This window comes from Gymnodinialimonas mytili, from assembly GCF_037544085.1.
Classification (GTDB): domain Bacteria; phylum Pseudomonadota; class Alphaproteobacteria; order Rhodobacterales; family Rhodobacteraceae; genus Gymnodinialimonas; species Gymnodinialimonas mytili.
The window spans coordinates 56756-111820 of the sequence record NZ_JBBIFW010000006.1; the positions used below are offsets into that span (position 1 = coordinate 56756).

Genomic DNA, 55065 nt, shown 5'->3' on the forward strand with positions numbered 1-55065 from the left:
CCTTGCCAAGGTGGCGCGACACAAAGGCCTCCATCTCGGGCGGGTCAATCGGCACGTTGAACACATTCCGCATCGACAGGAACCGGCGCCGCCACTCCTCCTCATCCGGCTTCGCACCGGGCCCAAAAACCACCATCGTCTGTGACAGTTCCTGCCGATTGGTCGTGATTGTCCCTTGATCCGTTTCAAACCGGATCACGTAGCGCCGTGGATCATCCCCAACGTCGACAAAAGACAGGCCCTTGTAAGTCAAGTCAGACGGCAAGCGCACATTCATGAACATCGCCCCGGATTTCCAACGGAAGATCATGCGATGCTGCGCCCCTGCCTTGGGCGGCTTAAACGCGTTCATGTCAGAGCGTCGGATTTCTCCAACGGGTTGATCCTGCAGAAACGCCCGCAAAGGATGCGCCGCCAGCCAAGCTTCACGCTCAGCTGGCGGCGCGAACTGCAAATCCCCCAGATGTTGCAGCCATTCCGCTGTCACAGGGTCAGTGACCCAGTATCTGGCTCAGGAACAGCTTGGTCCGCTCGCTTTGGGGATTGGTAAAGAACGGCTCAGGCTCGTTCTGCTCGACGATCTGGCCCGCATCCATGAAGATCACCCGGTTCGCGACCTGACGGGCAAAGCCCATCTCGTGGGTCACACACAGCATCGTCATACCTTCCTCGGCCAGCGCGATCATGGTGTCGAGCACCTCTTTGATCATCTCCGGGTCAAGGGCCGAGGTCGGCTCGTCAAACAGCATGATCCGCGGACGCATGCACAGGCTCCGCGCGATCGCCACGCGCTGCTGCTGACCACCCGAAAGCTGGCCGGGATATTTATCGGCCTGTTCGGGGATCTTCACCTTCTCCAGGAAATACATCGCCGTCTCTTCGGCTTCCTTCTTGGGTGTCTTCCGAACCCAGATCGGCGCCAGCGTGCAGTTTTCCAGGATCGTCAGATGCGGGAACAGGTTGAAGTGCTGAAAGCACATCCCAACCTCGGACCGGATCTTGTCTATGTTCTTCAGATCGTTCGACAGAAGCGTCCCATCGACGGTGATCGAGCCCTGCTGATGTTCCTCCAGCGCATTGATGCACCGGATCAGCGTGGATTTCCCGGACCCCGACGGCCCGCAGATCACGATCCGCTCGCCGCGTTGCACCGTCAGGTTGATGTCGCGCAGCACGTGAAACGTGCCGTACCACTTGTTCATCCCGGTGATTTCGATGGCCACCTCATCGGAAACCTTCATTTGCGAGCGGTCAATCGCCCGTTCTTCAACCATAGCCATGGGAGACCTCCTTACCGACGATCAGTCGCGAGCTTCCGCTCGAGATATTGTGAATATTGGCTCATGCCAAAACAGAAGATGAAGAAAATGGCGCCGGAGAAGATGAACAACTCCCAATAGATGCCATTCCATTCCGTGGTGGCGCGGATCGCATCACTTAGGCCCTTCAACGGATCCAGAAGACCGATGAAGACGACCAGCGTGGTGTCCTTGAACAGGCCGATGAAGGTCGACACGATCCCAGGGATCGAGATCTTCAACGCCTGGGGCAGGATGATCAGACGCATGCTCTGCCAGTAGTCCAACCCAAGACTATCAGCGCCTTCGTATTGGCCGCGCGGCAACGCGGCGAGACCACCCCGGATCACCTCGGCGATATAGGCCGCCGAGAACAGCGTGATCAGGATGATCACCCGCACCAGATCGTCAGGATCCATCCCCTCGGGCAAGAAATAGCCCAACAGCAACGAGGCCGAGAAGAGCCAGACAATCATCGGCACGCCGCGGAAGACCTCGATGAAAACGACCGCCGATTTGTTAATGATGAACAGATCGGATTGCCGTGCGAGGGCCAGCATGATGCCGATGGGCAAGGACAGGACGATGCAGGAGATGCCGATCACAAGCGCCAGAAGGAACCCGCCAAAGCGGCTAGACCCGACCGGCTCAAGCCCCGGCAGGATCGCTGACAGTCCGTCGCCGATATAGCCCGACAGTAGAATCCAGTAGAGGATGGGGACCACAATCGTCGCGATCGTCCCGGCCAATTGCCCGATAGCTGGCGTCGCAAACTTGTAGATCGCCCAGCCCAAGGCAAAGCCCAGCGCGACGGCGATGGGCCCGCCCACATTACCCCAAAGCAGGGCCACGGCCACAAACGGGAAGGCGACCGTCACGACCAGCAGTTGACGCGGGGCGCCCTCGAACAGGACCGGCGTGATAGCCACCCAGAACAGGGCAAAGGCCAGGATCGGGCGCCAGTACAGATCCGATGGATAAAACCCGAAGATGATCTGCGGCCAGCGTTCCGCGATGACGGCCCAGCACGCGACGCCGCCGCCATGGCCATCCGACACACCGTAAAGCTCATCGCGGATGGCCCGACACTCGGTCAGACTGCCCGCATCCCAGATGCCAAAGACGGCCCAAGGCACGATGATCTGCGCCACCCAGTAGATCAGGGCAAACGACACCAGGGTCAGAATCGTGTTGATCCACGAGGAAAACAGATTCTCCCGCAGCCATTTCACCACTCCGGTCTCCAAGGCTGGCGGAGCTTGCTCGGGCAGCATGTCGCTGCGGACAAAAGCGCGGTTTGCGTTCATATCGCTCATGGCTCAGCGCTCCTTCAGCTTGACGGAGGAGTTGTAGATATTCATCGCACCCGAGATCGTCAGAGAGGTGATCAGGTAGAACAGCCCCAACAGCATGATGCCTTCCAACTCGCGCCCGGTCTGGTTCACGGTGATCCCACCCAAGGTCGCGCGGACGTCCATGTAGCCCACCGCAATGGCGAGCGACGAGTTCTTCGTCAGGTTCAGGAACTGCGAGATCAGCGGCGGAATGATGACGCGCAGGGCTTGCGGCAGAATGACCAGGTTCATCGTCCAGGATGGACGCAAACCCAACGCATAAGATGCCTCAGTCTGCCCTTTGCTCACTGACATGATGCCCGCGCGCACGATCTCGGCAATGAAGGCACCGGTGTAGAGCGCCAGGGCAAACCACAATGCAATCAGCGCATTGCGCAGGTGAATACCGCCCGAGAAGTTGAACCCGCGTAACTCCGGAAAATCCAAGGTTGCGCCCAAAACCAACATCACAATCGCGGTCGGAACGACGATCACGCCAAGCCGTTGCCAGAACGTGCCAGGCGGTCGAACCCCGGTGCGATCCTGAATGTCCTGTGCGCGGCGCCCGATGATCACGGACCCGACGATACCGGCCACCAGCACCACCAGAATAACGGCCCAATCGGCGAAGCTAGCAGTGGCAATCGCTGCATCGGTCTCGGTATCGACCTCATTTCCGCTGAGCGATCGCGTGAAAAGCACGTTGGGGATGTAGATCCCGCGATTGGTAAATGCGACACTCTCGCCCAAGATCATACTGGCCTCGGCATCATCGCCGCGGAAGTCACGCGGCTGAGGCATCGCTTCGGTCATGATGGCGCCGATCACCAGGATCCACAGCAGAAGCGGAACGTTGCGGAACCCTTCCACATAGGCAGAGGCCAGCTTCGCCACGATCCAGTTGTTGGACAGGCGCAAGATACCCATCAGCACGCCGATGATCGTTGCCGTGATACAGCCCAGAACCGCCACCAAAAGCGTATTCAGAATACCAACAATCGCCGCGCGGCCATGGGTGGAATCGTTTGTATATTCGATAAGACGCTGGTTGATGTCGTATCCGGCGCGGTTCCCCAGAAACCCAAAATCAAAGCCGCGTTCGTAGTTCTGGGCGACATTGCTGCCCAGGTAGAACAATCCAGACATAATCAGAATAAACGCAACAACTTGGATCGTCATCGACCGGTATCGCGTATCATAGATAAGCTGACTTAGTCGAAACACCTCGCTGGGCGGTTCGGTCATCGTTGCCATCGTCGTGGCCCCCTGTCACTGGTGCGCCATACCGCGGATTATATCCCGATACGTGTCGGGTTGGCTTCTTGGCCGGGGCGGTATGCTATTGTGCGCGAATTGGTCGTCCATGTGAAAAGGGCGCGAGCCTTAGCCCGCGCCCTTTCCTTTGAGATGTTTACCGGAATGGTGGGCTGTAGAGCAGGCCACCATCGGTCCACTGGGCATTTAGCCCGCGGGCCAAGCCAATCGGGGTCGACTCGCCGATATTGCGCTCGAAGATTTCACCGTAATTGCCGACGGCGCCGATGGCCGTTGCGGCCCAGTCAGCGTCCAGACCCAGCATCGCGCCCAGGTCACCTTCGGTGCCCAGCAGACGGCGGATTTCCGGGTTGTCGGTGGACCCACCGATTTCGCCGACATTGGTCGAGGTCACACCCAGCTCTTCCGCCGAGATCAGCGCGTTCAGGGTCCAGCGAACGATATCGCCCCAATCGTTGTCGCCATGGCGCACAAGCGGGCCCAGCGGCTCTTTCGAGACGATCTCGGGCAGAACGACATGCGCTGTGGGATCTTCAAACGTGGCGCGTGTCGCGGCTAGGCCCGACGCATCGGTGGTGTAGACGTCACAGGCGCCAGCCAGGTACTGCTGCTGCGCTTCTGCATTTGTCTCGATCGGCACGGGCTCGTAGCTCATGTTGTTCGTGGCGAAGAAGTCCGCCAGGTTCAACTCGGTCGTGGTGCCGGTCTGGATGCAGACGGTCGCGCCGTCGAGCTCCAGCGCGGACGAAACGCCCAACTCGCGCGGGACCATAAAGCCCTGGCCGTCATAGTAGTTCACGCCGACGAATTCGAACGACAGGTCCACATCACGGCTGAAGGTCCAGGTCGTGTTGCGGGCGAGCATATCGATTTCGCCCGATGCCAGCGCGGTGAACCGCGTTTGACCGGTCGTAGGCACAAACTCAACAGCGCTTGGATCGCCCAGAACAGCCGCCGCAACAGCGCGACAGACCGAAACGTCAAAGCCCTGCCATTCGCCATTTGCGTCGGGGGATGCAAAACCGGTCAGACCAGTTGCAACGCCGCAATTCAGCGTGCCACGTTCTTGCACCTGCGCCAGCGTGCCACCTGCGTGGCCGTCGGCTGCCGCAGCACCAGCCGCAACGCCAGCGATGGCAAGCGTGCCGAGAAATACGGATTTATTCATGATTACCTCTTCCTGTGGGATCGCCGTTCGGGATCATTTTATTTGCCCGTCGGGCCTTGGCATATGCCGGGAGAGCCTTGTCCACCCTCGCCGCCTACAAATTGGCCAAAACCTGTGGACAAGGTCAAGGGTTCGCAGCCTTGATTTCTTAGGGGTTCTTTGGGGAAACCGGTGCTTATTGCAGCGGTCGCCTTGAATTTGGGCAATGGAAACGCGGGGCTGCCGGAACAGACGTCATTCGGAAAAAGACAATTCCCAGAACCGTGCGGCATGGTGCAATTGCGATTCTTTTGCCGCTGCGGCCGCGCTGGCCTCCTCATCGGCGCCCCATTGTTCGATCTGCCACGTTTCATCGATTCGGCTTAAGTCCCAGGCGCGACTTACAGAAATTTCGCCCTCAGAGACCGCCAGGCCGAGGATAAGCGACCCGGTCAGCGTCACAAGATCGTGCAGAGCGGTCATCGGAAACGGCTCTACGGCGGCAACGGTCTCAGCGAGAGCCGCGATTGAGGCTGGCGGTTGCGTCACCGGAACCACACCGGCGCCCAGGATCAAGCGTGCACCATAGCGCTGCTCGGCCCAGCCCAGAAGCGGATCCCAACCAGCTGCCTGACGTTGCGTTAACTCCGCCGGATCTTCGGCGCGATAACACAAAAGATCGGTCTCACCGTAGGATGCAAGCATCGCGGCCACGTCTGCCCGTTGCGGGGTGACTCGTTCGACCGCGGAATTGGCCGAACGCGTGACGGGCATTGTCAGCGGCTGGATCGCCCCCTCCTGCGCGTTCCATTCGGTGGCGACGGCCTCCGCCATGGCGCGGCTGGGCATCACGAGGGGCAATTTGCCGGGGGTATTCAAAGGCCGCGCATCAAGATGCACGCTGAACCCGTTATCGGTGGCCACAACATGGGCCGCATCCCAAAATCGCTTCGCCTTCCACTCTGTCATGCCATGCCCCATCGTGTGCCGACCAGCTCGCGCAAGCCATGCCAATCATCAATCATGTGATCCGCACTCGGCGCCACGTGGTCGGCGGCGTGATTTCCCCAGCCAACGCCAACCCCAAAAACGCCTGCCGCCCGCGCCATATCCATGTCGAATGTCGTGTCACCCACCAAGATCGCATCTTCCGCGGCAACCCCCGCTTCGACCAACGCAGTCAAGGCCATTGAGGGGTGCGGTTTTGAGGGATGGTCATCCGCCACCTGCGTGCTGACGAAATGCCCGTCCATCTCATGCTGCGCGAGCAATCGCGTCAGCCCGCGCCGCGACTTACCCGTCGCGATGGCAAGGAGCAGATCGTCATGCCGCGCCAGATCCTCCAGCATGTCGCGCGTACCCGGAAACAAGGGCGCCGAAACATCAACCGACGCCTCGGAGGAGGCGGCCGCATAGAGATCCATATAGCTGCGCTGCAATCGGTTCAGATCCGTATCGCTCAATCCGGGGTGCAGTTGCGCCAGCAGGCCCGGCAGCGAAACACCGACCAGGGCGCGCACCGCACCGGGCGCTGGCAAAGGCAGACCACATGCGTGATGTGCGTCCGCCATCACCCGCTCAACGAACGCAATGGAATCGACCAACGTGCCGTCGACGTCAAAGATAACCAGGCGGAGCGTCATTGCAGATCCTCGAAGGGGTCGTCGGATACATCGGCAGGCGCCCAGCCCAAAGTCTCCCAGGTGCGCGCCATGTGGTCGGGCAGAGGTGCCATCAAATGCAGCTGCGCGCCCGTCATCGGATGTGTCAGGCTGAGCGAGCGGGCATGCAGATGGAGTTTGCGGCTGATCTCTCCGCCCAATTGGGCGCCCCAACCATCGCCAAGGTTCTCTTGCCCGCTGCCGCCATATTTTCCGTCGCCGATAATCGGATGGCCCAACTCCGCCATATGGGCGCGCAGCTGGTGGGTCCGACCGGTGACCGGCACAAGCGCACACCAGCTGACGCGACCACCCAGATTCGACAGCACCGCATAATCGGTCTCAGCACGTTTGGCGCCGTCGATATCGCGTACCTCGTCGGGATGAACCGCGCGCATCTTTTCATTCTCGCCGCCACGCCCATGGCCGGGTGCTTTCACCAGCCCGTATTTGATCGTGCCCATCCGCGGCTGCGGTGTCCCCGCGACAGCGGCCCAGTAAATCTTTCGGGTCTCACGCGCGCGGAACGCATCGGTCAGCGCCTTGGCCCCCAACCGATTCCGCGCCAACAGCAGCACACCCGACGTGTCCTTATCCAAGCGATGCACCAGGCGCGGCTTCTCTTCCAGGTCGAAGGTCAGCGCCTCGGCCAAGCCGTCGACATGGCGGCTCTGGCCCGTACCGCCCTGGGTCGGCAGGCCCGCCGGCTTGTTCAGCGCAAGGATATGATCGTCGCGGTAGATCACCGCACGGCGGATCATTTGGGCGTCGGCCTCGCTGATCAGCGGCGCGCGATGCGTCACGGGCGCGGCATTGTCCGGCAGGGGCGGAACCCGCACCTGTTGACCAACCTCCACCCGGGTCGAACTCTTCACCCGCCCGCCATCGACGCGGATCTCACCTTTGCGGCACATCTTCTCGATCCGGCCATGCGGGATATGCGGGAAGTGGCGCCGGAACCAGCGGTCCAAACGCTGATCCCCCTCATCCGAGCCGACCGTCAGGGTTTGCACGCCACTCATGTGAAGATCCCCCGCGCGATCCAAAGGCCCGCCATGAGCCCCGCAATCGACAACACAACCGATGCGCCGACATAAAGCGCCGCCTGACCCAGATCGCCCCGCTCATAGAGCGTGACCGCCTCCAGCGAGAAGGCCGAGAAGGTGGTGAAGCCGCCCAAAAGACCTGTCATCACCAAGGGCGACAGATGTGTCAGCCCCCGATGGGCCGCGGCGACCACGAAGAGGCCCATCAGGAAAGAACCCACCACATTCACCGTCAGGATCGGCAAGGGAAAGGCGGTGTGCCCGAAAACGCGGATCATACCGATCCCCGTCAGGTATCGAAGCACGGCGCCAACGGCACCGCCAAGGGCAACTTGCAGGATCGCGATCATAGGCGGGGGATGCGGTGCCCGCAGCCGGATGTCAACGCTGCCGCTTCTTGCGGAGCCCTTCGAACCAATCCAGGCGCTTTTTCAGATCACGCTCGAACCCGCGTTCCTTGGGCTGGTAGAACGAAGCACGCGACATCGTGTCGGGAAAGTAATTTGCGCCGGAAAAACTGTCTTCGGCATCGTGATCGTATTCGTAACCCTTCCCGTAACCCTGATCTTTCATCATCTCGGTCGGGGCATTCAGGATATGCTTTGGCGGCGGTGCGGAGCCGGTGGACTTGGCCGAGGCGCGGGCGGCCTTATAGGCCACATAGCCCGCATTGGATTTTGGGGCGAGCGCTAGGTAGGTCACGGCCTGGCCCAGGGCCAACTCCCCCTCGGGCGAGCCCAACCGTTCATAGGTTTCCCAAGCATCCAGGCAGACCCGTTGCGCCTGTGGATCGGCCAGCCCGATATCCTCAACGCTCATCCGTGTGATGCGCCGCGCCAGATAGCGCGGGTCTTCGCCACCTTCCAGCATCCGGGCGAACCAATAGAGCGACGCGTCTGGGTCCGAGCCGCGGACGGATTTGTGCAAGGCCGAGATCAGGTTGTAATGGGCATCGCCGGATTTGTCGTATTGCGCCGCGCGCCGTTGCAACCGGGCGGACAGGGCGGCCGTGCCCAGCGACGCCACCTTCCAGGCGGCGATCTGCTCCACCAGGTTCAGTAAGGCCCGCCCATCGCCATCGGCCATCTCGCGCAGGCTGGTGCGGGCCTGCGGCTCTAGCGGCAATGCCTTGCCCAATTCGGCCTCTGCCCGAGCCAAAAGCGCCTCCAGATCCTCATCGGACAGACGCTCCAGCACCATGACCTGCGCCCGGCTGAGCACCGCGGCGTTCAGTTCAAAAGACGGGTTCTCGGTTGTGGCCCCGACCAGAAGGATCGTGCCGTCTTCCATATGCGGCAGAAAGCCATCCTGTTGCGCTTTGTTGAACCGGTGGATCTCGTCCACGAACAGAAGCGTGCCCTGGCCGTTACCGCGACGTATCTTGGCGGCCTCGAATACTTTGCGCAATTCGGGCACGCCGGAGAAGATCGCGCTGATTTGCACGAAATGCAGGTCGGTTTCGGCGGCCAATAGCCGCGCGATGGTGGTTTTGCCAACGCCGGGCGGACCCCAGAAGACAAGGGAGGACAATGCCCCACTGTCGAGCATCACCCGCAGGCTGCCCTCTGGCCCCAGAAGATGGGCCTGCCCGATGACATCCTGCAACGAGGCAGGCCGCAAACGGTCCGCCAGGGGGCGGGGGCCTTTTGCGGGTTCCGCGGCCGGTTCAGCGGTGTCGAACAAATCTGCCATGGCGCGCCAGAGTAACCCGGCGCGCCCATAGGCCTCAATGCATCTTCGACGCCATCGAGACGAAGTAGCAGCGATGCGCCACGCCGCAGATCTTCATCACCGGCCCGCCGGGCTCCATATCGATGCCCAGACGACGGCCAAGACGCGGGATACCGATGGGCAGCAAGCCCAGAAGGGTGGTCGCCCCCAGCGAGCGCGCAGAGCGCACCATATGACCCATCAGCGACATCTGCACATCGCGCCGGATCTCGGTATCGATGCCTTCGGCCACGAACAGGCGGTTGGCGTCCCAGATGTGGTCCGCAATCGGCGCGTCCTCATCCAGCAGATTGGCGGGGATGGTGTCCAGCAGCCCGCGCTGCGCATCGCGCACCATGTAGCTGTAGATGCCGCAGGACGCGGTTGTGGGCGTCAGTCGCACACCGGCCAGCACACGGCCTTTGTCATGGACACATACCCAGCGGCTTTGTGCGGTGTCATACTGGTCGAATTCCATCCCCTCTTCCGACGGGATATCCCAGCCCTTCTCGTCGATGAAGGTCCGGTGCCGGGCCCGCAGCATGTTGGTGAACAACGCGCCGTGTTGATGGAAATTGTCGAAAGACAGAGTTGTCGTTTGCATAAGCGCCTCCATTGGCGTGACTTGGGGTTCAGGTCACACCGCGGTGAAGGCTCTCATGCTATGGCCACAACCGGGCCACTTAGATCAATCCGTATTCCCTTGCCCGTTGAACCGCCTCGGCGGTGGTCCGGGCCATAAGTTTCTGACGTGCAGACGTCAGGCGCGCCTTGAACGCGCTTTCGGATATGCCAAGTTTGGCGGCAGCAGCTGCATGGCGGTCCCCCTCCGCGATGCATTTCAGTGCGTCGGCTTGCGCCTTGGACAGGCGGGCCGGCGGTTCGGATAAATCGTGCATCCGGTGCACGATTCCATAAACTAGGTCCATCTCGGCATCGGTGAATTCCCGATCCTCGCGACTGGCCCCAGCAATCGTGCGAGACGACATGGGCCCGATTGAGGCAATCATGCCGAACTTCATGCCGTATTCTGCGGATTCAGCCAGAATGCCGAATGGATCCGGCAAGCCAATCTGGCTCCAGCGACGCGTCCCGGTATGGCTCAGCCCCCAGGCGAGCGTCGGATCGCGCAATCCGTAGAGCTTGGCGGTATACACTTCCTGCCAACCATCAGGGTAGGTGTTCACCATGATCAGCGGCGACACATAACGAATATGCAGCCCGACGGCGAAGCCCGCCGGGGCCGCCATCGAAAGCTCGTGTAGCAGCAAATCAAGAACCGGAGCTTTCGTCATGGGGCCCACCAAAAGTACATGTCCATTTAGACAGGTTGTCTGAAACAGGGTCAAGATGGATGATATGCGTTGTAAACGACATGGTGAGACTAATGACCAAACAGATCGATCCCGATCTATTTGCGCGTCTCATGAGATTGTCGTCTGGGGCGCGTAGTGACCTTCTAGAGTATATCGGCCAAACGCCGGTCCCAGCTGATGATTTAGCACGTCTTGCTTCTGGGGAGGTGCAAGTTGTGTATGACGGCGCAAACTACAAGTCGGCTTTCAAACGCTTGAGCTGACGCAAATACATTAGAATTATGTAGGTATTTTGAGTAAAGAGCCCCCCGTGAGACATCACGGGGGGCTTTGTTTTGCCGTGTATTGATCCGATGTCGCGTGGGGCGGGGCGGTTCTACTACGCCTCTTCCGCTTCGACGCGCGCGCGGTCGCCTGCACCTTTGGCATCGACATCGCGGTCGACAAATTCGATGATCGCCATCGGCGCCATGTCGCCATAGCGGAAACCGGCTTTCAGTACGCGGACATAGCCGCCCTGACGCTCGGCATAGCGCGGGCCCAGCACGTCAAACAGCTTCGCCACATAGGCATCCTGCTTCAACTGTGCCGCGGCCTGACGGCGCGCGTGCAGATCCCCGCGTTTGGCCAGCGTGATCATCTTCTCGATGATCGGACGCAGTTCCTTGGCCTTGGGCAAGGTCGTCTTGATCTGTTCATGTTCAATCAGCGACCCAGCCATATTGGCAAACATCGCCTTGCGATGTTCATGGGTCCGGTTCAGGCGGCGGTATCCGCGAGCATGACGCATTTTGTTTCTCCAATCAGATGCCCTCTACGGGCGATTTTACTTTGTCTGAGGCCCCATGCGTGCGGGGCCCTCTCCTTGGGGTTGGCGGGGAAGCCGCCGACCCGGTCTTGATGGTGTAAACCCGACAAATGCCGAGTTTACCGCTGTAAACTCCTTAACCGGAGGTTAACCCGGCGCTGGCCTTAGAAGTTATCTTCGTACTTCTTCGCCAGCTCTTCGATGTTATCGGGCGGCCAATCCACGATATCCATCCCGAGATGCAGACCCATGCCAGACAGCACTTCCTTGATCTCGTTCAGCGATTTGCGACCGAAATTCGGGGTGCGCAGCATCTCGGCTTCGGTCTTCTGGATCAGATCGCCGATATAGACGATGTTGTCGTTTTTCAGGCAGTTTGCAGACCGCACCGACAATTCCAACTCGTCCACCTTCTTCAGAAGCAGCGGGTTGAATTCCAGGTCGTCCTCGTCTTCCTGACGCGACGCGCTTTCGGGCTCGTCGAAGTTCACGAAGATCGATAGCTGATCCTGCAGGATCCGCGCGGCATAGGCCACGGCATCATCCGGCGACAAAGAGCCATCTGTTTCCAGCTTCAGCGTCAGTTTGTCGTAATCGAGCACCTGACCTTCGCGGGTCGGCTGCACGTCATAGGACACTTTCTTGATCGGCGAGTAGATCGCATCGATCGGCATCAGACCAATCGGCGCATCTTCGGGCCGGTTCTTATCGGCGGCCACATAGCCTTTGCCGGTGTTGACGGTCAGCTCGACATAGAGATCGGCGCCATCGTCCAGGTGGCAGATCACGTGGTCCTTGTTCAGAACCTCAATGCCGGCCGATTCCGAGATATCGCCAGCCGTGACAACCCGCGGACCTTTGGCCGAGATCGAGACGCGCTTGGGGCCATCGGCCTCCATCCGCAGGGCGACGCCCTTCAGGTTCAGAACGATGTCGGTCACGTCTTCGCGCACGCCAGCCACGCTGGAGAACTCGTGCAACACACCGTCGATCTGCACCGAGGTGATTGCCGCGCCTTGCAGCGAGGACATCAGGACACGCCGCAGCGCATTGCCGAGCGTCAGACCAAAGCCACGTTCCAGCGGTTCGGCCACAACCGTCGCCTTACGGGCGGGGTCGGTGCCGGGCTGGACAACCAATTGCGTGGGCTTGATCAGCTCTTGCCAATTCTTATGGATCATACGTCGCCTCCATGCTCGTGTCGGGGGGATCCAGCCCCAACACACTCGAGGAAAAAATGACGGCACCGGGCCGCACCAAATGGCGCAGCCCGGCGAATGTAGACCTGCTTAGACGCGGCGGCGTTTCGGCGGGCGGCACCCATTGTGGGCAATCGGGGTCACGTCGCGGATCGACGTGATCTGGAACCCAAGCGCGGCCAGAGCGCGCAGGGCGCTTTCACGGCCCGAACCGGGGCCTTGCACTTCGACCTCTAGCGTTTTCACGCCATGGTCCTGCGCCTTCTTCCCTGCATCTTCGGCGGCCATCTGAGCAGCAAACGGAGTAGATTTCCGGCTGCCCTTGAAGCCCATCGTACCGGCGGACGACCATGAAATGGCATTGCCCTGCACGTCGGAGATCAGGATTTTGGTGTTGTTGAACGAAGAATTCACATGCGCAACGCCAGCGGCGATGTTCTTGGAAACCTTCTTCTTTGCGGGACGGCGATCACGAGCCATTGTTCAAACCCTCCCTTACTTCTTCTTACCGGCAATGGCCTTTGCGGGGCCTTTGCGGGTGCGGGCATTGGTGTGGGTGCGCTGACCGCGAACCGGCAGGTTGCGGCGATGGCGCAGGCCACGGTAGCAGCCCAGATCCATCAGACGCTTCACGTTCATCTGGGTCTCACGGCGCAGGTCACCTTCGACGGTATAGTTGGCGTCGATATGTTCGCGGATCTGCAGAACCTCGGCATCGCTCAACTCATTGACGCGGCGCGCCGGATCAATGCCCACGGCCTCGCAGATTGCGGTGGCCGATGCGTGGCCAATCCCGGTGATGTAGGTGAGCGCGATCGGGACGCGCTTTGCTGTGGGGATGTTAACCCCGGAAATACGTGCCATTTCGGCTATGTCCTTTCGTTGCGAGCCCGTAGCACCAGGCCCTTTTTTCACAACGTAAGCCCGGGCATTTCGCGCCGGGCTTGCGAGGTAATCAAACAGGATCGAATGCGCATCCGATTCCCGTGGAGATGGCGGTCATTATGCCTATCGCTGGTTGGCGTCAAGGGCTGACCCGCACGATGTCGGGAAATTCGCAAATCAGGTCGAAGCAGCGCATCTGACCGTGTCAAAAGCGGGGATTGCGGTGCAAGCCAGAAGCTGCGACTTGAGACTCTGTCTCGCCGATCACAATCCCCGCCGAGACACAGTGCCAGCGGCCAGGATGGTCAGTCGAGGATCTTTGCGATCCCGCCTGCGACCTCATCGATCTCACCCAAGCCAGGCACCCAGCGAAGCTGCCCTTTGGCGTGGTAATATCCGATGAGCGGCGAGGTCTTTTTGTAGTATTCCGTCAGGCGGACCTTCAGGCTTTCCTCATTGTCGTCCGCGCGCACCGGTTGACCGGCAGCAGCGGCTTCCTTGGCGCGATTGACGATGCGACCCACCAGGATCTCGTCATTGACTTCCATCGCGATCACGTGGTCGAGCGTTTGGCCAACCTCTGCCAGCAATTCAGCCAAGGCATCGGCCTGGGTCAGAGTGCGGGGAAAGCCATCGAAGATGAAGCCACCGTCGCTCCCGGCTTCCAACTTCTCGCGGATCAAACCGATGACGATCTCATCGGTGACCAATTCGCCCTTGTCCATCACCTCGGCGACGCGTTTGCCCATTTCCGTGCCGCTGGTTTTGGCCTCTCGCAGCATGTCTCCGGTCGACAATTGAGTCATGCCGCGCTGTTGAACCAGGATGCCAGCCTGGGTTCCTTTACCCGCACCAGGCGGGCCCAATAGTATGATATTCATCGCCGCGCTGGTCCTTTCCGCGGTTTCTTTCCCCCACCCTTGCGCCCGCGAAGCTGCGATTTTTCAAGCAGCCCCTCGTATTGATGCGCCAGCAGATGAGACTGGATTTGCTGCACAGTGTCCATACCCACGGACACAATGATCAGGATCGACGTGCCACCGAAATAGGCCGTGATGGCCAAATTCGTGCGCACGATCTCTGGCATCATGCAGACAAGCGCAAGATAGGCGGAGCCGAGAACCAGAATGCGCCGGACGACGTAATCCAGATACTCGGCCGTGCGTGCGCCGGGGCGAATACCGGGCACGAACCCGTTTTGGTTCTTCAGATTGTCGGCGACATCCTCGACCTTAAACGACACGTTGAGCGTGTAGAAATAGGTGAAGAAGATGATCATCGACGAGAAGAACAGCAGGTAAAGCGGCTGACCCGGCCCGAAATTCACCGTGATCCACGACATGATCGGGCCCTGCGCTTCGCCCCCGCCGCCGAACGTGGTCAGCGTGGTGGGCAAGAGCAGCAGCGAAGAGGCGAAAATCGCTGGGATCACGCCAGCCGGGTTCACCTTGATCGGCAGGTGGCTGGACCCGCCATCGTAGACTTTCATGCCCACCTGACGGCGGGGATATTGAATGTGGATCTTGCGCAGGCTGCGCTCCATGAAGACCACGAAGAACAGCGTCCCGATCAGCATGACGATCACACCAAGCGTGGTGGCCGTGCTGAGGCTTTCGCGACCGGTCTCGAAGAACTGCGCCAGGGCAAAAGGGATCTCGGCAATGATCCCGACAAAGATGATCAGTGAAATCCCGTTGCCGATGCCGCGTTGGGTGATCTGTTCACCCAGCCACATCAGGAACATGGTACCGCCCACTAGCGTAATGACGGCCCCCGCGATGAAGAACCACGGATCGATATCCGGCTGTACCAGCCCGTTGGCCTGCATCCCCGCCGACAAACCGTAGGCTTGCGCCGTGGCAAGGGCGACCGTGCCGTAGCGGGTATATTGGTTGAGCTTCTTGCGCCCCTGCTCACCCTCTTTTTTCAGCTGCTCCATCGCAGGCACCATGGCCGCGAGAAGCTGCACGATGATCGAGGCCGAGATATAGGGCATGATCCCGAGGGCAAAGACACCCATACGGCTGAGCGCGCCGCCGGTGAACATGTTCAACACGCCGCCAAGACCCGCAGCGGCCTGATCGAAGAAGGCGCGCAATTCGTTGGGCTCGATGCCGGGCACCGGGATATAGGTGCCGATCCGGTAGATGATCAGAAGACCGAGCGTGAAGAAAATGCGCTGTCGCAATTCGGTCGCTTTGCCGAACGCGCTCCAGCTCATGTTCGCGGCCATTTGCTCCGCTGCTGATGCCATGCCGTCTCTCTCTACGCATCTTGGCCCAGGACCCCGTGCTGTGAGATCCTCCGGCACATTACAACCAATGGGAGATGATGTAGGCGGAGAGGTCTCCGCCCACAAGCATCACAGGGCCCAAAAGCCCCCCTCTGGGTTACTCAGCCGCAGGCTGAGCCGCGATCGTCAGGGATCCACCGGCCTTTTCGACGGCCTCGACGGCGGCTTTGGAGGCGCCGGTGACCGAAATTGTCAGCTTGGCCGAAACGTCGCCCTTCGCCAAAACCCGCACGCCATCCAGCTTGCGGCGCACCAGACCGGAGGCCACCAGGGCATCCTCGGTGATCTCTGCCTTGGCATCAATCTTGCCCGCATCGACGAATTTCTGGATCAGGCCCAGATTGACCACAGCGAACTCCTTGCGGTTCGGCTTGTTGAAGCCGCGCTTCGGCAGACGCTGATACAGAGGCATTTGTCCGCCTTCATAGGCGTTGATGGCCACACCCGAACGGGATTTCTGACCTTTGATCCCGCGGCCGGCGGTTTTACCCGTGCCAGAGCCCGGGCCACGGCCCACGCGTTTACGCTTTTTGGTCGCGCCGGGATTGTCCCGCAATTCATGCAGTTTCATGTCGCTTCTCCTTGGCCGGACATGCCCCCGAAGCGAAGTGGGACAGACGCGGCATAAATGGTGATTCATATAACCCAATTGGGCCACCGGCTGCGTATAGGCCCAAGCCCTTTCTGACGCAAGGGGACCTTACGAATACCAGGGCCCGAGGCGCACCTCGGACGCGTCACCAACCATCTCGGCAAATTCTGCCGGATCCTGGGTGCCATTGTCACGACCGCGGTAATGGTAGGGATAGACAACGCGCGGCGCAAATTCGCGCACGGCATCCGCGGCGGCCTCGGCATCCATGGTAAATGGCAAATTCATGCACACAAATGCCAGATCGATCCCCTGCAAGGCGCGCATCTCGGGCACATCCTCGGTATCGCCCGAGATGTAGATCCGATACCCGCCCAGATCTATCACGTAGCCATTGTCGCGGCCCGGCGGGTGAAACTGCAACCGGCCTTCGGTCAGATTATGGGCTGGAATGGCCAGAATGCCCGCGCCTTCCCAAAGCACGCTCTCACCATTGGCCAGCACTGTGGCAGGGTGGTCAAGCTGCGCCTGGACAGCAGGATTCGCGATGATCTGCGTCTCGCTGCCCACGAGCGCGGCGAGCGTCGGAGGATCATAATGATCGGCGTGCTCATGAGTGATCAGGATCAAATCCGGCTCCGGCAAGCCATCATACAAAGCGGCGCCGCCAACCGGATCCACATATATCGTACCGGCGGGCACCTGTAGCACCATGGAGGCATGGGAAATCGGGTGGACAGTGACCTGTCCGACCGTAGTGTCGAACACATCACCGCTATGCCCGTCAGCACGCAGACGATAAGGCATAAGAACAGTCCCGGATGCGGCGGTTGCAGCGGTCAATTGCATGAGAACCTGACGACGGTTTGGCATGGTGGCGTCTCCGATAGAACCATTTCGACTATGTTAGCCCAATGGGCCGCGCTGTCGTTTCAATTGTCCTTGAGGCGGGCGGGTAAGAACACCTCCGCCGAGCGCAATGCAGCGATCGAACTGTGCTCCAGCCCAAGCGCATCCAACGCCTCACGCTCGGTTCGGAACACCTCCACCCGGATCCCCTGCGCCATCTCGGACAGGGTTTGGTACATGCGCCCCATGCCGTAGATCGTTTCATCCGGCGAATAAATGACGGTATGGGTCGTCACTTGGTTGGTCGGATCCTGGGCATTCACTTGCCTGAGGATCGACCGCACCAGATTAAAATCGATATCAAACTCGTCGATACCAGAATGATCGATCAATTCGCGCCGACCTGGCCGGTAATATTCATCCGCCACATAATTCATGAAGTTCTGGGCGAATTGATCGAAATCCACACGGCCATACCATCGCGCATACAGCAAATCACGCTCCAGGCAGGTTGAAAATTCAATTGGCACGGCGTCAGGCTTTCAAATCGTCTGCGGCTCTTAATTAGGGCGCTTTTCAAATCTTAGTGTAAATCTAGAGCGGTGCGGGTGGAGAAAAAGAAAATACCCCGGCCCAAAAAGACCGGGGTATCCATTCCGACGAAGTGCTGTGCGTTTAAATCAGTCGCGCTCTTCGATGATCTCAACCAGATGCGGGATCTTGTTGACCATGCCGCGGACCGAGGGCGTATCCTCAAGCTCGCGGGTCTTGTGCATCTTGTTCAGGCCCAGGCCGATCAGCGTCGCGCGCTGTTCCTGGGGGCGGCGGATGGGCGAACCCACCTGCTTGACGACGATGGTTTTTGCCATGGGACTCAAGCCTCCTCAGCTTCAGGCGCCGGAGCCTGCTCGCGGGCGGGCAGAATGTCGGCGACTTTCTTGCCACGGCGCGATGCGACCTGGCGCGGGCTGGCTTCTTTGCGCAGACCGTCCAGCGTGGCGCGGATCATGTTGTAGGGGTTCTGCGAGCCGGTCGATTTGGCGACGATGTCCTTGATGCCCAGCATCTCGAACACGGCGCGCATCGGACCACCGGCGATGATCCCGGTCCCTTCCGGCGCGGTGCGCATAACAACCTTACCGGCGCCGTGGCGGCCCAGCATGTCGTGGTGCAGCGTGCGGCCTTCTTTCAGCGGCACGCGGATCAACTGACGCTTGGCTTGTTCAGTCGCCTTGCGGATCGCCTCGGGCACCTCTTTGGCCTTGCCCTTGCCGAAGCCCACGCGACCGCGCTGATCACCCACGACGACCAGCGCGGCAAAGCCGAAGTTCTTACCGCCTTTGGTGGTTTTCGACACGCGGTTGATCGCGACCAGACGGTCGGCAAATTCCGGATTTTCTTCTTCGCGGTTGCGGCCCCGGCCGCGCCCTCGGTTTTCACGTTCTGCCATATGGCATTTCCTTCAGATCAAAGGCGCGTCGATGCGGCGCCGGTTATATCCGATCCCAGTGAGCCGTACCGACCCCCGGATCATCGAGGGCGCCCCAGCGGAGCGCCCTTCAGGTCTTAGAACTTCAAGCCACCTTCGCGCGCTGCGTCGGCCAAAGCCTTCACACGCCCGTGGAACAGAAACCCGCCGCGGTCGAAATAGCATTCTTCCACGCCAGCTTTCTTGGCCCGCTCGGCAATCGCCGCGCCCACCTTGCCGGCGGCCTCGACGTTGTTTTTGCCAACGATGCCCAGCCCAGGCTCCAGCGACGAGGCCGAAGCCAACGTCACACCCTGCACGTCGTCGATCAGTTGGACCGAGATATTTTTGTTCGACCGATGCACAGACAAGCGCGCGCGCCCATCTGCCATCTTCTTCATTTTGTTCCGGTTGCGCAGGCGGCGCTTCTGGAACAGATCGCGTTTGCTCATAGCCATAGTGCCAGCCCTTACTTCTTCTTGCCTTCCTTACGGAAGATGTACTCACCCTTGTAGCGGATGCCTTTGCCCTTGTAGGGCTCTGGCGCGCGCCACTCACGAATGTTCGCCGCAACCTGACCAACCAGCTGTTGGTCATTGCCTTCGATCACCACTTCGGTGTTCTTCGGGCAGGTGACGGTCACACCGGCGGGAACTTCGAAATCCACATCGTGAGAATATCCCAGCGACAGCTTCAGGGTGTTGCCCTGCATCTGCGCGCGATACCCCACGCCGGTGATCTCAAGCTCTTTCTTGAAGCCGTCGGTCACGCCGGTCACCAGGTTCTGCACCATGGTGCGGCTCATGCCCCATTGCTGACGGGCACGCTTGGACTTGCCACGCGGCTCGACGGTCACGGCGTTGTCAGCAACAGCCAACGACACATCGTCGGTTGCGGTGAACGCGCGTGAGCCTTTGGGGCCCTTTACTTCGATGGTCTGACCCGACACGGAGGCTTCGACGCCCCCGGGCAGCTCGACCGGTTTTTTACCAATACGAGACATTGTCAGGCCCCCTTAGAAGATGGTGCAAAGCACTTCGCCGCCAACATTCTGGCTGCGAGCACTTGCATCGGACATCACGCCCTTGGAGGTGGAGACGATCGACACGCCCAGGCCCTGACGGACCTGAGGGATGTCGCCCACGCTCATATAGACGCGGCGGCCGGGTTTCGACACGCGCTTAAGCTCACGGATCACCGGGGTGCCTTCGTAATACTTCAGGCTGATCTCGAAGGCCGGGTGGCCATCTTTGCCGGTCGTGGGCTCGTAGCCGCGGATATAGCCTTCATCCGCCAGCACGTCCAAAACGCGCGCACGCTGCTTGGAGGCCGGGGTTTCGACTGTGGACTTCCCGCGCATCTGGCTGTTGCGGATGCGGGTCAGCATATCACCGAGAGGATCATTCATACTCTATCGCTCCCTTACCAGCTCGACTTGACCATGCCGGGGATCTGACCGTTGGAGGCCAGGTCCCGCAGCTTGATCCGCGACATTTTCAGCTTGCGGTAGTAGCCACGGGGGCGACCGGTCAGCTGGCAGCGGTTGTTCAGACGGGTTGCCGAGCTGTTGCGCGGCAGTTTCGCCAATTTCAGCTGGGCCTTGAACCGCTCTTCCATCGGACGGCTCTCATCCCGTGCGATTTCTTTCAGTTCGGCCCGCTTGGCGGCATATTTCTCGACCAGACGCTCGCGCTTTTTCTGGCGTTCGATCATCGCTTCTTTAGCCATGTCTTAATTCCTCTCGCGTCAGGCGTTAAAGGGCATGTTGAAGTGCTTCAACAGCGACTTCGCCTCGGCGTCGGTTTCCGCCGTTGTGACAATGATCACGTCGATGCCCCAAACTTCGTCGACTTTGTCGAAGTTAATCTCGGGGAACACGATGTGCTCCTTGATGCCCATGGCAAAGTTGCCGCGACCGTCGAAGGACGGCTTCACACCACGGAAGTCGCGGATGCGGGGCATCGCGATCGTGGTCAGGCGATCGAGGAAATCATACATGCGGTCGCCCCGTAGGGTCACCTTGGCACCCAGCGGCATGTCTTCCCGAACCCGGAAGCCTGCGATGGACTTCTTGGCTTTGGTAACAATGGCGTGCTGACCGGCAATTGCCGTCAGGTCTTCCTGGGCCGATTTGGCCTTTTTGGAGTCACGCACCGCTTCCGCACCGCACCCGATGTTGAGAACGATCTTCTCAAGACGCGGGATCTGCATGTCGTTTTTGTAGCCGAATTCCTCTTTCATCGCGGCCTTGATGGTCTCGCGGAAAGCGGTCTTCAGACGCGGGGTATAGTTTGCTTGGTCCAGCATCAGATCACGTCCCCCGTGGTCTTGGCGAAACGCACCTTCTTGCCGTCATCGTCCATGCGGAACCCGACGCGGGTGGCTTTGCCGTTGGCATCCAAAAGCGCCAGGTTCGACAGCTGGATCGGCATCGCTTGCGGAATGCGGCCTCCTTGGCTGTTCTGGCTTTGCTTGGTGTGGCGGATCGCGATGTTCACGCCGTCCACGATGGCTTTACCGGCTTTGGGGTCGACGGACGAAATCTCGCCCTCTTTGCCCTTGTCCTTGCCGGCGAGCACGACGACCTTGTCGCCCTTTTTCAACTTGGCAGCCATCTTACAGCACCTCCGGCGCGAGCGAGATGATCTTCATGAAGTTCTTCGCGCGCAACTCACGCACCACCGGCCCGAAGATACGGGTGCCGATCGGCTCGTTATTGTTGTTGAGGATGACGGCTGCGTTGCGATCAAAGCGGATGGCGGTGCCATCATCGCGACGAACCTCTTTGGCGGTGCGCACGACAACGGCCTTGCGGACGTCGCCTTTCTTCACGCGACCACGCGGGATGGCTTCCTTCACCGAGACGACAATGATGTCGCCGACGGAGGCGTATTTACGCTTGGAACCACCCAGAACCTTGATGCACTGAACACGGCGGGCGCCGCTATTGTCAGCAACATCCAGATTAGTCTGCATCTGGATCATTTGGTTTCTCCCGACGTCCCGGACCGGCCTTTTGGCACATTGGCCCGGGGGTTTCGTTCAAACCGAGATGTGAATGCGCCTTAGGCGACAATCACCTCCCAGCGTTTCGATTTGGAGACCGGGGCGCATTCTTGAATGCGGACCTGATCGCCCACCTTAAAGGTGTTTTCCGGGTCGTGGGCCCGGTATTTCTTCGACTTCCGGATCGTCTTTTGCAGAACCGGGTGCTTGAAGCGACGTTCGACCGAAACGGTCACGGTCTGCTCGTTGGCATCCGAGGTCACGGTGCCGGTGAGGATACGCTTGGGCATGTCTTATGCCTCCCCTGCTGCGGCCGCGGCCTTTTCGTTCAGGATCGTCTTTACACGCGCCGCATCCCGGCGCACCGAGCGCATGCGGGCAGTGTTCTCAAGCTGGCCTGTGGCCTGCTGAAAGCGCAGGTTAAACGCTTCCTTCTTCAGGGCCGTCAGCTCATCACGGAGCTCATCCGGCGTCTTGTCACGCAGTTCTTGGGCGTTCATGTCGCCTCTTCCTTTCAACAATCACGGGCGCGCCCCAAAAGGGTGACGCTGATTCCCGTGGAGTTCGGTGAATGAAGGGGCCGTATAGGGGGGTTGGGGACGGTTGGCAAGCGATCGTTGCTATTCAATTGGACCAAGTGGGTCCCGTTCGATAGTGCCCACAAAGTTTGACATCACTTCATTGCAGGCATCAGTTGCTTCCCATGCGGTATCAAGCGCAAGTGCCGAGACAGCTAATTGGTGATCTGAAGCCTCAACCATTGAGATTTTCTGCTCATTTGCACGCAAGAAGCTCACTGGATGCGAGTGAACCCAATTCGAGAAGAACGCTTGTTTGAAGTCATAAGCGTTAAGATCCCAGCCCACCAAGCGGGCTGCGCCGCGCGCGCCATCTACGAAAACTCTTTGGCCAGTGCACAACTCAGATATCTCTTTATCATTCTTACCCAATTTCCTTCCGTATAGGCTGATTTTCAACGTTAGATCATCGCGCACTCTCTGATAGGTCGAATTATCGATCGGCTGAACTGCAGGTTCAATCTTTGTTAGCGGCTTCAGAAAACGCTTTCGATTGCAGAGGTCATGAAGGTAAAGGACATGCCGCCTTAGATTCCATTGGTCTTCAGTTGAACTTAAATGGGCGACGTATAGTGTCATAAGAGCAGCATCGTAGACCGTTCTTGCAAGGGCGATCAGAGAGAAATGGTTCAAGAAACCGCCCCGATGCCCGTCGGACGGAAATGGCCCCAGGACCGCTTCAATCGACATCCCATGAGCAATCATCTTTGAGAACACCATCAGTGACCTGTTTTGCCTCCCAGTATGCTCAATCCCTATCGCACCTCCTGAAATACCTGCTGCGTGCTCAAGAGCCTCGCCAAGCTTCGCCCTAGATGCTTCAAAATGCTCAAGCGGATCGTATGAATTTTCGTCTGCCAAAACCCTGAACTCAAACTAGACACCGTCGTCTAAACCTATAGGGCTATAGTAAAATGCCCAACCTCGCGTCCCTCACCCTCGACGAGGCCGCCCGTCCCTCGCGTCCTCGAGGCGACCGGCCAGCACCGCCGCGAAGGCAAGCAACTGGCCCTCATCCATCGTCACCACCTGATGGAGATGACCCGCATCGGCAAGGTCCTCGCCCGGATCGAGTCAGGCCGCACCCCGCTTCGCCGAACAGCGCGCTTCACCCCCACCCATAGTTGAAGCTGACGCTCACCCGGTCGTCTTCGTCCATGTTCATCGGCACTTCGTGGCGGAGCCAGCTTTCCCACAGCAGCACGTCGCCTGCCTTGGGGCCGGGATAGATGAAGGCGCGTAGCTCCTCTCGGGCGTCTTTCTTCCGGTTGGGCGCGGCCATCATCATCGTGTGGCGGGGGTCCTCCAGTTTGATCGACCGGGCGCCGGGTGGGACGGTCACGTAGGTGGTGCCGGAGATCACGGAATGGGGGTGGATATGGGACGTGTGGATGCCGCCTTCGGGCAGGATGTTGATCCACAGATCCTCCAGCTTCAATTCGCGCCCCTCCAAATCGAACTCCAGATCCTCGGCAAAGGCCGCCACATGGGCATCGAGTGCTTCGACCACCTGCGCAAAGATCGGGAAGCGCCACGGCAAATCGGTGAGCGACGCATAGGACGTATAGCCGGGATAACCGTTCTCCTCGCACCAATCCTGCCCTGCCTCGTCATCCTCGGCGATGGAAAAACACGAGGTTTCCAGCTCGGCATGGTCAATGGTCGGGCCAAGCTCTGCCAGCTTGGCGTGATAAAGGCGGGTCACGAAGAGAGAGCGGATATCGGCCATGGGCGCGGCATAGCAGAGGCGGGTGGATCGATACAATTCGATTGAGTTTGCGGGACCCGATGTGGCCGCCGGAAAGGAACCGGAAAGACTTCGTGTGTAAGCCGATGGTACCGAATGGATGTCTCGGGGGCACCGCCAGGATGGCATTGCGCAGTCTATTGATCCTCGCCTGTATGGCGATTTGGCCCGGCAGTATTGCGCTGGCCAATGGGGCGTCCCTGCTGGGCTCGGGAGCATCCCCGCTGTTTTCGGTCCGCAGTGCCGCGGCCCCTGCCTCGGCCGGGTCCCTGTTCGCAGGCACCGGAACGGGCAGCCTGTTTGCCCCCTTTACACAAGATACGCCTTCGGGACCGCGGCTGACGCCGACCCCGGGCGCAATTGCGGAACTGTTGACGCTGATTGCACAAGCCGAGGCAGGGCGCGACGGATATGATGCGGTGCAACATGGTGCGCGGATCCGCACGCCGCGGCCGCCGACGCAGATGACATTGGGCGAGATCTATGCCTGGATCGAGGCCACGCCGGGTCAGCCCCACGCTATCGGGCGATATCAGTTCATCCCGCCCACGCTGCGCCGCGTCGCCCAAATCCGCGGATTTGGGCCGGACACCCGCTTTTCGCCGGAGGTCCAGGACGCGCTGGCCATGGTGCTTCTCGAAGACGCTGGTCTGCACGACTTTGAAACCGGCGGGCTGCGGCGCGTCGTCTTCATGCGCAATCTGGCACGGATCTGGGCCGGGCTGCCGCTGCCTAACGGTCGATCCTATTACGAAGGCTATGCGGGCAATCGCGCCAGTATGACCTGGGCAAGGTTCAGCGCGGGCATGGATCAGATCTGGCCGCGCGGTTAGGGCAACCGGCCAAACCAATCTGTTTTCGGCTCTCGTCCGGTCTGCGCCCGATAATAGTCCAGCGCTTCCTGCAAGCCGACCGACCGGGTGGGTTCGGAGGCGCGAATGCTTGATGATGTCACAAGCAGCTCCCTCGCGCCGGGCGCCTCAAATTGCCGCAACATCAGCCCCAAAGCTTCGTAACACAACGAGCCGCCCTGGATCTGCTCCGTACCGCCATTCATCTGATCCAAGCGCGATAGCACTTCGTCCAAGGGCACCCGAAGGAGCTCTACCTCCCCCAGCATCACAGCATCTACGATTGCATGGTTGATCGTAAGCGCGGTTAATCGCCCCTGCTCGAAATCGCAGGACGAAATCGCGGACGTCTCCCGCACTTCGCACAAAGACCCAGCACTGTCGATCGCAAAGGTTCGATCTGGCGCGCCCAGCACTGCACCTACTTCGCCAGACATCGCACCGAAGCGCAGCGGGCCGACGGCACGCAAGGGATCAATCGTAAGAGTCTCCATCGCCACGGTGTCTAAATACGCCAAGCCGAGACGCAAGCAAAAGCCCCCACCGATCCATCGGAGGGGGCCTTCAATCTCACCACGCTAGAAAGCGCGCGCGTCTCAGACGCTACCAGTCTTCGCGTTGGACCGTGCGGGTTTTGACCGGCAGCTTCATCGCGGCCAGGCGCAGGGCCTCGCGGGCGATGGGCTCGGCCACACCGTCGATCTCGAACATGATCCGGCCAGGCTTGACCTTGCAGGCCCAGTAATCGACCGAACCCTTACCTTTACCCATCCGAACTTCGACGGGCTTCGAGGTCACCGGGGTATCCGGGAAGATCCGGATCCAGACCCGACCCTGACGCTTCATGTGACGCGTCATGGCCCGGCGGGCGGCTTCGATCTGGCGCGCGGTCACGCGCTCAGGCTGCAAAGCTTTCAGACCAAAGGTGCCGAAGTTCAGGTCAGACCCGCCCTTCGCTTCGCCTTTGATCCGGCCTTTTTGCATTTTGCGGAACTTCGTCCGTTTCGGTTGCAACATTGCTCAGACCTCCTCAGCGGTCACGGCGCGGGCGCGAGGCCCCACCGCTTTCCTGGATCTCTTGCTGGCGACGGTCACGGGCCGACGGGTCGTGCTCCATGATCTCCCCTTTGAAGATCCAGGTTTTGATGCCGATGATACCGTAAGGCGTTTCGGCCTCGGCATGGGCGTAATCGATATCCGCACGCAGGGTGTGAAGCGGCACACGGCCCTCACGATACCATTCGGTCCGGGCAATCTCGGCCCCGCCAAGACGGCCTGCGACATTGACCCGGATGCCCAGGGCACCCATCCGCATGGCGTTCTGAACCGCACGCTTCATGGCGCGACGGAACGACACACGACGCTCAAGCTGTTGTGCAATCGATTCAGCCACCAGCTGCGCGTCAAGCTCGGGCTTGCGGATCTCAACGATGTTGAGGTGCAATTCGCTGTCGGTAATCTTGGACAGCTCCTTGCGCAGACCCTCGATATCCGAGCCCTTTTTGCCGATGATCACACCCGGACGCGCCGAGTGAATGGTCACGCGGCATTTCTTGTGCGGACGTTCGATGATGATCTTCGCGATCCCGGCATCGCCCGGATTGCGCTTCTCACGCTTGGCCAACAGATCCCACCAGCCCTTCTTGATGAACTCGCGGATCTTGATGTCTTCCAGCAGCAGATCACCGTAATCCTTGGTGTCTGCATACCAGCGGCTGTCCCAGGTCCGGTTGACCTGAAGACGCATGCCGATGGGGTTTACCTTATGTCCCATTAGGCTGTCTCCTCAACCTGGCGGACCTTGATGGTCAGCTCTGCAAATGGCTTGTGAATGCGGCCGAACCGACCACGGGCGCGCGGACGGCCCCGCTTCATCACAAGGTTCTTGCCCACGAACGCTTCGGCAACGACTAGTTCGTCGACGTCAAGACCGTGGTTGTTTTCGGCATTCGCAATCGCGGATTGAAGGCATTTCTTCACATCCACAGCGATACGCTTTTTCGAGAAGGTCAGGTCGGTCAGGGCCTTTTCAACCTTCTTTCCGCGGATCAGACCGGCGATGAGGTTCAGCTTCTGCGGGCTGGTCTTCAGCATGCGCAGCTTGGCCATCGCCTCATTGTCCGCCACGCGGCGGGGATTTTTATCCTTGCCCATGGCTTACTTCCTTTTGGCTTTCTTATCCGCCGCATGCCCGTAATAGGTGCGCGTGGGCGAATATTCCCCGAATTTCTGACCGATCATGTCTTCGGACACGTTTACGGGCACATGCTTGTGGCCATTGTAAACGCCGAAGGTCAGACCAACGAACTGGGGCAGAATGGTGGAACGGCGCGACCAGATCTTGATGACCTCGTTGCGGCCCGACTCGCGGGCTTTCTCGGCCTTTTTGAGGACATAGCTGTCGACAAAAGGACCCTTCCAGACGGAACGGCTCATGCTTTAGCGCCTTTTCTTGCGGGCATGCCGGCTGCGGATAATCAGCTTCTGGCTTGCCTTGTTCTTGTTACGGGTCCGCTTACCCTTCGTGTCGACACCCCAAGGCGTGACCGGCGTCCGGCCACCCGAGGTGCGACCTTCACCACCACCATGGGGGTGATCGATCGGGTTCATCGCGACACCACGCACAGACGGTCGCTTGCCCATGTGGCGGACACGACCGGCTTTGCCGAGGTTCTGGTTCGAATTGTCGGGGTTCGAGACCGCGCCAACCGTCGCCATGCATTCCTGGCGAACCAGGCGCAATTCACCCGAGCTGAGGCGGATCTGGGCATAGCCACCGTCGCGACCGACAAACTGGGCATAGGTGCCCGCGGCGCGTGCGATCTGGCCACCCTTGCCGGGCTTCAGCTCGATATTGTGGATGATTGTCCCGATCGGCATGCCCGAGAACGGCATCGCGTTGCCCGGCTTGATGTCAGCCTTGGCCGACGAGATGACCTTATCGCCAACAGCCAGACGCTGCGGCGCCAGGATATAGGCCTGCTCACCATCGGTGTACTGGATCAACGCGATGAACGCGGTGCGGTTGGGATCGTATTCGATCCGTGCCACAACGGCTTCGACATCTTGCTTGGTCCGCTTGAAATCTACGATGCGGTAAAGGCGCTTTGCCCCACCACCACGACGACGCGCCGTGATCCGTCCGGTGTTGTTCCGGCCGCCCTTCTTGGTCAAACCCTCGGTCAGGGCTTTGACAGGACGTCCTTTCCACAGCTCCGAACGGTCGATCAGTACCAGCCCACGCTGGCCCGGCGTCGTCGGCTTATACGACTTGAGTGCCATGTTAACTGTCTTCCGTTTGCTTGGCGGATCCGCGCAGAGCAGACCCTGATGTTGAAGGCCCCCGTAGGTGCCCGATTTATTGATCATACGACCAAAAGCAGAGCCCCGGACGAATCCGGGGCTTTGCCGATGGGGTCTGTTACGGCAGCCCCCTTCTTTGGTCAACCCGTCAGGTCGGCGATTTGCGCGCTCATGCGTCGCGACGAAACATGGCCGCGAACAACGACAATGTCAGCCGCGTCCGCGATAGGGGGGCACACCTTGATCGGGTATCCATATTCCCGTTGGCATGTCTCCGGTCTGCCAAAAAACATCAATCGGAATGCCTCCGCGGGGATACCAATATCCACCGATCCGCAGCCATTGCGGCTCCAACAGCGCCACCAGACGCCGCGCGATAGAGATCGTGCAATCCTCGTGGAAGGCCCCGTGGTTGCGAAAAGATGTCAGGTACAATTTCAGCGATTTGCTTTCGACCAACCACGGGCCCGGAACGTAGTCGATCACCAGATGGGCAAAATCCGGCTGGCCGGTCATCGGACAAAGGGAGGTAAATTCCGGGGCCGTGAAGCGCACATTATACGCGACATCGGCCTGGGGATTCTGAACCCTTTCAAGTTCCGCTTCTTCCGGCGAGTTGGGCACCACGGTGGCGCCGCCCAATTGTTTGAGATTGTCGTAAATCGTTTCGCTCATTGGCACTCCCTTTCCTGCAACATAGCCCGAGCTTGCGGACGTACAGAAAAGCCCCGGCAACATCCGTGGCCGGGGCGTTCATTCGCTTGCGGATGCACCCACAGGCGCATCATCGGATCAAAGACCGGTGCTCACATCGATTGTGTTGCCTTCTTCGAGCGTCACATAGGCCTTCTTGACGTCTTTCCGCGTGCCGATCTGGCCTCGGAAGCGCTTGACCTTGCCTTTGGTGATGGTCGTGTTCACGGCCTTCACCTTCACACCGAAGACGGCCTCGACAGCCTCTTTGATCTGCGGCTTGTTGGCGTCGATGGCGACTTCGAAGACCACGGCGCCATGTTCGGACGCCATTGTGGTTTTCTCGGTGATCAGCGGCTTGCGGATCACGTCGTAATGTTTGGCTTCTGCACTCATTTCAGGCGAGCCTCCAGAGCTTCGACACCCGCTTTCGTGATCACCAGGGTGTCACGCTTGAGGATGTCATAGACATTGGCGCCCATCGTTGGCAGCACATCCAGACCTTCGATGTTGCGCGCCGCTTGGGCAAAGTTGGCGTCCACGTCTGCGCCGTCGATGATCAGCGCGCGCTTCCAACCCAGTTCCTTGACCTGCTTGGCCAGCGCACCCGTTTTGGGCGCATCCAGTGCGGCATTCTCGATCACAACCAGGCTGCCTTCGGCCGCTTTGGCGGACAGAGCGTGCTTCAGACCCAGCTTACGGAACTTCTTCGGCAGATCGTGGCCGTGGGACCGTGGGGTTGGACCCTTGTAGATCCCACCTTTGCGGAAAATCGGCGCATTCCGGTCACCGTGGCGTGCGCCACCGGTGCCCTTCTGGCGGTAGATCTTCTTGGTGGAATAGCTCGTTTCCGAACGGGTCTTCACCTTATGGGTGCCTGCCTGCGCATTGTTGCGCTGCCAGCGAACGACGCGGTGCAGGATGTCGGCGCGGGGTTCGAGACCAAAGATGTCCTCGCCCAGGTCGACCGAGCCAGCGGAACCGCCGTCAAGTTTGATAACGTCGACTTTCATTATTCACCGTCCTTCTTATCTGCGTCACCTTCGGGGGCAGGGTCGCTCCCCTCGGCAGCGATCTCAGCCTCGGCTTGCGCCAGGGCTTCGGCTTCGGCAGCGGCTTGCTCTTCGGCCAAACGCTTGGCTTCGGCTTCGGCCTCCGCGGCAGCGGCAGCGGCGGCTTCTTCGGCAGCTTTTGCAGCTTCCTCAGCGGCGGATTTCAAAGCAGCGGGCAGGATGGCGTTCTCGGGGAACGGCTTTTTCACCGCATCCTTGACCGTCACCCAACCACCTTTGGAGCCTGGAACGGCGCCTTTGATCATGATCAGACCACGGTCGCTGTCGGTTTTCACGACTTGCAGGTTCTGCGTCGTGACACGGGCAGCCCCCATGTGACCGGCCATCTTCTTGCCTTTGAAGACGCGGCCCGGATCCTGACACTGACCGGTGGAGCCGTGCGAGCGGTGGCTGATCGACACACCGTGAGACGCGCGCAGGCCGCCGAAGTTATGCCGCTTCATGGCACCGGCAAAACCCTTACCGATCGAGGTGCCCGTCACGTCGACGAACTGACCTTCGAAATAATGGTCGGCGATGATTTCCTCGCCCACATCCAGCAGGTTTTCCGCATCCACGCGGAATTCCACCAGCTTGCGCTTGGGCTCCACATTCGCCTTGGCGAAATGGCCCCGCATCGGCGCCGATGTCCGCTTGGCCTTGGCCGTACCGGCACCAAGCTGAACGGCCGAATAGCCGTCGCTGTCAGAGGTCTTCTTGGCGACCACCTGCAATTTATCCAGTTGAAGAACGGTCACAGGGATCTGCTTGCCGTCTTCCATGAAAAGGCGGGTCATCCCAACCTTTTTCGCGATCACTCCAGAGCGCAACATATCAGAAGCCCTCCCTTAGACCGAAATCTGCACGTCGACGCCGGCGGCCAGGTCGAGCTTCATCAGCGCGTCCACGGTCTGCGGCGTCGGATCAACGATGTCGAGCAGGCGCTTGTGGGTACGAATTTCCCACTGATCGCGCGATTTCTTGTCGACATGCGGGCCACGGAGAACCGTGAACTTTTCGATCTTGTTCGGCAGCGGGATCGGTCCGCGCACCTGCGCGCCGGTCCGCTTTGCGGTATTCACGATTTCCTGTGTGCTGGCATCGAGCACCCGGTAATCAAACGCCTTCAGGCGGATACGGATGTTTTGGCTTGGTACGGCCATAAGCATCACCCTTTATCATAGGGTCGAGATCGGAGAGGAGGATGGGCGCTCATCGCACACCCTCATCGCGTCTTTGTCGCACCAGAGGTGCGGGTAGCATAGATGCACCGGAGGTGCGTAGGTAACTGTCCAACGGAAAAGGGCACGCCGAAGCGCACCCGTTGGATAGCGGGCGTATAGGCGGAGTCGCAGGGGCTGGCAAGACGAAAGTCTGCGATTGGCGATCGATTGTACGAAGCCCCATGCGCGAAACCGGCAAGCTTGTCCGATTATGGGAACCGTGCGGCGTTTGATGGGTTGCCTACCTACCTTACAGCACCCGCAAAATCGGAGGAGAAAGAGTCATGGCCATCGCCAATCTCACGGACGTCTATCACGATCAACTGCAGGACCTTTACAGCGCCTGCAAGCAATCCATGGAAGTCACGACCGAGCTCGGCCGTGCCGCGAACAACGGCGATCTCAAGCGCGCGTTCAACGACGCGGTTCAGGGTATTGTAGACGGGATGGAAAAGGTCGCGCAGCTCTGCAACGACCACGGAATTGATCCAAACGGTGAGCATTGCAAAGGCATGGAAGGTCTGGTCGAAGAGGCGCGCGCCCACGGCCTGGGCGAGGACATCACCGATGAAGATGCGCGCGATGCGATGATCATCACACAATATCAGCGCATGACCCATTATGCGATCGCTGGCTACGGTTGCCTGCGCGCCTTTGCCAACCGTCTGAACCTTGATGATGATGGCGCCGTGCTGTCCGATTGCCTTGATGCGTGCTATAATGGCGACCGTCGCATGACAGAAATCGCCACCGGCGGCGTGAACCAATCTGCCGCCGCTTAAACGGTGAAAGGGCTGTTCCGGCAGCCTATTCGATGCCTACCTAGATCCGCAGAAGCCGCCCTGATACCGGGCGGCTTTTTTTATGTCACGTCATCATCTTTGCCGGAGCGTTTCGCGTTTAAGCTTTGACTCGGTTGCCCCCAACAATGCGCCACATCTTGTGTGGTGTTTTGTTTGAGGGCCGCGCAAGGGGTGGGCTGCCGGGTGTGTTGTTATATGACAAAGGCCCCGCGTTTTGGCGGGGCCTTTTGGGTTTGTTGGCGATCGTGTGCTGCACCGAGTGCTTGTGATCTTTTGCAACTGCAAAAGACACTGCCACCCGGCACCCACTGGCCAGAGTTTCCTTTGGAAACTCGACCTTACTCCACGATCTTCGACACGACGCCGGCGCCGACGGTGCGGCCGCCTTCGCGGATGGCGAAGCGCAGGCCCTGCTCCATCGCGATCGGCGCGATCAGCTCAACCTCGAACTTCAGGTTGTCGCCCGGCATCACCATCTCGGTGCCCGAGGGCAGCGTCACGGTGCCGGTCACATCCGTCGTGCGGAAGTAAAACTGCGGGCGGTAGTTGGCGAAGAACGGCGTGTGGCGGCCACCCTCATCCTTGGTCAGGATATAGGCTTCGGCCTCGAACTTCGTGTGCGGCGTCACCGAGCCCGGCTTACACAGCACCTGGCCACGCTCAACGCCATCACGGTCCACACCACGCAGCAGCGCGCCAATGTTGTCGCCCGCTTCACCGCGATCCAGCAGCTTGCGGAACATCTCAACACCCGTGCAGGTCGTCTTCGAGGTGTCGCGGATGCCCACGATCTCGATCTCGTCACCCACATTGATCACGCCACGCTCAACCCGGCCGGTCACAACCGTGCCGCGGCCGGAAATCGAGAACACGTCCTCGATCGGCATCAGGAAGGGCTGATCCACGGCGCGCTCGGGCGTCGGGATGTAGTCATCCACGGCGGCCATCAGCTCTTTGATCTTCTCTTCGCCGATCTCGGGGTTGTTGCCCTCCATCGCCGCCAGGGCCGAGCCCGCGATGATCGGAATCTCGTCGCCGGGATATTCATAGCTTTCCAGAAGCTCGCGGATCTCCATCTCCACCAGCTCCAGAAGCTCGGCATCGTCGACCTGGTCGACCTTGTTCATGAACACGACCATCTTCGGGATGCCCACCTGGCGGCCCAGCAGGATGTGCTCACGCGTCTGCGGCATCGGGCCGTCGGCGGCGTTCACCACCAGGATCGCGCCGTCCATCTGAGCGGCACCAGTGATCATGTTCTTCACATAGTCGGCGTGGCCGGGGCAATCGACATGCGCGTAGTGACGCGCGTCGGTCTCATATTCCACATGCGCCGTCGAGATCGTGATCCCCCGCGCCTTCTCCTCAGGCGCGCCGTCAATCTGGTCATACGCCTTGAAATCCCCAAAATACTTCGTAATCGCAGCCGTCAACGTCGTCTTACCATGGTCAACATGACCAATAGTCCCAATGTTCACATGCGGCTTATTACGTTCAAACTTTTCCTTTGCCATGATGGCCTCCTTGGATGTGCGGGTCGGTTTTGACCGACCCTACGGTTGGGGCGGGCGGAAAAACCGCCCCGCCGCTTATGCGAATTTCGCTTGGATTTCGTCCGAGATGTTCTGCGGAACGGGCTCGTAATGGTCGAACTGCATCGTGAACTGCGCGCGGCCCGAAGACATGGAGCGCAGGGTGTTAATGTAGCCGAACATGTTGGCCAGCGGCACGAAGGCGTCGATCGCGATGGCGTTGCCGCGCGTATCCTGGCCCTGCACCTGACCGCGACGTGACGTCAGATCGCCGATGATGCCACCGGTATATTCGTCCGGCGTCACGACCTCGACCTTCATGATCGGCTCAAGCAGCTTGGCACCGGCCAGTTTCATGCCTTCGCGCATGCCCATACGGGCGGCGATTTCAAAGGCGAGAACGCTGGAGTCCACGTCGTGGAATTTCCCGTCGACCAAAGCCACCTTGAAGTCGATCACGGGGAAGCCAGCCAGCGGGCCGCTATCCATGACCGAGTTGATGCCTTTCTCGACGCCAGGGATGTATTCCTTCGGCACGGCCCCACCGACGATGCGGGACTCGAACGAGTACCCTTCGCCCGGCTCGGTCGGCGTGATCTCAAGCTTGACCTCGGCGTACTGACCAGACCCACCCGACTGTTTCTTGTGGGTGTAGGTGTGCTCGACGGCGTGAGAGATCGTCTCACGGTAGGCCACCTGGGGTGCACCGATATTGGCCTCGACCTTGAATTCGCGCTTCATGCGGTCGACCAGAATGTCGAGGTGCAATTCGCCCATGCCCTTCATGATCGTCTGACCCGATTCCAGATCGGTTTCGACGCGGAACGACGGATCTTCGGCGGCCAAACGCTGCAGCGCCTGGGCCATCTTTTCCTGGTCCGCCTTGGTCTTGGGCTCGACGGCAATCTCGATCACCGGATCGGGGAAGGTCATCGTTTCCAGAACCACTGGATCGTTCTTGTCGCAAAGCGTGTCACCGGTTGTGGTGTTCTTCAGACCACCCAGCGCGATGATGTCGCCCGCAAACGCTTCTTCGATCTCTTCGCGGTTGTTGGAGTGCATCATCATCATGCGGCCCACACGCTCGTTATTCTCCTTGGTGGAGTTGAGCATCGTGTCACCCTTGCGCAGTTGGCCGGAATAGATCCGGACAAATGTCAGGGAGCCGACGAAGGGGTCGTTCATGATTTTGAAGGCCAGGCCCGAGAACGCCATATCGTCGTCGGCACGGCGGGCAATGTTGCGCACTTCTTCCTCGTCGCCGGGCTTGAAGCCCATGTAATCGACAACGTCCAGCGGGCTGGGCAGATAGTCGATCACGGCGTTGAGCAATGGCTGAACACCTTTGTTCTTGAAGGCAGAGCCCCCCAGAACCGGCACGAACGCCATTTCAAGCGTGCCCTTGCGCAGCAATTTGCGCAACGTAGCCACGTCAGGCTCGTTACCTTCCAGGTATTCCATCATCGCGTCGTCGTCCATTTCGACGGCGGCTTCGACCATTTTACCGCGCCACTCTGTGGCCATATCGGACAGGCTGTCGCGGATCGGGGCTTTGACCCAGGACGCACCCAGATCTTCGCCCTGCCAGAGCCACTCTTCCATGGTGACGAGGTCGATCAGACCCTCAAGCTCGGTTTCGGCGCCGATCGGGATACCCACGGGCACCGCACGCGCGCCGGTGCGGTCTTCGATCATGTTGACGCAGTTGAAGAAATCCGCACCGATCTTGTCCATCTTGTTGACGAACACCATGCGCGGCACCTTGTAGCGGTCAGCCTGACGCCACACGGTTTCGGTCTGCGGCTCGACACCGGCATTGGCGTCGAGCACGCAAACGGCACCATCGAGAACCGCCAGTGAGCGTTCGACTTCAATGGTGAAGTCTACGTGGCCGGGCGTATCGATAATGTTCAGACGGTGCTTTTCGGAATCGGCGGATTTGCCATCTTCGGTGCGTTCCCAGAATGTGGTCGTCGCAGCCGAGGTGATGGTGATCCCGCGTTCCTGCTCCTGCTCCATCCAGTCCATGGTGGCAGCGCCATCATGCACCTCACCGATGTTGTGAGATTTTCCGGTGTAATACAGGATCCGCTCGGAACAGGTGGTTTTGCCCGCATCGATGTGGGCCATGATCCCAAAGTTCCGGTACCGGTCGAGGGGATAATCGCGTGCCATGGGGGTGTCCTCAGGCTTAAGATTGGAAATGGCAACGGCCCCATAGACGGGACCGAAGATCGTCTACCAGCGGTAATGGCTGAACGCGCGGTTGGCGTCGGCCATCTTGTGGGTATCTTCGCGCTTCTTAACGGCGGCACCGCGGGAATTCACTGCGTCAATCAGCTCTCCGGCCAGACGCTCTTCCATGGTGTTTTCGTTGCGGGCGCGGCTGGCATTGATCAGCCAGCGGATCGCCAGGGCTTCACGGCGCTCGGGGCGCACATCGACGGGCACCTGATAGGTCGCACCACCCACACGACGCGAGCGAACCTCAACTGCGGGCTTCACGTTGTCGAGCGCTTCGTGGAACACTTCCACGGGGGCGCGCTTGAGCTTTTCTTCAACGCGGTCAAACGCATTGTAGACGATTTTCTCTGCGACCGACTTTTTGCCGTCGATCATCAGATTGTTCATGAACTTGGTCAGAACGGTGTCACCGAACTTGGCGTCGGGCAGCACCTGGCGCTTTTCAGCGGCGTGACGGCGGGACATCTATATATCCTCTTACTTGGGGCGCTTGGCGCCGTATTTCGAACGACGCTGGCGACGGTCTTTGACGCCCTGCGTATCGAGCACACCGCGCAGGATGTGATAGCGCACACCGGGAAGGTCTTTCACACGACCGCCGCGGATCAGAACCACCGAGTGTTCCTGAAGGTTGTGGCTTTCACCGGGGATGTAGCTGATCACCTCGTAGCCGTTGGTCAGGCGCACCTTGGCAACCTTCCGCATGGCCGAGTTCGGCTTCTTCGGCGTCGTCGTGTAGACGCGCGTGCAGACGCCACGCTTTTGCGGGCAGCTCTCGAGGTGCAGCGACTTCGAGCGTTTTACTTTGGGCTGCCGCGGCTTGCGGATCAGCTGTTGAATCGTTGGCATGGGGTCTCCCCGGTTTGCTCTCTTCTGTCAGCGGTGCCTCTCGCGGTGTGGCCTGACCACGCAAAAAACACCAAAACCGCAAGCGCCCCTTCCCTACCTGGAGGGCGCCGCGGTGGAATTCCCAGAGGATCGGAGCATCAAAATCGCTCGGATCGTGGCCACTTAGATCTGTATTTCGGCCATATCAGTCCCCTTAAGGCGACCAGGCCAAGTGGCGCGGGGTATAGGAGGAGTCGACAGGGCTGTCAACAGCACCGCAAGACCAAAGCGCACAGCGGGTCAGGCACGAATTTCGCCTTATATTTCTTGGCCTCCGCGGCGGGCGAGCCGGTGTTCACGCAGGATCGTGTAAAGGCCCGTTGCCATGACGATGCCAGCGCCCGCAAAGGCCAGTTCATTGGGCCATTCGCCAAACACCACAAACCCCAGCAACAGCGCACAGACCAGCGAGGTGTAGCGGAACGGCGCGACGGCTGCGACCTCCCCCACCCGCATGGCCAGGATGGAACACACATAGCCACCGATGATCAGCACGGAAGCCAGCGCCAGCAGGAACAGGCTGCGCGGCGAGAAGGCGGCCCAGGTCTCCCAGATCGACAAAATGCCGCCCGCCAGCGCCACGACAAAGGCCGTGATGACCGCAACGCCCATCGAAGGCACCGACGAGCTGAAGGCGCGCGTCGCCAAATCGCGCCCGGTGACGAACAGCACCGCAAGCAGAGCGATGAGGGCATAGGCATTGAATCCATCCGTACCGGGTTGGATGATCATCAAGACCCCAACCGCACCGACGAGGATCGCAGTCAACCGTCGCCAACCGATAGGCTCCCCAAAGATCAATGCGGCGCCCAAGGCAATAGACAATGGAAGCGCCGCGAGGATCGCCGTTGCATTGGCAAGCTGCATGTTCACCAACGCGGTCAGAAAGGCGACCATGGCCGCGATCTCGAATATTGTGCGCCAGGCGACCTTTCCGCGGTCTCCCCGAGGGATGCGCAGCGACAGACCGCCGAATGCCATGGCGGTCGCTGCCATCAAGGCAGTGGTGATCAGCCCACGGATAAACACGAATTGGAACAGCGGGATCTCTTCCGTGATCAGCTTCACCACCGCATCATTTGCGGCGAATGAAGCCATGCTGACCGTCATCCAGAAGGCGCCTTGGGTATTGGGGGTCATGATACTGCACCGTTCAAATGTGCTTCGACCCTGCATGCGTCAGACAAACACGGATCGCAATGCGGGATCGGGCGGGCGCAACAAAAAACGCCCCGCTCTTGGGCGGGGCGTTTTGATATTGTCTGGACCTGCGCGTTACTCGGCGGGGCCAGTTTCGATCACATCATCAGCGTCTGGTGCGGCCAAGGCGGCGGCAGCGGCGGCTTCTGCCTGAGCGGCCTCCACAACCACCTGGTCACGGGACTTGGCGATGCGCTCCACATGCTGTGTCGCGCCACCAGTACCCGCCGGGATCAGACGACCCACGATGACGTTTTCTTTCAGGCCCACCAGCTTGTCGCGCTTGCCCTGCACCGAGGCTTCGGTCAGCACACGCGTGGTTTCCTGGAACGAGGCCGCCGAGATGAACGACCGGGTCTGCAGCGAAGCCTTGGTGATCCCCAGAAGGATCGGCTCGCCTTCCGCCGGGCGACGACCATCGGCGATGGCCTTTTCGTTGGCGGCATCAAACTCGGCCTTGTCGACATGTTCGCCCTTCAGAAGCGTGGTTTCCCCGCTATCCTGGATCTCCCACTTCTGCAGCATCTGGCGCACGATGACTTCGATGTGCTTGTCGTTGATCTTCACACCCTGAAGGCGGTAGACGTCCTGCACCTCGTCGATCATGTAATCGGCCAGCGCCTCGACACCCATGATCGACAGGATGTCATGCGGCGCCGGGTTGCCGTCCATGATGTAGTCCCCCTTCTGGACGAAGTCGCCTTCGGCCACCGGGATGTGCTTGCCCTTGGGCACCATGTATTCCACCGGCTCCAAGCTTTCATCGGCAGGCACGATGCCAATCCGACGCTTGTTCTTGAAGTCACGGCCGAATTTCACATAGCCGTCGATCTCGGCGATAATGGCGTGATCCTTCGGACGGCGCGCTTCGAACAACTCGGCCACACGCGGCAGACCACCGGTGATGTCCTTCGTCTTGGCTCCTTCCCGCGGGATCCGCGCAACCACATCACCGGCATCGACACTCTGACCGTCTTCAACAGATAGAATGGCGTCCACCGACATCGGATATGTGATCGGGTTGCCCTGATCGTTCCGCATCGGCTCACCATCGGCACCTGCGATCAAGATCTCAGGCTTCAGCTCGTTGCCCTTTGGTGCGGTACGCCAGTCGGACACGATCTTCTGGGTCATGCCGGTCGCATCGTCGGTCTCGTCGCGGAGCGAGATGCCCACGGTCAGATCGACGAATTTGGCGGTACCCGCAGCCTCGGCAATGATCGGCAGCGTGTACGGGTCCCATTCGAACAGACGATCGCCACGGGCAATCTTCTGGCCATCCTTGACCATGACCTTGGTGCCGTAGCCCAGCTTGAAGCTGGCCCGTTCGTCACCCTGCTCGTCCATGATCGCCATCTGCATGTTGCGGCCCATCACAATCTCTTCCCCGGCCGAATTGGCCAGCAGGTTGGGATTGCGGAATTCGATGGTGCCTTCGACATTGGCCTCTTGGAACGATTGCTGGCCACCCTGGGCCACGCCGCCGATATGGAAGGTCCGCATCGTCAGCTGCGTGCCAGGTTCGCCGATCGATTGCGCCGCGATGATGCCGACGGCTTCGCCGGTATTCACCTTGGTACCGCGCGCCAGGTCACGACCGTAGCAGGTCGCGCAAACGCCTTCCTCGGCCTCACAGGTCAGGGGCGACCGCATCTGCATCGTGGTCACGCCTGCCGCCTCGATGGCATCGGCCTTCCGCTCGTCGATCAACTCACCGCGCGCCACGATCACCTCATCGGTGCCGGGCACCAACACGTCCTCACCGGCCGTCCGGCCCAGGATACGTTCGGCCAGCGACGCGACAACCTCGCCGTCATTGACCGCCGCTTCGGCCTTGATCGTGTTCTCAGTTCCGCAATCATCCATACGGATGATGCAATCCTGCGCCACGTCCACCAGACGGCGGGTCAGATAGCCCGAGTTCGCTGTCTTCAACGCCGTATCCGACAGACCCTTCCGGGCCCCGTGGGTGGAGTTGAAGTATTCAAGAACGGTCAGACCTTCCTTGAAGTTCGAGATCACGGGCGTTTCGATGATCTCGCCGTTCGGACGAGCCATCAGGCCGCGCATCCCGCCCAGCTGTTTCATCTGCGTGACAGAGCCCCGCGCACCGGAATGCGCCATCATGTAGACCGAGTTCGGCTCCATCTCGGCGCCGCTCTCGTCCGTTTTCGGGGCAGAGATCGCCGCCATCATGGCGTCGGTGACCTTGTCGTTGGCTTTCGACCAGGCATCGATGACCTTGTTGTACTTCTCACCCTGGGTGATCAAGCCATCCATGTATTGCTGTTCGAATTCCTTCACCTGGCCACGCGTATCTTCGACCAGTTCCCATTTGTCGTCGGGAATGACCATATCGTCCTTGCCGAAGGAAATGCCCGCCTTGAAGGCTTCCTTAAAGCCCATCGACATGATCTGGTCGCAGAAGATGACCGACTCTTTCTGACCGCAATAGCGGTAGACGGTGTCGATGACCTGCTGCACCTCTTTCTTCCGCAACAGCCGGTTGACCAAATCGAACGGCGCCTTGGCGTTCAGGGGCAGAAGGTTGCCCAGAAGCACACGGCCCGGGGTTGTCTCGAACCGGGTCATGACCTCTTGGCCGGTCTCATCGATCTGAGGCAAGCGCGCGTGAATCTTGGAGTGCAGATGCACCTCGCCGGAATCCAGCGCGTGCTGCACCTCATCCACATCGGCAAAGATCATGCCTTCGCCTTTCATGCCGTCCCGCTGCAGCGTCACATAGTAAAGACCCAAGATCATGTCCTGCGATGGGACGATGATCGGCGCACCGTTGGAGGGCGACAGAACATTGTTCGTCGACATCATCAGCACGCGGGCTTCCAACTGGGCTTCCAGCGACAGCGGCACGTGAACCGCCATCTGGTCACCGTCGAAGTCGGCGTTGAAGGCCGAACAGACCAGCGGGTGAAGCTGGATCGCCTTACCTTCGATCAGCACCGGCTCGAACGCCTGAATGCCCAAGCGGTGCAGGGTCGGCGCGCGGTTCAGAAGAACCGGATGCTCACGGATGACCTCATCGAGGATATCCCAGACCTCCGGGCGCTCTTTCTCGACCAGCTTCTTGGCCTGCTTCACGGTGGACGACAGGCCCTTGGCTTCAAGCCGCGAATAGATGAACGGCTTGAACAGTTCGAGCGCCATCTTCTTCGGCAAGCCGCACTGGTGCAGCTTCAACTCCGGCCCGGTCACGATCACAGACCGGCCCGAGAAGTCGACCCGTTTCCCCAGAAGGTTCTGGCGGAAACGACCCTGCTTACCCTTCAGCATGTCGCTGAGCGATTTCAGCGGGCGCTTGTTGGCACCGGTGATCACGCGGCCGCGACGACCGTTGTCGAACAAGGCGTCGACGGATTCCTGCAGCATCCGCTTTTCGTTGCGGATGATGATGTCCGGCGCGCGCAACTCGATCAGCCGCTTCAGGCGGTTGTTCCGGTTGATCACACGGCGATACAGGTCGTTCAGATCCGACGTCGCGAACCGGCCCCCATCCAGCGGCACCAGCGGGCGCAGTTCTGGCGGGATGACCGGGATCACGGTCATGACCATCCATTCCGGGCGGTTGCCGGATTCCAGGAAATTCTCGACGATTTTCAGCCGTTTGATGATCTTCTTCGGCTTCAGCTCACCGGTCGCCTCTTTGAGGTCTTCCCGCAGCTGTTGCGCCTCGGATTCCAGATCGATCTGGCTGAGCATTTCGCGGATCGCTTCCGCACCGATATTGGCCTGGAAGGCATCGGCACCGTAGGCGTCCTGCGCGTCGAGATATTCCTCTTCGCTCATCAACTGGCCATAGGTCAGATCGGTCAGACCCGGTTCGATCACAACGTAGTTCTCGAAATAGAGGATCCGCTCCAGATCGCGCAGCGTCATGTCCAGCATCAGGCCGATGCGGGAGGGCAACGACTTGAGGAACCAGATGTGAGCCACCGGTGCGGCCAGTTCGATATGGCCCATCCGCTCCCGGCGGACCTTTTGCAGCGTGACTTCCACACCGCATTTCTCGCAGACAACGCCGCGATACTTCATGCGCTTATACTTACCGCACAAGCATTCGTAATCCTTGATCGGCCCGAAAATCCGGGCACAGAACAGACCATCACGTTCGGGCTTGAACGTCCGGTAGTTGATCGTCTCGGGCTTTTTGATCTCACCGTAGGACCAGCTGAGGATACGCTCGGGCGAAGCGAGCGACACCTTGATCTCATCAAACGCCTTGGGCGGCGTCAGCGGGTTAAACGGGTTGTTTGTCAGTTCCTGGTTCATGTCGAATCCTTAAAACAGAAGGCGCGGTAGGGACGGGGGCGACCGCAGCCGCCCCGGGCAGGCAAAGGGCGAATTACTCCGCCGCGATGCCGCCTTCGTCGTCCTCCGCATCCAGGAGTTCCATGTTGAGGCCCAGGCCGCGGACCTCTTTGACGAGAACGTTGAACGATTCCGGCACGCCGGCTTCGAAATTGTCCTCACCCTTCACGATCGACTCATAGACCTTGGTCCGGCCCGCGACGTCATCCGACTTGACCGTCAGCATTTCCTGCAAGGTGTAGGCGGCGCCATAAGCTTCCAGGGCCCAGACCTCCATCTCACCGAAGCGCTGACCACCGAACTGCGCCTTACCACCCAGCGGCTGCTGCGTGACGAGCGAGTACGGCCCCGTAGACCGGGCGTGGATCTTGTCATCGACCAGGTGGTGCAGTTTCAGCAGATACTTCACACCCACCGTAACCTGGCGTGCGAACTTCTCACCGGTGCGTCCGTCGAACAGGTCCGACTGCCCCGAGGTGGAGAACCCGGCACGCACCAGCGCATCGTTCACATCCGCCTCTTTCGCCCCGTCGAAGACAGGCGTGGCGATCGGGACACCGCGGGTCACATTGCCCGCCGCTTCCAGAAGGCTTTCCTCTTCACGATCCGCAAAAGCATCGGAATAGACATCTTCGCCATAGGCGATTTTCAGGGCGTCGCGCACCGGGGTCATATCACCGGACCGGCGATATTCGTCCAATGCCTCGTCGATCTGCAGGCCCATGCCACGTGCGGCCCACCCCATATGGGTTTCAAGGATCTGACCCACGTTCATCCGCGACGGCACGCCCAGCGGGTTGAGCACGAAATCGACCGGCGTCCCATCCGCGAGGAACGGCATGTCCTCCATCGGGACCACCTTCGAGATCACACCTTTGTTGCCGTGACGCCCGGCCATCTTGTCGCCCGGCTGAAGCTTGCGCTTCACGGCGATGAAGACTTTGACCATCTTCATCACACCCGGGGGCAGATCATCGCCGCGGCGGACCTTCTCGACCTTGTCTTCGAACCGATGATCCAAAGCGCGCTTCTGCGCATCGAATTGCTGGTTCAGCGCCTCGACCTGGGCGGCATCCTGTTCGTCTTCCAGGGCAAGCTGCCACCACTGACCGCGGGACAATTGGCCATCCAGCAGGTCTTCGGTGATCGGGCTATTGGGCTTCACGCCCTTGGGCCCTTTCACGGCGGTCTTGCCCATGATCATGCCACGCAGACGGGCATAGATGTTCCGTTCCAGGATCACCAACTCGTCGTCACGGTCACGGGCGAGGCGTTCGACCTCTTCCCGCTCGATCTGCAGGGCACGTTCATCTTTCTCGACGCCGTGGCGGTTGAAGACTCGCACTTCCACGACCGTCCCGAAATCACCCGGTGGCAGGCGCAAGGAGGTGTCACGGACGTCCGAGGCCTTCTCACCGAAGATGGCACGCAGAAGCTTTTCTTCCGGCGTCATCGGGCTTTCGCCCTTTGGTGTGATCTTACCGACGAGGATATCCCCCGGCCCCACTTCGGCGCCGATATAGACGATGCCCGCCTCGTCGAGGTTGCGCAAAGCTTCCTCGCCAACATTCGGGATATCGCGGGTGATTTCCTCGGGCCCGAGCTTCGTGTCACGGGCGGCGACTTCGAATTCCTCGATATGGATCGAGGTGAAGACGTCATCCTTTACGATCCGCTCAGAGATCAGGATCGAGTCTTCATAGTTGTAGCCATTCCACGGCATGAAGGCGACGATGACGTTCTTGCCGAGCGCCAGTTCCCCCATATCCGTCGACGGGCCGTCTGCGATGACCTCATCCTTGCCGACCTTGTCGCCCACCTTCACCAGCGGGCGCTGGTTGATGCAGGTGTTCTGGTTCGAACGCTGGAATTTGCGGAGACGGTAGATATCGACGCCCGCATCACCCAGTTCCAGATCCTCGGTCGCGCGCACAACGATCCGCTGCGCGTCGACCTGGTCGATGATCCCGCCGCGCTTGGCCATGATGGCCGCGCCGGAATCCTTCGCAACGACGCTTTCGATCCCGGTGCCCACAAACGGGGCATCCGCCTGCAACAGCGGAACCGCCTGACGTTGCATGTTCGAGCCCATCAGAGCGCGGTTCGCGTCGTCATTTTCCAGGAACGGAATGAGCGAGGCCGCGACGGACACCAACTGCTTGGGCGACACGTCGATCAAGTCGATCGCTTCACGGGGGTTCAGCGTGTATTCGCCGGACATACGCGTGTTGACCATGTCGTTGACGAACTTGCCGTCCGCGTCGAGGTTTGCATTCGCCTGCGCCACGGTGTGCCGCATTTCCTCGGTTGCGGACATATAGACCACGTCATCGGACACAACGGCATCGTTCACCCGGCGATAGGGCGTTTCGATGAAGCCGTATTTGTTCACGCGGGCATAGGTCGCCAGCGAGTTGATCAGACCGATATTCGGGCCTTCCGGTGTCTCAATCGGGCACATCCGACCGTAATGAGTCGGGTGCACGTCGCGCACCTCAAAGCCCGCACGCTCACGGGTCAGACCACCTGGCCCAAGCGCCGATAGACGCCGCTTGTGGGTGACTTCCGACAGCGGGTTGGTTTGGTCCATAAACTGCGACAGCTGCGAGGAGCCGAAGAATTCGCGCACCGCCGCCGCGGCAGGTTTTGCGTTGATCAGATCCTGCGGCATGACCGTGTCGATCTCGACCGACGACATCCGCTCTTTGATAGCGCGCTCCATGCGCAGCAGACCCACGCGGTACTGGTTTTCCATCAACTCACCGACGGATCGGACACGACGGTTGCCGAGGTGGTCGATGTCGTCGATATCGCCACGCCCGTCGCGCAGTTCGACCAGCGCCTTGATGCAGGCGATGATGTCTTCGTTGCGCAGCGTGCGCTGGGTGTCTTCGGCATCCAGATCCAGACGCATATTCATCTTCACACGGCCAACGGCCGACAGATCATAGCGCTCGGAATCGAAGAACAGCTGATTGAACAGCGTTGAGGCGGCCTCCACGGTGGGCGGCTCACCCGGACGCATGACGCGATAGATATCCATCAGCGCGGTTTCGCGGTTCAGGTTCTTATCGGTCGCCATCGTGTTGCGCATATACGGCCCAACAGTGACGTTATCGATGTCCAGAACAGGGATCTCGGTGATGCCCGCATCCAGCAGCTCTTTCAGCGTGCCGCCGGTGACCTCACCTTCTTTGTCGAGTTCCCAGGTCAGTTCATCCCCGGCTTCGACATAGATCGCGCCGTTCTCTTCATTGATGATGTCCTTGGCGGCAAAGCGACCCACGATACCGTCAAACGGCACCAGCAGGTCTTCGATTTCGCCATCGTCGATCCACTGCTTCACGGCACGTGGCGTGACTTTCTTGCCCGCTTCGGCGATCACTTCGCCGGTCTTGGCGTCCACAAGATCCGCGACAGGGCGAGTACCGCGCACCCGCTCGGGGAAGAATTTCGTGGCCCAGCCCTTGTTCTTCACCATCTTGAAGGTGACGGTCTCGTAATAGGCATCCATGATGCCTTCCTGGTCCAGGCCCAGCGCATAAAGCAGGGTGGTCACAGGCAACTTACGACGACGGTCGATACGCGCAAAAACGATGTCTTTGGCATCAAACTCGAAATCCAGCCACGAGCCGCGATAGGGAATGATGCGGCAGGCGAACAGCAATTTACCGGACGAATGGGTCTTGCCCTTGTCGTGATCAAAGAACACACCCGGCGAGCGGTGCATCTGGGACACGATCACACGCTCGGTGCCGTTTACGATGAACGTGCCGTTGGGCGTCATCAGGGGCATGTCGCCCATGAACACGTCCTGTTCCTTGATGTCCTTCACCGATTTTGCGCCGGTATCCTCGTCGACATCGAACACGATCAGACGCAAGGTGACTTTCAGCGGCGCGGCATAGGTCAGATCGCGCTGCTGACATTCTTCAACGTCAAACTTGGGCTCTTCCAGCTCATACTTGACGAATTCAAGCACGGCGGTCTCGTTGAAGTCCTTGATCGGGAAAACCGATTGGAAGACACCCTTGATGCCTTCGCCGTCCATCGGTTCAAGCTGGTCACCGGATTTGAGGAACAGGTCGTAGGACGACTTCTGTACCTCGATCAGGTTCGGCATCTCCAATACTTCGCGGATTTTGCCGTAGAATTTGCGAATACGTTTTTGGCCTGCGTAGGTCTGAGCCATGTGCGTGCGCACCTTTCGTTTCTATCCAGCGCCTATACCGTCGGGGCCCGGCATGGTCGCATTTCGAAACAGACAGAAAATGGGTCAATGCTAAGCCACCGTCCCAATGGTGACCTCCCGACCCCGGCTTTCCTGGCTTGGAAAACCCCTCGCGATGCCAGGGGCTTACCAAGACGGCAAAGCGTGGTGTATGTTACGTCATCCTGATCCGGTTCATATCCGCGTTTGCATTAGGTTCAGTGTGATATGCCATAGGGTGGCCCGATCCATTCTGCCAAACGAAAGAGAGGCGCGAATCCTCGCACCTGTCAGGCTGCTGGAAATAGTGGGCGACGTCGCGGATTGCAACCCCCGCTGTTGTAAACTTGGTCAACCCCAACTCGAACATCCAGCAATCAATACTAATCTTCGTTTGCGCTCGATCGGGCCAATGCTCGGTAGGTGCGGCACCGGCATGATCGAGGATATCGATATCGCAGGCTATCCGCAAAAAAGGCGGCCCCGGGATCCCGAGACCGCCCTTCGATCGTAGAACCGATCAACTGGCTTAGGCCAGCTCGACCTCGGCGCCTGCTGCTTCCAGCTTGCCCTTGATCTCTTCGGCTTCGGCTTTGTCGACGCCTTCTTTGATCTTGCCGCCGGCTTCCACCAGGTCTTTGGCTTCTTTCAGGCCCAGACCAGTGATGCCACGCACTTCTTTGATCACGTTGATCTTCTGTGCGCCGGCGTTCTTGAGAACGACGTCAAATTCAGTCTTCTCTTCAGCAGCTGCGCCACCGCCATCGGCAGGGCCAGCCATCATCACTGCGCCGCCAGCGGCGGGCTCGATGCCGTATTCGTCTTTCAGGATGGTCTTCAGTTCCTGGGCTTCCAGGAGGGTCAGACCAACGATCTCTTCTGCAAGTTTCTTCAGATCAGCCATTTGTCAGCTTCCGTATATAGGTATGGGTTCCAACGCCGCTTTGGGCGGGTCTCAACAAGGTGCTTACGCCGCCTTCTCTTCGATGGTCGAAAGGATGGAGGCGATGTTCGAAGCAGGCGCGCCAATGGCACCGGCGATGTTCGAAGCAGGTGCGCCGATGCAACCAGCGATCGAAGCGATAAGCTCCTCGCGGGACGGCAACTTCGCAACGGCTTTCACACCATCGGTATCCAGGATGTTTCCGCCCATCACACCGCCGAGGATGACGTATTTGTCATTCTCTTTGGCGAACTCGTCCGCAGCTTTCGCAGCCGCGACCGGGTCTTCGGAATAGGCGAGAACGGTCATGCCCCCCATCAGGTCAGCGATGCCAGCGGCAGGCGTTCCATCGAGGGCAATCTTGGCGAGCTTGTTCTTGGCGACACGTACGGCTCCGCCCGCGTCGCGAACGCGACCGCGCAGATCCTGCATCTCAGCAACCGTGAGGCCCTGGTAGTGTGCCACTACCACGACGCCAGAGCTTTCGAAGATCTGGCCGAGTTCCTCGACCACTTTCTCTTTCTGGGCTCTATCCACAGGTTTACTCCAGTTTGGGGCCCTAACGTGTAGGAAACCCCGGCTCAAGGTTTCACCGGATCGCTCCGGCAGTGTTGGTCCGTTGGTAACGGAACCGAAACACCACCAAGCGCTCAACGGTGCTGAGCCACTGGAAAAAATGCCTGATCCCGCCTCGGGCAGGAATTATCGAAGCACAAGGCCCCGACCCACCGTCTCGGACGAATGCCGCAGACCACGACGAATCGCGAACCTACAGCGATGTGCTGGCTACACCGCCATTACCGATTTGCCAAGTCTTCCCGAACACATCCGAATTCAGACAGGCTTAGTATTGCAAAACGGGCTGCGCGTTTTGTGAATGCCGCGCGATCAGGCGTTTTTGGCGATTGCCTTTCGGGATGATCCGCGCAGGCGTCAGATCAGCCGCCACAAGCTCAGGGAACAGCAACTCAAGCTCAGCCCGAGCATCGCGATCCATCGCAGCAAGCCCTTGCGGCCCCACCAATAGCGTTTCCGCCGGGGCGCCCTCGGCCTGGATGATCTCGTGCTGATCGAGCAGTAGATGATAATAGCGCACCTGATCCGGCGTCTCGGCCACCGAGATGCCAGGCAGACCAAGCAGCTTTTTCGCCGGGATCAGAACCTCGGCGGATCCAAACATGCGGTCAGCCACACGGGATCTGACCATCATCCTGTGCTGGCCTGATACATACAAATCGCGCTCCGGCATCCCCTCCCCCAACGCGCCTTTCGAGATGCGGATCGGGGCAAGCACACCCTGCCCGTGCCGCTCAGCACAGCCGATCCAGCGGATGGGCTGCGCGCCACGGTCCAGCGTCATCAACAAATCGCCAATGGCCAGGTCCTCAACCGGTTTTGGACCAATGCTCGTCGCGATCCGTGTGCCGGCAACAAAGCAAGGCACCGCATTGAACGCCTCGCGATCCGCGGTCATGCCCAAGAAGGTATCGCCTGAGAGGCTATCGAGGGTCAGCGAAAGGATCGGCCCCGCTTCCAGCGCAGTCTGATCCGCATTGGCCGCGAATTCCGGCGCCAGATAGGTGTTGCCGTTGGTTGCCTGGAAGACCACGGCCGTGATCGTCGCAGTACTGCCGTCAAGATACGTGATGGTCGCGTCATAGACGACCGAGGAGTCAAAATCCTCCCGGACACCATCGACACGGTATCGCTCCGGCGTGGCGTCGTCCTGGTCGTAATACGTATTGCCATCGGTATCGAAACGGCGTCCGCCACCGACCGGGGTGAGTTGCCGTATGTTTCCCGAAAGCGCATTGCCAAACCCGCCAAAGGTCTGCCCGACCAAAGCCGACGCGTTTTCGGCCAGGTTATTGCCTTCGGTTGTGTCGAGATCCGGGTTGTTCCCGAGAAAAATAACGTTGAACGTCGTTGGCATCTGGAATGCGCCTCAAACCACTTGTGGTCGCGTTAAGATAGCAGCCCGGAGCGTCTCCGCGAAACGTCGGCTCACACTGCCTGAAAATTTCAATGAAATGTGGCAAATCTGGGGCAGAAAGCGTCTGGTCGCCTTCAGAACGCAGAAAGGGCGAGGCCTGTTCCAGACCTCGCCCCATCAAGATTGACGCCTCAGATTGCGGCGGCGTGGGGATTTAGTTCCCGGTTGCGTTCTCGACATTGACCGAAACGCCTGGGCCCATCGTAGAGCTGAGCGAGACCTTCTTCATATAGGTCCCCTTCGCACCGGCGGGCTTTGCGCGGTTCACAGCTTCGACAAAGGCGCGAACATTCTCGACCAGCTTGGCTTCATCGAACGAGGCTTTGCCGACACCGGCATGGACCACACCAGCTTTCTCGGCCTTGAACTGAACCTGTCCGCCCTTGGCGGCTTCAACGGCTTCTTTGACATCCATCGTCACCGTGCCGACTTTGGGGTTCGGCATCAGGTTGCGGGGGCCAAGCACTTTACCCAGACGGCCAACGATCGGCATCATATCCGGCGTGGCGATGCAGCGATCAAAATCGATGGTCCCACCTTGGACGGTTTCCATCAGATCTTCGGCGCCAACGATATCGGCGCCTGCGGCCTGAGCCTCTTCGGCTTTCGGGCCACGGGCAAAGACAGCAACGCGAACCGATTTGCCGGTCCCGTTGGGCAGGTTCACCGTGCCGCGAACCATCTGATCCGCGTGGCGGGGATCGACACCGAGGTTCATCGAGATTTCGACGGTCTCGTCGAATTTGGCCTTGGCATTGGTTTTCACCAGCGCGACAGCCTCTTCCACGGTGACATCGTCTTGGCCGTCAAACGCGGCGCGCGCCGCGGTCAGGCGTTTTCCAAGCTTACCCATAGCGATTACCCCTTCACCTCAATGCCCATCGACTTGGCCGAGCCAAGGATGATCTGCATGGCAGCCTCAACGTCATTGGCGCTGAGGTCGGTCATTTTTGCTTCGGCGATCTCGCGCAATTGCTTGGCCGTGATCGTCGCAACTGTTTCACGACCCGGATTCTCGGCGCCGCGCGGACGGTTGCGCTTGCCCACATTCTTCAGACCAGCGGCCTTCTTCAGGTAAAAAGACGCAGGCGGCGTCTTGATGTCCATCGTGAAGGATTTGTCTTGATAATAGGTGATCACGGTCGGGCACGGCGCACCGGGCTCCATCTCCTGCGTCTTGGCGTTGAACGCCTTGCAGAATTCCATGATGTTGATGCCGCGCTGACCCAGCGCAGGGCCCACGGGGGGCGAGGGGTTGGCTTGACCTGCAGGGATCTGCAGTTTCATCGTGCCAGCAAGTTTTTTGGCCATGGGGCCTCTCCTTTTGTCCAACAGCCCCACAACGCGATGGGGGCCTTTGTGGCCGTGGTCTGGATCAGCGGTCGCGACCGCATCTCCTCCCACGGGTTTCAGACGGCACCAAGGCACCGTTCTGTAGAGCGCGCCGTTTAAGCGGGAATCGGACACGACGCAAATAGTTATTTTCCGAGACGCTCCCCAGGAGCACCTCGAACCCTGCGAAGGTATATCAATCCTATATCCATCAGGATCGTCGAACAAAAAAAGCCGCCCGGAAAAGGCGGCTTTTCGGGCGGCATGTGCGAAGCGATCAGATCTGCTTTGAGACCTGCGTGTATTCCAATTCCACCGGCGTCGCGCGACCAAAGATCGAGACCGTCACTTTCAGGCGCTGATTTTCTTCATCAACCTCTTCGACCATCCCGTCAAAATCTTCGAACGGGCCATCATTGACCTTAACCTTCTCGCCCACTTCGAAGGTGATGGTCGACCTTGGCGTTGCCTCACCTTCTTCGACGCGGTTGAGGATCGAATTGACCTCTTCATCCTTCATTGGCATCGGGCGGCCCTGCGGCCCCAGAAATCCAGTGACCCGCGGGATCGAGTTGACGGCATGATAGGCGCTGTCGGTCAGTTCCATGCGGACCAGCACATAGCCCGGCATAAAGCGGCGTGGCACCGTCACTTTCTTACCGCGGCGGATCTCGATCACATCCTCTTCGGGGACCAGAACCTCTTCGATCTCGTCCTCAAGGCCCTTCTCGGCCACGGCTGTTCTGATCTGTTCGGCGATGCGCTTCTCGAAATTCGAGAGAACCGAGACCGAATACCACCGTTTCGCCATGACGTTTTCCGCTTTCCCAAGGGGCCTGATGCCCCGTTAATCCAAGTCCCAGGATAGCGCGGAGAGCCCACCGGGGCCATATCTACCGTTTCGCAATCATAGGAATAGAGGCGAGTTACCTGCGACACACCGGAAAATCAAGAGCCACAGGGCGCGTGATCAACCGAAATAGTTCAGAACCCAATCGAGCGTCGTGCGGATCAAGAAATCGACGCCGAAAAAGAAAATGGCAAAGATCACGGCCATCGCAAAGACCATCGCGGTTGTCACCAAAACCTCGCGCCGGGTCGGCCAAACGACCTTCGCGACTTCCGCGCGGGTCTGTTGGAGGAACTGGAACGGGTTGGCCATGGCGCACGAATACCTTTGCTAGATTGACAGGCATATACGCATGGCGTGATGCGGTTGCAAGACGCCGTTCAGGCTGGGCGCGGGTCCATGGAGTGTGACAGATTGCATCTATGACAACGGCCATCATGATCCTCGGCGCGGCGGTTTGGCCCGACGGCCCGTCCCCCACCCTGACGCGGCGCGTGCACCACGGCGCCACGCTGTATCACAAGGGCTGCGGCGGTTTGGTGGTTGCCTGTGGCGGTGTCGGGCGCTTCGGTCCAAGCGAGGCCGAGGTGATGGCAAGGATCCTGCGCGACCGTGACGTGCCGGACAGCGCCATCCGGCTTGAAGATCGCTCGCGCAACACGGCGCAGAACATTGCGTTCGCGCTGCCGATTCTCGAGGCTGAAGGCATCACGCAGCTAATCATCGTGTCCGACAGCTATCATTTGCCCCGTGCCCGGTTGATCGCACGACGTCACGGTGTGTCGGCAAATGGTGCGGCCCCGTCGTGGAAAACCGCTCGGCTCAAGCCGCAAATCCGCGGATGGCTTCGGGAAATCCCCGCCATGGCGGCCGTTTTGCTGCGGATCCGGTGATTTCGATGGCTGCGCTCATGAGATTGCCGCTGGTGATCCGGTCGATGCCGATGGATCGACGCAAATTGGTGCTGAGCGCTCCGCAAGGCACACATTCAATCGATCAGGAAAGTGGCAGGGGCGGAGGGACTCGAACCCCCGACCGTCGGATTTGGAATCCGGTGCTCTACCAACTGAGCTACACCCCTAAACCGGCGTCTCGCTACGCCATCGCCAGGGCAAGATCAAGGGGCCCGATCAGGGAAACTGCCGCGGCAAGCCTTGGAAAACGCGGCCCAGCCCGTAGATGATCGACCGCGCTTCTCGCCGACGTGTGCCGGTCGATTCTTCACTGCTCAGCAGCATGTAAAGCGACCTGATTTGATGGGGAGACAGGGTCGACAAATCTACGTCGGGCACAACGCCCGGCAGTTCACGCGCGACATAGCGCTCGATCTGTGAGTTTGCGGAGCCTGGAGAGGCTGTCGTGACAACAGCGAGGCCAAGGCACGCAGCGATGAAGATGGCGGGCATACGCATTGAGTTGTCCTTTATCGGCGGGTGCGCTGCGAATGGGATACAGGTTTGACCAACATTATGTCCGGTTTTCCCGACGCTGGGAAGAGTAGCACGCAGTCGTGATCTAAGCCCGGCTGAAGATGGCCGTTTATATGTAGGATGGCGGTCTGTGAGGTCGTCGCTTGTGGGATCTGCAAATCCTGTCACAGGGCGCGATCAGCCTTTCATGACAAAGGCCCCGCGTTTGGCGGGGCCTTTTGGGTTTGTTGGCGATCGTGTGCTGCACCGAGTGCTTGTGATCTTTTGCAACTGCAAAAGACACTGCCACCCGGCACCCACTGGCCAGAGTTTCCTTTGGAAACTCGACCTTACTCCACGATCTTCGACACGACGCCGGCGCCGACGGTGCGGCCGCCTTCGCGGATGGCGAAGCGCAGGCCCTGCTCCATCGCGATCGGCGCGATCAGCTCAACCTCGAACTTCAGGTTGTCGCCCGGCATCACCATCTCGGTGCCCGAGGGCAGCGTCACGGTGCCGGTCACATCCGTCGTGCGGAAGTAAAACTGCGGGCGGTAGTTGGCGAAGAACGGCGTGTGGCGGCCACCCTCATCCTTGGTCAGGATATAGGCTTCGGCCTCGAACTTCGTGTGCGGCGTCACCGAGCCCGGCTTACACAGCACCTGGCCACGCTCAACGCCATCACGGTCCACACCACGCAGCAGCGCGCCAATGTTGTCGCCCGCTTCACCGCGATCCAGCAGCTTGCGGAACATCTCAACACCCGTGCAGGTCGTCTTCGAGGTGTCGCGGATGCCCACGATCTCGATCTCGTCACCCACATTGATCACGCCACGCTCAACCCGGCCGGTCACAACCGTGCCGCGGCCGGAAATCGAGAACACGTCCTCGATCGGCATCAGGAAGGGCTGATCCACGGCGCGCTCGGGCGTCGGGATGTAGTCATCCACGGCGGCCATCAGCTCTTTGATCTTCTCTTCGCCGATCTCGGGGTTGTTGCCCTCCATCGCCGCCAGGGCCGAGCCCGCGATGATCGGAATCTCGTCGCCGGGATATTCATAGCTTTCCAGAAGCTCGCGGATCTCCATCTCCACCAGCTCCAGAAGCTCGGCATCGTCGACCTGGTCGACCTTGTTCATGAACACGACCATCTTCGGGATGCCCACCTGGCGGCCCAGCAGGATGTGCTCACGCGTCTGCGGCATCGGGCCGTCGGCGGCGTTCACCACCAGGATCGCGCCGTCCATCTGAGCGGCACCAGTGATCATGTTCTTCACATAGTCGGCGTGGCCGGGGCAATCGACATGCGCGTAGTGACGCGCGTCGGTCTCATATTCCACATGCGCCGTCGAGATCGTGATCCCCCGCGCCTTCTCCTCAGGCGCGCCGTCAATCTGGTCATACGCCTTGAAATCCCCAAAATACTTCGTAATCGCAGCCGTCAACGTCGTCTTACCATGGTCAACATGACCAATAGTCCCAATGTTCACATGCGGCTTATTACGTTCAAACTTTTCCTTTGCCATGGCGCAGGCGTCCCGTAGTTGTGGGGCTGCGCATGGGATTGCCGACGCGCCGCCCGTTCCGATATCGCCGGGGGCGTATTCGGCCTGCCGGGAAAAATCAAGCCATACCGGTCAGATCGTGGCTTACTCCGGCGCCGCAGCCTCAAGCTCGGCATTTTCGACCTCTTCCGCGGCTTCAGCGGCCTCGGCCAATGCCTCGACGTTAGTCACGGCCTCTTCGGCCACGTCAGGGTCGATGTTGAACCATTCGGGGTTCTGCAACATGAACAATTGCACACGACGTGCGGCATTCCGTGCGAGAACCTGCATCTGCTCTTCACGCGACCGCGCCAAACCAGAGCCAAGCAAGAAGGTTTCCGGGCTGGACCCTTCGAAAATGATCACCTGCTCGGGTTCTTCATGTAGTTTCCGACCCAACTCATCGTCCCAGATATTCACTGACAGGATCAGAACCGACCGCGGGCTCAGCACAATG

The 55065-nt window shown here is 59.8% G+C and carries 65 protein-coding genes and 1 tRNA gene (2 of these 66 only partly in view); 3 read left to right on the forward strand and 63 right to left on the reverse strand.

The features are described from left to right. From V8J82_RS20085 to V8J82_RS20250, 34 genes are all read right to left on the reverse strand, one after another. On the reverse strand, positions 1-487 hold the 5' end (the start) of the coding sequence (locus V8J82_RS20085; RefSeq protein WP_339978071.1) for a DUF6985 domain-containing protein. 524 nt of this gene lie to the left of the window's left edge; only the first 487 of its 1011 coding nucleotides appear in the window; its start codon is at positions 485-487; the stop codon falls past the left edge of the window. Between the two features lie 4 nt (positions 488-491). Continuing rightward, entirely contained in the window at positions 492-1280 is a 789-nt protein-coding gene (locus V8J82_RS20090) for an amino acid ABC transporter ATP-binding protein (RefSeq protein ID WP_339978073.1), read from the reverse strand. Positions 1281-1291: 11 nt separating this feature from the next. Then, positions 1292-2614, reverse strand: a complete 1323-nt coding sequence (locus tag V8J82_RS20095; RefSeq protein WP_339978075.1) for an amino acid ABC transporter permease — start codon at positions 2612-2614, stop codon at positions 1292-1294. A gap of 3 nt (positions 2615-2617) precedes the next feature. Next, on the reverse strand, positions 2618-3886 hold the full coding sequence (locus tag V8J82_RS20100) for an amino acid ABC transporter permease (RefSeq protein ID WP_339978077.1): 1269 nt from the start codon (positions 3884-3886) through the stop codon (positions 2618-2620). 157 nt (positions 3887-4043) lie between these two features. Then, positions 4044-5075: an amino acid ABC transporter substrate-binding protein gene (locus V8J82_RS20105; RefSeq protein WP_339978079.1), complete on the reverse strand. Its 1032-nt coding sequence runs from the start codon at positions 5073-5075 to the stop codon at positions 4044-4046. Between the two features lie 234 nt (positions 5076-5309). Further along, the gene (locus V8J82_RS20110; protein ID WP_339978081.1) at positions 5310-6023 is read right to left on the reverse strand and encodes an ATP12 family chaperone protein; all 714 of its coding nucleotides are present in this window, start codon (positions 6021-6023) and stop codon (positions 5310-5312) included. Continuing rightward, the gene (locus V8J82_RS20115) at positions 6020-6697 is read right to left on the reverse strand and encodes an HAD-IA family hydrolase (RefSeq protein WP_339978083.1); all 678 of its coding nucleotides are present in this window, start codon (positions 6695-6697) and stop codon (positions 6020-6022) included. Before V8J82_RS20115 ends, V8J82_RS20110 begins: the two co-directional genes overlap by 4 nt. Next, complete coding sequence (locus V8J82_RS20120) at positions 6694-7737, reverse strand: RluA family pseudouridine synthase (RefSeq protein WP_339978085.1); 1044 nt, start codon at positions 7735-7737, stop codon at positions 6694-6696. The genes V8J82_RS20115 and V8J82_RS20120 overlap by 4 nt, the downstream gene beginning before the upstream one ends. Next, the gene (crcB, locus tag V8J82_RS20125; RefSeq protein ID WP_339978087.1) at positions 7734-8111 is read right to left on the reverse strand and encodes a fluoride efflux transporter CrcB; all 378 of its coding nucleotides are present in this window, start codon (positions 8109-8111) and stop codon (positions 7734-7736) included. The genes V8J82_RS20120 and crcB overlap by 4 nt, the downstream gene beginning before the upstream one ends. A gap of 31 nt (positions 8112-8142) precedes the next feature. Beyond that, entirely contained in the window at positions 8143-9453 is a 1311-nt protein-coding gene (locus tag V8J82_RS20130) for a replication-associated recombination protein A (RefSeq protein ID WP_339978089.1), read from the reverse strand. A 34-nt stretch (positions 9454-9487) separates the two neighbouring features. Next, positions 9488-10075, reverse strand: coding sequence for an acyl-homoserine-lactone synthase (locus V8J82_RS20135; RefSeq protein ID WP_339978091.1), 588 nt, complete (start codon positions 10073-10075; stop codon positions 9488-9490). A 79-nt stretch (positions 10076-10154) separates the two neighbouring features. Further along, complete coding sequence (locus V8J82_RS20140; RefSeq protein WP_339978093.1) at positions 10155-10766, reverse strand: helix-turn-helix transcriptional regulator; 612 nt, start codon at positions 10764-10766, stop codon at positions 10155-10157. A gap of 400 nt (positions 10767-11166) precedes the next feature. After that, entirely contained in the window at positions 11167-11577 is a 411-nt protein-coding gene (rplQ, locus tag V8J82_RS20145; RefSeq protein ID WP_339978095.1) for a 50S ribosomal protein L17, read from the reverse strand. Between the two features lie 182 nt (positions 11578-11759). After that, complete coding sequence (locus tag V8J82_RS20150) at positions 11760-12776, reverse strand: DNA-directed RNA polymerase subunit alpha (protein WP_339978097.1); 1017 nt, start codon at positions 12774-12776, stop codon at positions 11760-11762. 108 nt (positions 12777-12884) lie between these two features. After that, positions 12885-13274, reverse strand: a complete 390-nt coding sequence (rpsK, locus tag V8J82_RS20155; RefSeq protein ID WP_339978099.1) for a 30S ribosomal protein S11 — start codon at positions 13272-13274, stop codon at positions 12885-12887. 15 nt (positions 13275-13289) lie between these two features. Further along, a complete protein-coding gene (rpsM, locus tag V8J82_RS20160; protein WP_339978101.1) occupies positions 13290-13658 on the reverse strand; it encodes a 30S ribosomal protein S13 in 369 nt (122 codons plus the stop codon). A gap of 326 nt (positions 13659-13984) precedes the next feature. Continuing rightward, complete coding sequence (locus tag V8J82_RS20165; protein WP_339978103.1) at positions 13985-14560, reverse strand: adenylate kinase; 576 nt, start codon at positions 14558-14560, stop codon at positions 13985-13987. Continuing rightward, positions 14557-15933 carry a preprotein translocase subunit SecY gene (gene secY / locus V8J82_RS20170; RefSeq protein ID WP_339978105.1) on the reverse strand — a complete coding sequence of 459 codons (1377 nt, stop codon included), beginning with the start codon at positions 15931-15933 and terminating at the stop codon, positions 14557-14559. The genes V8J82_RS20165 and secY overlap by 4 nt, the downstream gene beginning before the upstream one ends. Positions 15934-16069: 136 nt before the next feature. After that, complete coding sequence (rplO, locus tag V8J82_RS20175; RefSeq protein WP_339978107.1) at positions 16070-16543, reverse strand: 50S ribosomal protein L15; 474 nt, start codon at positions 16541-16543, stop codon at positions 16070-16072. 129 nt (positions 16544-16672) lie between these two features. Further along, the gene (locus tag V8J82_RS20180; protein WP_339978109.1) at positions 16673-17437 is read right to left on the reverse strand and encodes an MBL fold metallo-hydrolase; all 765 of its coding nucleotides are present in this window, start codon (positions 17435-17437) and stop codon (positions 16673-16675) included. Between the two features lie 59 nt (positions 17438-17496). Then, on the reverse strand, positions 17497-17943 hold the full coding sequence (locus V8J82_RS20185; RefSeq protein ID WP_339978111.1) for a hypothetical protein: 447 nt from the start codon (positions 17941-17943) through the stop codon (positions 17497-17499). Positions 17944-18093: 150 nt separating this feature from the next. Continuing rightward, positions 18094-18282 (reverse strand): 50S ribosomal protein L30, encoded by a 189-nt coding sequence (rpmD, locus tag V8J82_RS20190; protein WP_339978113.1) that lies wholly within the window; start codon positions 18280-18282, stop codon positions 18094-18096. Positions 18283-18287: 5 nt separating this feature from the next. Beyond that, a complete protein-coding gene (gene rpsE, locus V8J82_RS20195; RefSeq protein WP_339978115.1) occupies positions 18288-18863 on the reverse strand; it encodes a 30S ribosomal protein S5 in 576 nt (191 codons plus the stop codon). 116 nt (positions 18864-18979) lie between these two features. Beyond that, entirely contained in the window at positions 18980-19339 is a 360-nt protein-coding gene (rplR, locus tag V8J82_RS20200) for a 50S ribosomal protein L18 (protein WP_339978117.1), read from the reverse strand. 11 nt (positions 19340-19350) lie between these two features. Beyond that, positions 19351-19884: a 50S ribosomal protein L6 gene (gene rplF, locus V8J82_RS20205; protein WP_339978119.1), complete on the reverse strand. Its 534-nt coding sequence runs from the start codon at positions 19882-19884 to the stop codon at positions 19351-19353. A gap of 12 nt (positions 19885-19896) precedes the next feature. Further along, positions 19897-20289: a 30S ribosomal protein S8 gene (gene rpsH / locus V8J82_RS20210; protein ID WP_339978121.1), complete on the reverse strand. Its 393-nt coding sequence runs from the start codon at positions 20287-20289 to the stop codon at positions 19897-19899. Positions 20290-20303: 14 nt separating this feature from the next. Continuing rightward, positions 20304-20609 carry a 30S ribosomal protein S14 gene (rpsN, locus tag V8J82_RS20215; protein ID WP_224813488.1) on the reverse strand — a complete coding sequence of 102 codons (306 nt, stop codon included), beginning with the start codon at positions 20607-20609 and terminating at the stop codon, positions 20304-20306. Positions 20610-20627: 18 nt separating this feature from the next. Further along, positions 20628-21188 (reverse strand): 50S ribosomal protein L5, encoded by a 561-nt coding sequence (rplE, locus tag V8J82_RS20220; RefSeq protein ID WP_339978126.1) that lies wholly within the window; start codon positions 21186-21188, stop codon positions 20628-20630. Further along, the gene (gene rplX / locus V8J82_RS20225) at positions 21188-21496 is read right to left on the reverse strand and encodes a 50S ribosomal protein L24 (protein ID WP_339978128.1); all 309 of its coding nucleotides are present in this window, start codon (positions 21494-21496) and stop codon (positions 21188-21190) included. Before rplX ends, rplE begins: the two co-directional genes overlap by 1 nt. A gap of 1 nt (position 21497) precedes the next feature. Next, positions 21498-21866 carry a 50S ribosomal protein L14 gene (gene rplN / locus V8J82_RS20230; RefSeq protein WP_013963207.1) on the reverse strand — a complete coding sequence of 123 codons (369 nt, stop codon included), beginning with the start codon at positions 21864-21866 and terminating at the stop codon, positions 21498-21500. 80 nt (positions 21867-21946) lie between these two features. Continuing rightward, complete coding sequence (gene rpsQ, locus V8J82_RS20235; protein WP_339978144.1) at positions 21947-22177, reverse strand: 30S ribosomal protein S17; 231 nt, start codon at positions 22175-22177, stop codon at positions 21947-21949. A gap of 3 nt (positions 22178-22180) precedes the next feature. Next, positions 22181-22387: a 50S ribosomal protein L29 gene (rpmC, locus tag V8J82_RS20240; RefSeq protein ID WP_339978146.1), complete on the reverse strand. Its 207-nt coding sequence runs from the start codon at positions 22385-22387 to the stop codon at positions 22181-22183. Between the two features lie 120 nt (positions 22388-22507). Then, positions 22508-23326 carry a hypothetical protein gene (locus tag V8J82_RS20245; protein ID WP_339978148.1) on the reverse strand — a complete coding sequence of 273 codons (819 nt, stop codon included), beginning with the start codon at positions 23324-23326 and terminating at the stop codon, positions 22508-22510. 247 nt (positions 23327-23573) lie between these two features. Continuing rightward, positions 23574-24194: a TIGR02466 family protein gene (locus V8J82_RS20250; protein WP_339978150.1), complete on the reverse strand. Its 621-nt coding sequence runs from the start codon at positions 24192-24194 to the stop codon at positions 23574-23576. A gap of 140 nt (positions 24195-24334) precedes the next feature. On the opposite strand from V8J82_RS20250, the gene V8J82_RS20255 reads away from it, so the two are divergent. Then, positions 24335-25045, forward strand: a complete 711-nt coding sequence (locus tag V8J82_RS20255; RefSeq protein ID WP_339978152.1) for a hypothetical protein — start codon at positions 24335-24337, stop codon at positions 25043-25045. Here V8J82_RS20255 and V8J82_RS20260 read toward each other — a convergent pair. From V8J82_RS20260 to rpsJ, 11 genes are all read right to left on the reverse strand, one after another. Next, positions 25042-25557: a hypothetical protein gene (locus tag V8J82_RS20260; protein WP_339978154.1), complete on the reverse strand. Its 516-nt coding sequence runs from the start codon at positions 25555-25557 to the stop codon at positions 25042-25044. The genes V8J82_RS20255 and V8J82_RS20260 overlap by 4 nt on opposite strands. Positions 25558-25666: 109 nt before the next feature. Beyond that, positions 25667-26080: a 50S ribosomal protein L16 gene (gene rplP / locus V8J82_RS20265; RefSeq protein WP_339978156.1), complete on the reverse strand. Its 414-nt coding sequence runs from the start codon at positions 26078-26080 to the stop codon at positions 25667-25669. A 13-nt stretch (positions 26081-26093) separates the two neighbouring features. Next, a complete protein-coding gene (gene rpsC / locus V8J82_RS20270) occupies positions 26094-26837 on the reverse strand; it encodes a 30S ribosomal protein S3 (RefSeq protein ID WP_339978158.1) in 744 nt (247 codons plus the stop codon). After that, complete coding sequence (rplV, locus tag V8J82_RS20275) at positions 26837-27217, reverse strand: 50S ribosomal protein L22 (protein ID WP_339978160.1); 381 nt, start codon at positions 27215-27217, stop codon at positions 26837-26839. Before rplV ends, rpsC begins: the two co-directional genes overlap by 1 nt. Positions 27218-27220: 3 nt before the next feature. After that, entirely contained in the window at positions 27221-27499 is a 279-nt protein-coding gene (gene rpsS / locus V8J82_RS20280) for a 30S ribosomal protein S19 (protein ID WP_339978162.1), read from the reverse strand. Between the two features lie 3 nt (positions 27500-27502). Beyond that, positions 27503-28345 carry a 50S ribosomal protein L2 gene (gene rplB, locus V8J82_RS20285; RefSeq protein WP_339978164.1) on the reverse strand — a complete coding sequence of 281 codons (843 nt, stop codon included), beginning with the start codon at positions 28343-28345 and terminating at the stop codon, positions 27503-27505. A gap of 231 nt (positions 28346-28576) precedes the next feature. Further along, positions 28577-29041, reverse strand: coding sequence for a preQ(1) synthase (gene queF, locus V8J82_RS20290; protein WP_339978166.1), 465 nt, complete (start codon positions 29039-29041; stop codon positions 28577-28579). Between the two features lie 117 nt (positions 29042-29158). Continuing rightward, a complete protein-coding gene (locus V8J82_RS20295) occupies positions 29159-29455 on the reverse strand; it encodes a 50S ribosomal protein L23 (protein WP_339978168.1) in 297 nt (98 codons plus the stop codon). Further along, entirely contained in the window at positions 29452-30072 is a 621-nt protein-coding gene (gene rplD / locus V8J82_RS20300; protein ID WP_339978170.1) for a 50S ribosomal protein L4, read from the reverse strand. Before rplD ends, V8J82_RS20295 begins: the two co-directional genes overlap by 4 nt. Continuing rightward, positions 30072-30944, reverse strand: a complete 873-nt coding sequence (rplC, locus tag V8J82_RS20305; protein WP_339978172.1) for a 50S ribosomal protein L3 — start codon at positions 30942-30944, stop codon at positions 30072-30074. The genes rplD and rplC overlap by 1 nt, the downstream gene beginning before the upstream one ends. 15 nt (positions 30945-30959) lie before the next feature. Further along, positions 30960-31274 carry a 30S ribosomal protein S10 gene (rpsJ, locus tag V8J82_RS20310; protein ID WP_339978176.1) on the reverse strand — a complete coding sequence of 105 codons (315 nt, stop codon included), beginning with the start codon at positions 31272-31274 and terminating at the stop codon, positions 30960-30962. A 344-nt stretch (positions 31275-31618) separates the two neighbouring features. On the opposite strand from rpsJ, the gene V8J82_RS20315 reads away from it, so the two are divergent. Next, positions 31619-32116 (forward strand): ferritin-like domain-containing protein, encoded by a 498-nt coding sequence (locus V8J82_RS20315; RefSeq protein ID WP_339978178.1) that lies wholly within the window; start codon positions 31619-31621, stop codon positions 32114-32116. Between the two features lie 359 nt (positions 32117-32475). Here V8J82_RS20315 and tuf (V8J82_RS20320) read toward each other — a convergent pair whose 3' ends face one another. The 14 genes from tuf (V8J82_RS20320) to secE form a co-directional block, all read right to left on the reverse strand. Beyond that, entirely contained in the window at positions 32476-33651 is a 1176-nt protein-coding gene (gene tuf / locus V8J82_RS20320; RefSeq protein ID WP_339978180.1) for an elongation factor Tu, read from the reverse strand. A 75-nt stretch (positions 33652-33726) separates the two neighbouring features. After that, positions 33727-35844, reverse strand: a complete 2118-nt coding sequence (gene fusA / locus V8J82_RS20325; RefSeq protein ID WP_339978182.1) for an elongation factor G — start codon at positions 35842-35844, stop codon at positions 33727-33729. Positions 35845-35907: 63 nt separating this feature from the next. Continuing rightward, positions 35908-36378 carry a 30S ribosomal protein S7 gene (rpsG, locus tag V8J82_RS20330; RefSeq protein WP_339978184.1) on the reverse strand — a complete coding sequence of 157 codons (471 nt, stop codon included), beginning with the start codon at positions 36376-36378 and terminating at the stop codon, positions 35908-35910. A 12-nt stretch (positions 36379-36390) separates the two neighbouring features. Then, complete coding sequence (rpsL, locus tag V8J82_RS20335; protein ID WP_339978186.1) at positions 36391-36762, reverse strand: 30S ribosomal protein S12; 372 nt, start codon at positions 36760-36762, stop codon at positions 36391-36393. A gap of 297 nt (positions 36763-37059) precedes the next feature. Continuing rightward, entirely contained in the window at positions 37060-37941 is an 882-nt protein-coding gene (locus V8J82_RS20340) for a DMT family transporter (RefSeq protein WP_339978188.1), read from the reverse strand. Between the two features lie 135 nt (positions 37942-38076). Further along, positions 38077-42288 (reverse strand): DNA-directed RNA polymerase subunit beta', encoded by a 4212-nt coding sequence (gene rpoC, locus V8J82_RS20345; protein WP_339978190.1) that lies wholly within the window; start codon positions 42286-42288, stop codon positions 38077-38079. A gap of 73 nt (positions 42289-42361) precedes the next feature. Then, entirely contained in the window at positions 42362-46519 is a 4158-nt protein-coding gene (rpoB, locus tag V8J82_RS20350) for a DNA-directed RNA polymerase subunit beta (RefSeq protein ID WP_339978192.1), read from the reverse strand. 547 nt (positions 46520-47066) lie between these two features. Beyond that, a complete protein-coding gene (rplL, locus tag V8J82_RS20355; RefSeq protein WP_339978195.1) occupies positions 47067-47441 on the reverse strand; it encodes a 50S ribosomal protein L7/L12 in 375 nt (124 codons plus the stop codon). Between the two features lie 63 nt (positions 47442-47504). Beyond that, positions 47505-48017, reverse strand: coding sequence for a 50S ribosomal protein L10 (gene rplJ, locus V8J82_RS20360; protein ID WP_339978197.1), 513 nt, complete (start codon positions 48015-48017; stop codon positions 47505-47507). Positions 48018-48324: 307 nt separating this feature from the next. Then, on the reverse strand, positions 48325-49413 hold the full coding sequence (locus tag V8J82_RS20365; RefSeq protein WP_339978199.1) for a Hint domain-containing protein: 1089 nt from the start codon (positions 49411-49413) through the stop codon (positions 48325-48327). 214 nt (positions 49414-49627) lie between these two features. Then, the gene (gene rplA, locus V8J82_RS20370; protein WP_339978201.1) at positions 49628-50326 is read right to left on the reverse strand and encodes a 50S ribosomal protein L1; all 699 of its coding nucleotides are present in this window, start codon (positions 50324-50326) and stop codon (positions 49628-49630) included. Positions 50327-50331: 5 nt separating this feature from the next. Then, positions 50332-50784, reverse strand: a complete 453-nt coding sequence (rplK, locus tag V8J82_RS20375; protein WP_339978203.1) for a 50S ribosomal protein L11 — start codon at positions 50782-50784, stop codon at positions 50332-50334. 298 nt (positions 50785-51082) lie between these two features. Next, positions 51083-51616 (reverse strand): transcription termination/antitermination protein NusG, encoded by a 534-nt coding sequence (gene nusG / locus V8J82_RS20380; RefSeq protein ID WP_339978205.1) that lies wholly within the window; start codon positions 51614-51616, stop codon positions 51083-51085. Between the two features lie 159 nt (positions 51617-51775). Continuing rightward, a complete protein-coding gene (gene secE, locus V8J82_RS20385; RefSeq protein ID WP_339978208.1) occupies positions 51776-51967 on the reverse strand; it encodes a preprotein translocase subunit SecE in 192 nt (63 codons plus the stop codon). A gap of 110 nt (positions 51968-52077) precedes the next feature. Here secE and V8J82_RS20390 point away from each other — a divergent pair, with 110 nt between their 5' ends. After that, positions 52078-52548 (forward strand): YdcF family protein, encoded by a 471-nt coding sequence (locus tag V8J82_RS20390; RefSeq protein WP_339978210.1) that lies wholly within the window; start codon positions 52078-52080, stop codon positions 52546-52548. A gap of 112 nt (positions 52549-52660) precedes the next feature. On the opposite strand, the gene V8J82_RS20395 is transcribed toward V8J82_RS20390, so the two are convergent. The 4 genes from V8J82_RS20395 to V8J82_RS20410 all read right to left on the reverse strand — a co-directional run. Then, positions 52661-52736, reverse strand: a tRNA-Trp gene (locus V8J82_RS20395). Between the two features lie 49 nt (positions 52737-52785). After that, a complete protein-coding gene (locus tag V8J82_RS20400) occupies positions 52786-53067 on the reverse strand; it encodes a hypothetical protein (RefSeq protein WP_339978212.1) in 282 nt (93 codons plus the stop codon). Positions 53068-53414: 347 nt separating this feature from the next. Next, the gene (gene tuf, locus V8J82_RS20405; protein WP_339978180.1) at positions 53415-54590 is read right to left on the reverse strand and encodes an elongation factor Tu; all 1176 of its coding nucleotides are present in this window, start codon (positions 54588-54590) and stop codon (positions 53415-53417) included. Between the two features lie 123 nt (positions 54591-54713). Further along, positions 54714-55065: the 3' portion of a hypothetical protein gene (locus V8J82_RS20410; RefSeq protein ID WP_339978214.1), read on the reverse strand. The gene runs 308 nt beyond the window's last position; 352 of the gene's 660 nt are visible here — the last part of the coding sequence; its start codon lies off the right edge, out of view; its stop codon occupies positions 54714-54716.

What these genes read in the sequence shown, in the direction of transcription:
- rplO (WP_339978107.1), bottom strand. Translation starts at nt 16,543, where the DNA reads ATGAAACTGCATGAATTGCGGGACAATCCCGGCGCGACCAAAAAGCGT.
- V8J82_RS20130 (WP_339978089.1), bottom strand. Translation starts at nt 9,453, where the DNA reads ATGGCAGATTTGTTCGACACCGCTGAACCGGCCGCGGAACCCGCAAAA.
- V8J82_RS20260 (WP_339978154.1), bottom strand. Translation starts at nt 25,557, where the DNA reads ATGGAGACTCTTACGATTGATCCCTTGCGTGCCGTCGGCCCGCTGCGC.
- rplR (WP_339978117.1), bottom strand. Translation starts at nt 19,339, where the DNA reads ATGGCTATGAGCAAACGCGATCTGTTCCAGAAGCGCCGCCTGCGCAAC.
- rpsG (WP_339978184.1), bottom strand. Translation starts at nt 36,378, where the DNA reads ATGTCCCGCCGTCACGCCGCTGAAAAGCGCCAGGTGCTGCCCGACGCC.
- rplN (WP_013963207.1), bottom strand. Translation starts at nt 21,866, where the DNA reads ATGATCCAGATGCAGACTAATCTGGATGTTGCTGACAATAGCGGCGCC.
- rplF (WP_339978119.1), bottom strand. Translation starts at nt 19,884, where the DNA reads ATGTCTCGTATTGGTAAAAAACCGGTCGAGCTGCCCGGGGGCGTCGAA.
- V8J82_RS20100 (WP_339978077.1), bottom strand. Translation starts at nt 3,886, where the DNA reads ATGGCAACGATGACCGAACCGCCCAGCGAGGTGTTTCGACTAAGTCAG.
- rpsJ (WP_339978176.1), bottom strand. Translation starts at nt 31,274, where the DNA reads ATGGCCGTACCAAGCCAAAACATCCGTATCCGCCTGAAGGCGTTTGAT.
- rpsL (WP_339978186.1), bottom strand. Translation starts at nt 36,762, where the DNA reads ATGCCAACGATTCAACAGCTGATCCGCAAGCCGCGGCAGCCCAAAGTA.
- nusG (WP_339978205.1), bottom strand. Translation starts at nt 51,616, where the DNA reads ATGGCGAAACGGTGGTATTCGGTCTCGGTTCTCTCGAATTTCGAGAAG.
- rplK (WP_339978203.1), bottom strand. Translation starts at nt 50,784, where the DNA reads ATGGCCAAAAAACTTGCTGGCACGATGAAACTGCAGATCCCTGCAGGT.
- V8J82_RS20250 (WP_339978150.1), bottom strand. Translation starts at nt 24,194, where the DNA reads ATGGCCGATATCCGCTCTCTCTTCGTGACCCGCCTTTATCACGCCAAG.
- V8J82_RS20180 (WP_339978109.1), bottom strand. Translation starts at nt 17,437, where the DNA reads ATGCCAAACCGTCGTCAGGTTCTCATGCAATTGACCGCTGCAACCGCC.
- queF (WP_339978166.1), bottom strand. Translation starts at nt 29,041, where the DNA reads ATGAGCGAAACGATTTACGACAATCTCAAACAATTGGGCGGCGCCACC.
- V8J82_RS20140 (WP_339978093.1), bottom strand. Translation starts at nt 10,766, where the DNA reads ATGACGAAAGCTCCGGTTCTTGATTTGCTGCTACACGAGCTTTCGATG.
- rplA (WP_339978201.1), bottom strand. Translation starts at nt 50,326, where the DNA reads ATGGGTAAGCTTGGAAAACGCCTGACCGCGGCGCGCGCCGCGTTTGAC.
- V8J82_RS20400 (WP_339978212.1), bottom strand. Translation starts at nt 53,067, where the DNA reads ATGCGTATGCCCGCCATCTTCATCGCTGCGTGCCTTGGCCTCGCTGTT.
- fusA (WP_339978182.1), bottom strand. Translation starts at nt 35,844, where the DNA reads ATGGCACGCGATTATCCCCTCGACCGGTACCGGAACTTTGGGATCATG.
- rpsS (WP_339978162.1), bottom strand. Translation starts at nt 27,499, where the DNA reads ATGAGCCGTTCCGTCTGGAAGGGTCCTTTTGTCGACAGCTATGTCCTC.
- rplL (WP_339978195.1), bottom strand. Translation starts at nt 47,441, where the DNA reads ATGGCTGATCTGAAGAAACTTGCAGAAGAGATCGTTGGTCTGACCCTC.
- rpsM (WP_339978101.1), bottom strand. Translation starts at nt 13,658, where the DNA reads ATGGCACGTATTTCCGGGGTTAACATCCCCACAGCAAAGCGCGTCCCG.
- rplP (WP_339978156.1), bottom strand. Translation starts at nt 26,080, where the DNA reads ATGTTGCAACCGAAACGGACGAAGTTCCGCAAAATGCAAAAAGGCCGG.
- rpoC (WP_339978190.1), bottom strand. Translation starts at nt 42,288, where the DNA reads ATGAACCAGGAACTGACAAACAACCCGTTTAACCCGCTGACGCCGCCC.
- rpsK (WP_339978099.1), bottom strand. Translation starts at nt 13,274, where the DNA reads ATGGCTCGTGATCGCCGTCCCGCAAAGAAGAAGGTTTCCAAGAACATC.
- rplE (WP_339978126.1), bottom strand. Translation starts at nt 21,188, where the DNA reads ATGCTGGACCAAGCAAACTATACCCCGCGTCTGAAGACCGCTTTCCGC.
- rpsQ (WP_339978144.1), bottom strand. Translation starts at nt 22,177, where the DNA reads ATGCCCAAGCGTATCCTCACCGGCACCGTGACCTCGGATGCCAACGAG.
- rplX (WP_339978128.1), bottom strand. Translation starts at nt 21,496, where the DNA reads ATGGCTGCCAAGTTGAAAAAGGGCGACAAGGTCGTCGTGCTCGCCGGC.
- rplD (WP_339978170.1), bottom strand. Translation starts at nt 30,072, where the DNA reads ATGAAAGTCGACGTTATCAAACTTGACGGCGGTTCCGCTGGCTCGGTC.
- V8J82_RS20365 (WP_339978199.1), bottom strand. Translation starts at nt 49,413, where the DNA reads ATGCCAACGACGTTCAACGTTATTTTTCTCGGGAACAACCCGGATCTC.
- rpmC (WP_339978146.1), bottom strand. Translation starts at nt 22,387, where the DNA reads ATGAACGCCCAAGAACTGCGTGACAAGACGCCGGATGAGCTCCGTGAT.
- rplC (WP_339978172.1), bottom strand. Translation starts at nt 30,944, where the DNA reads ATGTTGCGCTCTGGAGTGATCGCGAAAAAGGTTGGGATGACCCGCCTT.
- rpsE (WP_339978115.1), bottom strand. Translation starts at nt 18,863, where the DNA reads ATGGCAGAACGTGAAAACCGAGGGCGCGGCCGGGGCCGCAACCGCGAA.
- tuf (WP_339978180.1), bottom strand. Translation starts at nt 54,590, where the DNA reads ATGGCAAAGGAAAAGTTTGAACGTAATAAGCCGCATGTGAACATTGGG.
- rplB (WP_339978164.1), bottom strand. Translation starts at nt 28,345, where the DNA reads ATGGCACTCAAGTCGTATAAGCCGACGACGCCGGGCCAGCGTGGGCTG.
- crcB (WP_339978087.1), bottom strand. Translation starts at nt 8,111, where the DNA reads ATGATCGCGATCCTGCAAGTTGCCCTTGGCGGTGCCGTTGGCGCCGTG.
- V8J82_RS20150 (WP_339978097.1), bottom strand. Translation starts at nt 12,776, where the DNA reads ATGATCCATAAGAATTGGCAAGAGCTGATCAAGCCCACGCAATTGGTT.
- rpmD (WP_339978113.1), bottom strand. Translation starts at nt 18,282, where the DNA reads ATGGCAAAAACCATCGTCGTCAAGCAGGTGGGTTCGCCCATCCGCCGC.
- rplQ (WP_339978095.1), bottom strand. Translation starts at nt 11,577, where the DNA reads ATGCGTCATGCTCGCGGATACCGCCGCCTGAACCGGACCCATGAACAT.
- V8J82_RS20390 (WP_339978210.1), top strand. Translation starts at nt 52,078, where the DNA reads ATGACAACGGCCATCATGATCCTCGGCGCGGCGGTTTGGCCCGACGGC.
- V8J82_RS20120 (WP_339978085.1), bottom strand. Translation starts at nt 7,737, where the DNA reads ATGAGTGGCGTGCAAACCCTGACGGTCGGCTCGGATGAGGGGGATCAG.
- V8J82_RS20110 (WP_339978081.1), bottom strand. Translation starts at nt 6,023, where the DNA reads ATGACAGAGTGGAAGGCGAAGCGATTTTGGGATGCGGCCCATGTTGTG.
- V8J82_RS20135 (WP_339978091.1), bottom strand. Translation starts at nt 10,075, where the DNA reads ATGCAAACGACAACTCTGTCTTTCGACAATTTCCATCAACACGGCGCG.
- V8J82_RS20255 (WP_339978152.1), top strand. Translation starts at nt 24,335, where the DNA reads ATGGCATTGCGCAGTCTATTGATCCTCGCCTGTATGGCGATTTGGCCC.
- V8J82_RS20115 (WP_339978083.1), bottom strand. Translation starts at nt 6,697, where the DNA reads ATGACGCTCCGCCTGGTTATCTTTGACGTCGACGGCACGTTGGTCGAT.
- rpsH (WP_339978121.1), bottom strand. Translation starts at nt 20,289, where the DNA reads ATGAATGATCCTCTCGGTGATATGCTGACCCGCATCCGCAACAGCCAG.
- secE (WP_339978208.1), bottom strand. Translation starts at nt 51,967, where the DNA reads ATGGCCAACCCGTTCCAGTTCCTCCAACAGACCCGCGCGGAAGTCGCG.
- V8J82_RS20315 (WP_339978178.1), top strand. Translation starts at nt 31,619, where the DNA reads ATGGCCATCGCCAATCTCACGGACGTCTATCACGATCAACTGCAGGAC.
- rplV (WP_339978160.1), bottom strand. Translation starts at nt 27,217, where the DNA reads ATGGGCAAGGATAAAAATCCCCGCCGCGTGGCGGACAATGAGGCGATG.
- secY (WP_339978105.1), bottom strand. Translation starts at nt 15,933, where the DNA reads ATGGCATCAGCAGCGGAGCAAATGGCCGCGAACATGAGCTGGAGCGCG.
- V8J82_RS20095 (WP_339978075.1), bottom strand. Translation starts at nt 2,614, where the DNA reads ATGAGCGATATGAACGCAAACCGCGCTTTTGTCCGCAGCGACATGCTG.
- V8J82_RS20105 (WP_339978079.1), bottom strand. Translation starts at nt 5,075, where the DNA reads ATGAATAAATCCGTATTTCTCGGCACGCTTGCCATCGCTGGCGTTGCG.
- V8J82_RS20090 (WP_339978073.1), bottom strand. Translation starts at nt 1,280, where the DNA reads ATGGCTATGGTTGAAGAACGGGCGATTGACCGCTCGCAAATGAAGGTT.
- V8J82_RS20340 (WP_339978188.1), bottom strand. Translation starts at nt 37,941, where the DNA reads ATGACCCCCAATACCCAAGGCGCCTTCTGGATGACGGTCAGCATGGCT.
- tuf (WP_339978180.1), bottom strand. Translation starts at nt 33,651, where the DNA reads ATGGCAAAGGAAAAGTTTGAACGTAATAAGCCGCATGTGAACATTGGG.
- rpsC (WP_339978158.1), bottom strand. Translation starts at nt 26,837, where the DNA reads ATGGGACATAAGGTAAACCCCATCGGCATGCGTCTTCAGGTCAACCGG.
- rpsN (WP_224813488.1), bottom strand. Translation starts at nt 20,609, where the DNA reads ATGGCTAAAGAAGCGATGATCGAACGCCAGAAAAAGCGCGAGCGTCTG.
- V8J82_RS20165 (WP_339978103.1), bottom strand. Translation starts at nt 14,560, where the DNA reads ATGAATATCATACTATTGGGCCCGCCTGGTGCGGGTAAAGGAACCCAG.
- V8J82_RS20295 (WP_339978168.1), bottom strand. Translation starts at nt 29,455, where the DNA reads ATGAGTGCAGAAGCCAAACATTACGACGTGATCCGCAAGCCGCTGATC.
- rpoB (WP_339978192.1), bottom strand. Translation starts at nt 46,519, where the DNA reads ATGGCTCAGACCTACGCAGGCCAAAAACGTATTCGCAAATTCTACGGC.